Source organism: Lysobacter sp. 1R34A (genome assembly GCF_051217035.1).
Lineage (GTDB): Bacteria > Pseudomonadota > Gammaproteobacteria > Xanthomonadales > Xanthomonadaceae > Lysobacter.
The window spans coordinates 1-41,388 of the sequence record NZ_JBPKJP010000031.1 but is presented as its reverse complement, the minus strand read 5'-3'; the positions used below and the strand labels follow the sequence as shown (position 1 = coordinate 41,388).

The following is a 41,388-nucleotide window of genomic DNA, read 5'->3' as shown; positions in this document are numbered from 1 at the left end:
TTCGCCGCGCGCGTGCAGCAGCTGCGCGGCTTCGCGCCGCGCCTCGACCGCGGCGGCAAGCCCGGCGCCGATGCGATCGTGTTCGCGCTCGATCCCGAGTCCGCCGCCAGCGGCGACGAGGCTTACACCCTGGAGATCGGCCGCGACGGCGTGCGCGTGCAGGCGCGCGCCGCCGCCGGCCTGTTCTACGGCGCGATCAGCCTGTGGCAACTGGCCACCGCCGACGGCGACCGGGGCGCGGCCAGCATCGCCGCGCAGCGCATCGACGACGCCCCGCGTTTCGTCTGGCGCGGCCTGATGCTCGACGTCGCCCGCCATTTCCGCAGCGTCGACGAGGTCAAGTCGGTGCTCGACCAGATGGCGCTGCACAAGCTCAACACCTTCCACTGGCATCTGACCGACGACCAGGGCTGGCGGGTGGAGATCAAGAAGTACCCGCGCCTGACCGAGGTCGGCGGTTGCCGCATCCTCGCCGGCGCCGCCGGCCGCGACGCCGAGGGCAAGCCCAAGCCCTATTGCGGCTACTACACCCAGGAACAGATCCGCGACGTCGTGCGCTACGCCGCCGAGCGCCACATCACCGTGGTGCCGGAGATCGAAATGCCCGGCCATGCGCAGGCGGCGATCGCCGCCTATCCCGAACTCGGCGTCACCGACGTGGTGCGCAAGGCGCCGCCGGTGTCGCCGGACTGGGGCGTGCACACCTATCTGTACGGCGTCGACGACGCCACCTTCGGCTTCCTCGAGAACGTGCTCGACGAAGTCGCCGGGCTGTTCCCCTCGCGCTACATCCACATCGGCGGCGACGAGGCGGCCAAGGACCAGTGGATCGCCTCGCCGAGCGTACAGGCCAAGATCAAGTCGCTCGGCCTCAAAGACGAGATGGCGCTGCAGAGCTGGTTCGTCGGCCGCATCGCCGGCCACCTGCAGAAGCACGACCGCATCCTGCTCGGCTGGGACGAGATCCTCGAAGGCGGCAAGCTGCCGGCGAGCGCGACGGTGATGTCCTGGCGCGGCACCAAGGGCGCGGTCGAAGCCGCGCGAGAAGGCCACGACGTGATCGTCGCGCCGGACCGCCAGCTCTACCTCGACTACGTCCAGAGCGATCGCGACGACGAGCCGAGCGGACGCTTCCCGATCAGCACCCTGCGCGACTTCTATCAGTTCTCGGTGATACCGGCCGAGCTCGATGCGGCGCAGGGCAAGCATGTGCTCGGCGCCCAGGCCAATCTGTGGAGCGAGCACCGGCGCAGCTTCGAACGCGTTCAAGGCGCGCTATACCCGCGCCTGGATGCGCTGTCGGAAGTGGTCTGGTCGCCGCAGGCGCGAATCGACTGGAACGACTTCCAGCAGCGCCTGGCCGCGCAGATGGCGCGCTACCGCGCCCAGGACGTGAAGGCCTCCGACGTCGCCTTCGCGGTCAAGTTCAAGGTCGAGGACGGCGCCGACGGCGCGGCGCCGAAGCTGGCGCTGAGCAACCAGACCGGCTTCGGCGAGATCCGCTACCGCACCGACGGCCAGGACCCCGGCGCCGACGCCCCGGTCTACCGGCAGCCGATCGCCGCGACCCTGCCGCTCGACGTGGTCGCGACCACCTTCGTCGACGGCAAGCCGATCTCGGCGCCGCGCCGCTTCAGCGCGCGCGAGCTGGCCGACCTGACCACCCGCACCAGCGCCGGCCTGCGGCCCTGCCGCGAGGGCTACAACCTGCGCCTGGAGGACGACGCCGCGATCGAGGGCAAGGGCGACGGCGCCCGCGCCTCGCTGACCACGAACCTGATCGACCCGTGCTGGATCTACGAAGGCGCACGACTCGACGGGGTCGGCCGGATCGAGGTCCGGGTCGGCCAGGTGCCTTACAACTTCCAGCTCTGGCACGACACCAAGAACATCGTGACCCGCAAGGCCGAGCTCGGCGGCGCCCTGGAAGTGCGCGTCGACGACTGCAAGAGCGCACCGATCGCGCGCCTGCCGCTGGCCGAGGCCAAGCGTTCGGACGGCCTGACCACACTGCGGGCGGACCTGCCGAAGCTCGCCGGCCGTCACGACCTGTGTTTCGTGTTCGCCAGCGGCGGCCACGACCCGCTGTGGGCGCTGGATCGCGTGACCCTGCGCCCGGCCGCGGACTGAGCCGCCGGCTCCGCGCTCCGCCGCGGCGACGCGGCGGAGCGCTCGTTCAGGTTTCGCGGCGGCCGCCCCTGCCCGCTCGCCATGGCCGAACCAGCCGCGCCAGCACGATCCGGCCCGTTCGCAACAGGCGATCCGCCGCCTTGGGCCAAATAATTATGTGCGCGAATTCATGGATTGTGCACCGCAGCGGTTAGCATGTAGGGGTTCCAGGGGGATCTACAAACATGCCTATTCGCAAGTTGTTGTTGGCCGCGGCGCTCGCCGCGGCGGTCGTATCCGGCTCCGCCGGCGCCCAGGCCCTGTCGAAGCCGGGCGAGTTCTACTTCGACGCCGACGCTCAGACCACCAAGCCGGTGGTCGTGATCAAGGAGACCGGCGACGCTGCCATGGAACGGCTGGCCAAGATCGTCGAACGCAAGGCGCACGCGCCGAACGAGGCCGCGCAACTCGCTCATCTGGCGATGCAAAGCGGCCGCACCGAGCTGGCGCGCCAGCTGTATGCGCGGGCGTTGCGCGAGATCGACAGCGGCAGCACCTACTGGCGCGCGATCATGTGGAACTACGCCTGGGACCTGTATCGCAGCGGCGCCCACGCCGAAGCCTTCAAGTACTGGGTGACCCTGCACGGCGCGCGCAACGTCAGCGCCGCATGGATGCCGCCGACCTACGCCATCGCGCTGTGGTCGTTGGGACGCAAGGACGAGGCGGTGGAGTGGTATGCCGCCGCGGTGCGCAGCGAGCCGGACCTGTGGCGCGACAGCTCGCGTTACGCCGAGCTGCTGCCGGCGTGGCGCGACAGCGACCGCGCCACCCTGGCCGAAGTGCAGAAGGCCTGGGCCGCGAACCCGCCGCGCTGGCCGTAAGGCCGCGCAAGGCCGAGCCGGGCGCCTCGTCCGGCGTGCGCGAACGCAGCGGCGCGGCGTGATGCCGCGCCGCTTTTTCGTGGCCCGACGCAAGTCGGCGACCGTTCGTCGCCGTTGTTTCCGTTGGACTCGGTACACGGCTACAGTCGGCCGTCCGCAGCCGCGCGTTCGCTCGACGACGTCGGTCTGTCGATGCGCCGTTGCAGCCGAGGATCGGATGTCCCTTTCGCTACTGAGCGTTGTGGTGGTCGAAGACCACGGCTTCCAACGCCGCATGGCGCTGCGCCTGCTGTCCGAACTCGGCGTCGCCCGCCTGCACGAGGCCGGCGACGGCGTTTCCGCCCTGGTCCTGCTGCGCTCGCTGTCGCAGGTGCCGGACGTGGTCCTGGTCGATCTGGACATGCCGGGCATGGACGGCATCGAATTCATCGACCACCTCGCCCAAGAGCATCTGGCCCGCGCGATCCTGGTGGTCAGCGCGCTCGACGCGGCCCTGCTGCACACCGTCCAGACCATGGCCCGGGCCTGCGGCCTGCGCGTACTCGAGGCGGTGCCCAAGCCGCTGACCCGGAGCAAGCTCGCCCAGGCCCTGGCCGGCCTGGAGCTGGTCGCGGCGCCGGTCGACGACGACGACCCCGGCGAGATCCACCTCGACAGCCTGCGCGCGGCGCTGGCGGCCGGCGACATCGTTCCGTGGTTCCAGCCGCAGGTCGAACTCGGCAACGGCCGGGTCATCGGCGTGGAGGCGCTGGCGCGCTGGCGCCGCGGCGACGGCCGGCTGATCCTGCCGCAGCATTTCCTGCCCTTGCTGGAGAGCGCCGACCTGGTCGACGAGCTGACCGAACAGATGCTGGCCCAGGCCTGCCGCTGGAAACGCCAGTGGGACCGCAGCGGGCTGCGCCTGAAACTGTCGGTCAACGTGTCCGCCTCGACCCTCGACGACGCCGGCGCCGCCGACCGCTACCAGCGCATCGTCCGCGAAGCCGGGGTGGATCCGGCCGAGGTCGTGCTCGAACTGACCGAAAGCTCGCTGATCGCCGATGCCGCGCGCGGCCTGGGCGTGCTCGCGCGGCTGCGCCTGAAGGGCTTCGGTCTGTCGATCGACGACTTCGGCACCGGCTGGTCGTCGCTGTCGCAACTTTCGCAGGTGCCGTTCACCGAATTGAAGATCGACCAGGAGTTCGTCGCCGGCGCCAGCCAGCAACCGCGCAAGCGCGCGGTGGTCGAGGCCAGTCTCGACCTGGCCCGCAAGCTCGGCCTGGACGCGGTCGCCGAAGGCGTGGAAACCGTCGAGGACTGGCAGATGCTGGCCGAGCTGGGTTGCGCGATCGCCCAGGGCCGGCTGATCGGCGATGCGGTGCCCGGCGAAGAGCTGCCGGCCCTGCTCGGCCGCTGGCGCCGGCCCGAGCATTGAGGCGCGCGGTGTTCGCCTGGCTCGACCGCTTCAGCATCCGTCGCCAGCTGTGGGGACTGTTCGGGCTGTTCCTGCTGACCGGCGCCAGCGTGCTGGTGATCGACGAGATCGAGCAATACCGCGCGCGCCGCTCGCTGCAGACCCTGCAGGACGACGCCCTGCTCGGCCTGCGCCTGATCAAGACCGTGTCCGACGCTTACGGCCTGGACGTGGTCGACACGACCTTCCGGGTGCGCAACTACCTGGTCGATTGGGACGAGGGCCTGCAGCGCGTCGACGACGCCCGGCGCCGCGTCGACCAGGCCTGGCCGCGCCTGCAGGCCCTGCCGCATTCGGCCGAGGAACGCGCGCAACTGCATGCCGCCGCCCAGGCCCGCCGCACCGCCGACGCGGCCGCGGCCGAACTGCGCGCGATCCTGCGCCACCGCGACATTCGGGCCCTGGGCCAGTTCGCCGACAAGCGCCTGTACCCGGCGATCGATCCGCTGACCCAACGCCTGCAGTCCTTGTCCGACCTCAAGCTGGTCCAGGCCGACAGCGTGGTGCGCGCCGACATCGTCCGCAGCGAACGGGTCAGCCTGGTCCGCATCGCCCTGTCGCTGTTCGCGCTGGCGACCGCGGCGCTGATCGGCCGGCGCATCCTGCGCAACGCCTCGCGCGGCATCGACCGCCTGACCTGGCTGGCGCGGCGGATGCGCGAGCACGACTACACCGCCGAGCCCGGCGAGCTGCCGTCCGGCGAGCTCGGCGCGGTCATGCAGGCCTTCATCGACATGCGCCGCGACGTGCTCGGCTTCGAGACCGAACTGACCGGGCAGTTGATCCGCAACGAACGCACCCGCGCCGAACTCGAGCGGCGCGAGCGCTTCCAGCGCTCGCTGCTCGATTCCGCGCAGATCGCCATCCTCGCCGTCGACGGCGACGGCTGCCTGATCCTGGTCAACGCCTTCGCCGAACGCCTGCTCGGGGTCAGCGCCGAAGAGGTGATCGGCCACGAACGCCTGCACACCGTGTTCGAGCCGCGCGCGCTGCAGGCACTGGCCGACGAATTGAGCGCGCAGACCGGGCAGGCCGTGTGCGCCGACTGGACCGCGCTGCGCGAACTCGCCCTGGCCAATGCCGCGCCGCGCGAGACCCGCTTGCGCCACCGCGACGGCACCTGGGTGCCGGCGTTGATGGCGGTCTCGGCCACCCACGAGGACGAGGATGCACCCGGCCTGCTGCTGATCGCCGCCGACCTGAGCCCGCTCAAGCGCCTGGAGCGCGAACTGCGCGCCAGCGAAGCGCGGGCGCAGGACGCCAACCGCGCCAAGTCCTCGTTCCTGGCTGCGATGAGCCACGAGATCCGTACCCCGATGATCGGCGTCACCGGCATGATCGAGGTGCTCGCGCATTCGCGCCTGGACCCCGAGCAACGCCGAGCCCTCGACGTGATCGAACAGTCGGCGCGGTCGCTGCTGCAGATCATCGGGGGCATCCTCGATTTTTCGAAGATCGAGGCCGGACGCCTGGAGATCGTCACCGAGGCGGTCGACCTGGCCGCGCTGGTGCGCGGCACGATGGCCGGCTTCGTCGGCGCCGCCGCCAGCCGCGGCGTGACCCTGAGCTGCCGGATCGACGCCGGCATCGCCCCGGCGCACCGCGCCGACGCCCTGCGCCTGCGCCAGATCCTCGGCAACTTCCTCTCCAACGCGGTCAAGTTCACCGAGCGCGGCAGCATCCAGGTCGCGCTGGAATACCTCGGTGCGGCGACCGCCGACGGCGACGAGCCGCGCGATGCGCTGTGCCTGCGCGTCAGCGACACCGGCATCGGCGTCGGCGCCGAACAGCAACGGCGTTTGTTCGAGCCTTTCAGCCAGGCCGACAGCGACACCACCCGCCGTTACGGCGGCACCGGCCTGGGCCTGGCGATCTGCCGGCGCCTGGCGGCGCTGATGGGCGGCGAAGTCACGATGGAAAGCGCGCCCGGCGTCGGCACGACCATGCGCTTGCGCGTCGCCCTGGCGCGCGCGCCGGCCTCGGAACTGCGCGCAGCGAACGCCGGCGACGCCGACGCGACCGCGCTGGTCGCGCGCTCCTTGCCCGACCTCGCCACCGCCGAGCGCGAACGCAGCCTGATCCTGCTGATCGACGACCATCCGACCAACCGGCTGGTGATCGCACGCCAGCTCGCCCTCGCCGGGTATGCCAGCGAGTCCGCGAGCAGCGGCCAGGAAGGCCTGCAACGCTGGCGCAGCGGGCGTTACGCGTTGCTGCTGTCGGATGTGCACATGCCCGGCCTGGACGGCTACGGCCTGACCCGCGCGGTGCGCGAAGAGGAAGCGCGCGACGGCCTGCCGCGCACCCCGATCGTCGCCCTGACCGCCTCGGCGTTGAAGGGCGAAGCCGAGGCTTGCCAGGCCGCGGGCATGGACGATTACCTGGTCAAGCCGGTCGCGGTCGCGCGTCTGGCCGCCACCTTGCAGCGCTGGCTGCCGCACACCGTGCCGCCGCCGGGCACCGCTCCGACCCTGGCGAACGACGAGCGCGCACGCGTGCTCGACGGCGAAGTACTGCAAGAGCTGCTGAGCGACAGCGGCGGCGACGCCGCCGATGTGCTCGACGACTTCCTCGCCGTCACCCGCCAGGACCTGGCCGAACTGCAGAGCGCACGCGCGCAGGGGGACCTGGCCGGTGTGCGCCGCCAGGCTCATCGCATCAAGGGCGCCGCGGCCCTGATCGGCGCCCACGAACTCGGCGCCGCCGCGCAGGCGGTCGAGCAGACCGCGCACGATCAGGACTGGACCGCGTTGCTCGCGGTGCTGAGCGACCTGGAAACCGCGCTGGAGCGTTTGCGGCGGTTGCGGTGAATCGGTTTGAGCGAGCGCGGTGGGGGCGAATAGCGAATCCCCTTGCCCCCTCTCAAAGAAGGGCCTGCAGCCGTGGCGGGCGCAACGCTGGCGATGGCTTGGATGCGGGCTCGGCCACGGCCGGGCGACCTCCGCCGTGGCGGCGATCGCCTCACGAGCATCCAGACAAGCGTGTCGAGTTACCCCCTCTGACAACGGGGTCGGCGCCCGGCGCAACGCCGACGCCGGTGTCCGCAGCGCCGGGATTTACCCTTGCCGTGGCTGTGGCCGCTTGCCGCCCCAGCGCGGTTACTTCGCCTGCGCGTCCTCGATCGGAATCTGGTGCTCGCGCAGCCATTCGAGCACCGCTTCGCGTTCGCGGCGGGCCTGAGCGCTGAGCACGCTCTCGGGGGTCATGAACATGAAACGCTGGAAACTCGCGCCCTGCACGTTGCGGGCGTTCGGGCTCGCGCCGGCCTGCAGCAGCGCCAGGGCATGGCCGAATTCGTTGACCTTGGCGGCCTGGTGCAAGGGCGTGTTGCCCATGCGGTCGGCCAGATCGGGCTTGGCGCCGGCCGCGAGCAGGGCCTTGAAGTTGTCGGCGCGCTCGCCCATCAAGGCCGCCGCGAGCGGGGTGGCCTTGGTGACGGTGTTCGGGGTGTCCGGGTTCGCGCCGCGATCCAGCAGCACCCGCAGGTAGCGCGGGTCGCTGGCCATCGCCGCCAAGTGCATCACGGTCATGCCGTCGTCGCTGCCGACCGTCGGGTCGGCGCCGACCCCCAGCAAGGCCTCCATGCCGTCGCTGCTGCGGTGGTAGAGCGCCCATTGCAGCGGCGTGGTGCCCTTGGCGCCGCGCGCGTTCGGGTTGGCGCCGGCCGCGGCGAGCTCGCGCACGCGCGCGGCATTGCCGTCGGCGGCGGCTTCGGCCAACTCGGCGCTACGTACGTCGGGGAAGACTTCGCTGGCTTGCATCGATCGGTTTCCCGGGCCTGCACACGCCGTGCAGACCGACAGCATAAGCAGGATGGCGGCGGCCATCACGCGCGAGGCCGCGCCACGCGGGTTCGGATGCGGAAAATTCATGACGAGGCGCCTGCTAGGGAAGACGACCGTGGCCGGATGCCCGGATCGTAGCGCAGTCGCGCCGGCGCGTAAGCCGAACCGGTGCCGCTCGCGGACGCGCGCGACGACGCGGCACGCCGGGGCGCGCTCACGCCGTCACAGTGGCCGGGTCCGGACCTCAGTCGAAGGGATTGAGGAAACTGCCGACGTCGTCGATGACCTTGGCCGTGCCTTCGGCGACATCGCCGGCGAAGTCCAGGGTGGCCTCGGTCGCGGTGCCCACGCCGTCGAACACGATCTCGGTCAGCTCGCCGGCGCCTTCGGACACGTCGCCCAGGATCTGCCCGCCGTCCTCGATCCAGCCGGCAAGGGTGTCGCCGGCATCCTTGAGGCCGGCGTACTCGCCGAGGTCGCGGATCAGGCCGCCGGCGAGTTCGCCGCTGCCCTCGGCCACGTCGCCGACCAGGTTGAAGCCGCCGCGGCCGACGTCGCCGGCCAGGTTCAAGGTGCCCTCGGCGAGGTCGCCGGTGAGCTTGAAGGTGCCGTCGATGTAGCGGCCGTCGGCGAATTCGTTGTTGATCACCCCGTCGATATCGCCGCCGAAGTCGTAGCCGACGTTGAAGGCGTCGACGCCGAGGTCGATCAGTTCCTGGGCGCCGTCGCCGAGCAGATCGATCGCGGTTTCCGAAACGGTCTCGGCCGTGCGGTCGAGCAGTCCGAGATCGTCGCCTTCGATGCTCTCGGTCGGCGTCGGCGTCTGGGTCTTCATCGCCTCGATCACGGTCGCCGCGCCGTGCGCGCTGAGCACGTTCGGCCAGCCTTCCGGATGCTTCAGGTTGAGCTCGTAGCCGACCGCGTCGGGCGTGCCGTTGAGGATCTCCACGCTCTGCTGCACGCCGGTCAGCGGATCGCCGTCGACGTTGTAGCGGCGGATCTGGCCGTCTTCGGCCTGCGAACGCGCGTCGTGCGGGCTGAAGCCCAGATCGCGCAAGGTGTCGTTGCTCAGGCCGGCGGCGTTGAAGGTCACCGCGGTGTTGCCGGTGGCCAGCGCCGCGGTCGAGGCCAGGCCGCCGCCGAGCGAGTGGCCGGTGAACACGACGTTGTCGCCGAACGCGGCCTCGGCTTCCTTGGCCAGCGCGACCGCCTGCTTGTACTGGCTGGTGTCGAAGCCCAGGCCCTGGCCGACGTCGTTGGCGATGTCGCCGTCGCCGAACGGGCTGTAGCCGTTGGTGCCGGCGAAAGCGACCACGTACTGGCCGTTGTTGTTGGTATAGACCGCGGCGCGGAAGCCGGTGCCCTCGGTTTCCAGCGAGGCCGGGTCGATGCCGGCCGGCTTGCCGTCGGGGCCCTTGAGGTCGAGCAGTTGTTCCGGGGTCAGCCGGGTCCAGCCGGCGGTACCGGCGCCGTCGGTCTTGTAGACGTCGCTGGACAGCTCCGCCAGCGACGTGTCGATGGCCTTCTGCGGCTCCTGGCCGTAGAGCTGCTCGCTGAAGGGCTCCTGCACGGTGGTGTCGACCGGCGCATGGGGCGAGTACGGCAGTTCGACCGGCGCGCTCGCCAGGGACACCGGCGGCGCCGGCTCCTGCGGCAGCGGCTGCGAGGCCGGCTGCGGATGCAGCAGGTGATCGATCAGATTCGGCAACTGGGCAAAACGGAACGCACTGTCGAACTCTGGAAAGCTCATCGCGGCCACCCCTGGAGACTTGAACGCAGCGTATGGAGGTGGATTGTGCAGAAACAGCTGGTGCGTGCCCGAGCTAGGGTCGACCCTAGGGGCGTCGGGACTCGGGACTCGGGACTCGGGACTCGGGACTCGGGATTCGGGATTCGGGATTCGGGATTCGGGATTCGGGATTCGGGATTCGGGATTCGCGGGGCGGGAGGCGGGGGGCGGGGCGGGAGCACGGCCGTAGCGCGGCAGGGATCAACCTTCGGCCCAGGCGCGCGGTCGCCGGGCTGCGTTATGGTCGGGGTTCACCTGGAGAGGTTCCGCATGTCCCGACCGATCACCGCGCCCCGCCGCGGCCTGGCGTTGCTCGCCCTGGCCTGCGCGCTCGCCCTGCCGCTGTCCGCACCGGCCGCCGACCGCATCAGCGGCAAGGCCTTCGCCACCCGCAGCGAGGTCTATGCCCCGCACGCGATCGCCGCGACCTCGCATCCGCTGGCCACCCAGGTCGCGCTCGACGTGATGAAGGCCGGCGGCAGCGCGGTCGATGCGGCCATCGCCGCCAACGCCGCGCTCGGCCTGATGGAACCGACCGGCAACGGCATCGGCGGCGATCTGTTCGCGATCGTGTGGGACCCGAAGACCAAGAAGCTCCACGGCTACAACGGCTCGGGCCGTTCGCCGAAGTCGCTGAGCCTGGCCGAGTTCCAGAAGCGCGGGCTCAAGGACATTCCGCCGCACGGCCCGCTGCCGGTGACCGTGCCCGGCACCGTCGACGGCTGGTTCGCCCTGCACGAACGCTTCGGCCGCAAGCCGATGGCCGAGAACCTGGCGCCGGCGATCCGCTATGCGCGCGACGGTCATCCGGTGCACGAGGTTATCGCCTATTACTGGAACGCCTCGGTGCCGCGCCTGTCGAAGTGGCCCGGCTTCAAGGAGCAGTTCACCGTCGACGGCCGCGCCCCGCGCACCGGCGAGACCTGGAAGAACCCGAACCTGGCCAACACCCTGGAGAAGATCGCCCGGGACGGACGCGACGCGTTCTACAAGGGAGAGATCGCCCGCACCATCGACGCCTACTTCAAGGCCAACGACGGCTTCCTGAGCTACGACGACCTCGCCGCCCACCGTGGCGAATGGGTCGAGCCGGTCAGCACCAACTACCGCGGCTACGACGTCTGGGAATTGCCGCCGAACGGCCAGGGCATCGCCGCGCTGCAGATCCTCAACCTGCTCGAACCCTACGACCTGAAGGGCTACGGCTTCGGCAGCGTCGAGCACCTGCACCTGTTCACCGAGGCCAAGAAGCTCGCCTTCGCCGACCGCGCGCGCTGGTACGCCGACCCGGCATTCTCGAAGTCGCCGGTCGCCAAACTGATCTCCAAGGAGTACGCGGCCCAGCGGCGCAAGCTGATCTCGATGGACAAGGCCCTGCGCGAGGTGCAGCCGGCCACGCCGAAGGAACTCGACGAAGGCGACACCATCTACCTGACCGTGGCCGATGCCGACGGCATGATGGTTTCGCTGATCCAGTCGAACTACCGCGGCATGGGCAGCGGCATGGCGCCGCCGGGCCTGGGCTTCATCTTCCAGGACCGCGGCGAGCAGTTCGTGCTCAAGGAAGGCCACCCGAATTCGTTCGCGCCGGGCAAGCGCCCCTTCCACACCATCATTCCCGCGTTCGTGACCAAGGACGGCAAGCCCTGGCTGTCGTTCGGGGTGATGGGCGGGGCGATGCAGCCGCAGGGCCACGCCCAGATCGTCATCAACCTGATCGACTTCGGCATGAACCTGCAGGAAGCCGGCGACGCCCCGCGCCTGCAGCACGACGGCTCGACCGACCCGGCCGGCCAGGCCACGGTGATGAGCGACGGCGGCGAGCTCGACCTCGAAAGCGGCTTCGCCTACGAGACCGTGCGCGAACTGATGCGCCGCGGCCACAGTGTGCGCTTCGCCCACGGCCCCTACGGCGGCTACCAGGCGATCATGGTCAACCCGCACGGCGGCTACGTCGGCGCCAGCGAATCGCGCAAGGACGGCCAGGCCGCAGGGTACTGAGCGAACCGTCGGGCTCGTAATGCAGGAGCGAGGTGAGTCGCGACATGCGCAGCGACGTGAAGCGGCGCCGTCGCGGCTCCCGCCGCTCCTACCCGAAAAGCATCGCCGCGCGATTGACAGCACCGACATCGCTGTCGAACACTAATCGCGCGGCGTCGCCACGACGCCGCGCACCAGTTGCGGATCGCCCCGATGGCCGATCCGCAGTCCGGACCGAGGGGTGCTGCGACGGAACCGATGCGTTCCGCCACGCTCGATCCGCGATGCCGAGACAAGGGCGCCCTCCCGATCCAGGAGGCGTCATGCCCGTTGTTTCCCATACCGCGTCCGACGACGCGAACCTCAATCCCAGCGCCGCGCTCTGCGCCGTCCAGGCTGCCTCGAACGGCTTCCGGCTCGCCGTGGTCACCTCGACCGTCTACGCCGGCTTCCACCCCGACGATGCCGGCCTGGTCGACGCCCTGCGCGGCCACGGCATCGAGCCGGTCGCCTGCGTCTGGAACGACCCCGACGTGGACTGGACCCGCTTCGACGCGGTCCTGGTCCGCACCACCTGGGACTACTTCCGCCACTACGACGAGTTTCTCGCCTGGTACGACCATATCGAGGGGCTCGGCCTGCCGATCGCCAACGAGCTGCCCTTGCTGCGCTGGAACAGCAACAAGCGCTACCTGCTCGAGCTCGCCGCCCACGGCGTCGCCATCATCCCGACCGTGTCGGCGCGCGGCGATGCGCTCGCCGAGGCGGTCGCGGCGATGACCGGCCAGGACGTGGTGATCAAGCCCACGGTCAGCGGCGGCGCCTGGCATACCATGCGCGGCCGCGTCGGCGAAGCCGCCTTCGCCGAATTGCTGGCGGCGCTGCCGCGCGATCTCGACTATCTGGTACAGCCGTTCATGCCCGAGATCGTCGCCGAGGGCGAGTGGTCGCTGATGTTCTTCGACGGCCGTTACAGCCACGCCGTGCTCAAGAAACCGAGCGCCGGCGACTACCGCGTGCAGACCGATTTCGGCGGCAGCGCGAGCCTGACCGAACCCAGTCCGGCGATCCTAGCCGCCGCCCGGCACGCGCTCGAGGCCGTCGCCGCGCTCGGCTACCGCGACCAGGCCTATGTGCGCGTGGACGGGGTGATGACCGCCGACGGCTTCCGCCTGATGGAGCTGGAGTTCATCGAACCCTTCCTGCACTTCGCCGCGTATCCGCCAGCGGCGGCCCTGTTCGCCGCGCAACTGGCGCGGCGCTGGCCGAGCGTGCGCGAATCGGCCGCGCTCGACGCTGGATGATTCCGGCGTTGGCTGAATCCCCATAACTCAGACTCTGGACCCACCAGTGCACGCGCCGCCGAGGCGGCGCAACGGAGCCCGCATGCAAGCCGAACTCAGCGAGTCCCTGTTTTCCTACGGCACCCTGCAACAGGCCGGCGTGCAGCAGGCCACCTTCGGCCGCCTGCTCGCCGGCCAGGCCGATGCCTTGGTCGGGTATCGCCGCACGATGGTGAAGATCGAAGACGCACGGGTCGTCGCCACCAGCGGCGAGGCTTACCATCCCATCGTCGAAGCCAGCGGCGACCCGCACGACCGCGTCGAAGGCACGGTATTCGCGGTCAGCGCCGACGAGCTGGCCCATGCCGACGCCTACGAAGTCGACGACTATCAGCGTGTGCAGGCCGAACTGGCGTCGGGCCGGCGCGCGTGGGTGTACGTGAAGCGGCCCGGCTAAGGCCTCTGCCGCCATTCGATCGGCCGCCCATCGCCCCGAGCCGGGGCTCCGCCGAACCTCAGTCCGCCGCGACCGTGCGCCCGCGCGCCCATTCGCGCAGGGCGGCGACCTGCTCGCCCATCAGGACCGACAAGGGCCGGGTCTGCTTCAGCTCGGCGCGTACCTGGAAATCCGTCAGCGGCGTATTGGCCGCATGCGCGGCGTACATCGCCGCGACGATGGCCTGCTCGATCTCGGCGCCGGAAAACCCGTCGCTGGCCGAGGCGAGCCCGGCCAGATCGAAGCCTTCCGGATTCAGCGCACGCTTGCGCAGGTGGCCGGCGAACAATTCCTCGCGCACCTCGGCGACCGGCAGGTCGACGAAGAAGATCTCGTCGAAGCGGCCCTTGCGCAGCAGTTCCGGCGGCAAGGCCTCGATCTGGTTGGCGGTCGCGACCAGGAACAGCCGCGACTTGCGCTCGGCCATCCAGGTCAGCAGATAACCGAGCACGCGCCGCGACACCCCGCCGTCGCTGTCGCCGCCGTCGCCGGCCAGGCCCTTCTCGATCTCGTCGATCCACAGCACCGCCGGCGCCAACTGCTCGGCCGAACTCAAGGCCGCGCGCAAGTTCTTCTCGGTCTCGCCGTGGAACTTGTCGTACAGGGTGCCGAAGTCCAGGCGCACCAGCGGCACGCCGAAACCGGCCGCGACCGCCTTGGCGATCATCGACTTGCCGCAGCCCTGCACGCCGAGCAGCAAGATGCCCTTGGGCGGGTCCAGCCCGGGCGGCGCATCGCCGCCGACGAACACGCCGCGGCGCTGTTCGATCCAGCGCTTGATCCGGCGCGCACCGGCGACCTCGCTCATGCGCGCGCTGTCGTATTCGTAATGCAGGTGGCCGGAGCGGTTGAGCAGTTCGAACTTCAGCTTGGCCAGTTCCGGCAGATCGTCCGGCCCGATCGCGCCGTCGCGGAAGATCAGGTGGCGCGCGATCCGGCGCGCATCGACCGGGTCGAGGCCTTGCAGGTTGCGCACGATCTGCCTGACCACCTCGGCGTCGCTCTCGACCCGCCGCCCGCCATGCTCGCGCATGTAGTTCTCGGCTTCCTCGCGCACCAGCTTGAGCAACGCATTGGCGTCCGGCAGGCTCGGCCGGTGGCGCACCGCCAGCGATTCCAGGTCCGGCGGCAGCTCGACCTTGTGCCCGATCAGCACCAGCACGTGCGGCTCGCAACCGCGGCGCTGGACGATTTCGCGCAGCTGGCGCTGGGTGCTGGCATACCCCAGATAGGGATGCACATCGAACATCAGATAGATGCCGCGCTGGTCGGCGTCGCGGATCGACTGCAAGGTATTGGAGATGTCCGGCGGAACCTCGGTTTCCTCGTCGTCGCGGTCGAAATCGACCCGGCGCAGGCCTTCGGTGATCGACCAGCGGTACAGCGCCCGCCACACGTTCATCAACACCTGCCGGAACAACTCGATCACCCGCGACTCGTCGCGGGTCTCGATCACGATCAATGGGGTGTTGGCGCGGATCAGCGCCGTCAGGTCTTGCAGTTCGCTCATGGCACCGCTCTTGCATGGACACGACATGATACGGCGCGCGGACGGGGCGCTTCGGAGCGCGCGGGCAAAAGCATGGGCAACCGCAGATCCCCTATGCCCTGTGCGGGTCGTTCGCCGCGTTCGAAGGGGGCGACCGCTGGAGCCGCGATGGTTCTGGGGTGCACGTCGATCGCAGACGATCACAAGGGCTACGTCCCAACGCTGCGGCATGGCTACGGTCGCCTTCGAAACAGGCGGAGGGGGTTTGCTTTGGCTCTTGCCTTGGCTCCTCTCGCTTCCGACCCGCCCCCAACCGCACCTAAGCCTAAAGCCGCCTTGAGGCCGCGCCGCGCAACCGCGACCATGCCCCATCGTCCGACGTTCGCGATGCCCGCCCATGGCTTTCGACGCCTTCGCCCTGGTCCTGGCCATGCTGGGGCTGGGCTACCTGTTCCAGCGCTTGCGCGTGCTGCCCGACAACGCCGCGCAGACCTTGAACCTGGCGGTGCTCTACGTCTGCCTGCCGGCCGCGGTGCTGCGCTACGCGCCGCGCCTGCACCTGGAGCCGGCCCTGATCGGCGTCGCCGCGGTGCCGTGGCTGCTGCTGATCGCGACCGTCGTGTGCGTCGGCGCGCTGTCGCGCTGGCTGAAGTTCCGCCGCGACGAACACGCGGTGCTGCTGCTGACCGTCGCCCACGGCAACACCAGCTTTCTCGGCTATCCGCTGACCCGCGCGCTGATCGGCGAGCACGCCCTGCCGTACGCGGTGATCTACGACCAGTTCGGCGCCTTCCTGATCCTGTCGACCTTCGGCCTGTGGGTGCTGGCGCGGTACGGCGGCGATCGCGCGCCCACCGCCCCCGACATGGTGCGCCGGGTCCTGCGCTTCCCGCCGCTGTGGGCGCTGTCGATCGGGTTCACGCTGATGCCGGCCGAGCCGCCGGACTGGATCGCCGGCGGCCTGCAACGCCTGTCCGACGCCTTGCTGCCGTTGGCGATGCTGACCATCGGCCTGTCGGTGAAGCTGGCGCTGCCGCGCGACGAGCTCAAGCCGCTGCTGTCGGGCCTGGCCCTGAAACTGGGGCTGATGCCGGCCCTGGCCTGGCTGCTGGTGCCGCTGCTCGGCCTGCACGGCGAGATGGCGCGCGCCACCGTGCTCGAATCGGCGATGCCGTCGATGGTCACCGCCGGTGCCCTGGCGATCGCCCACCAGCTCGCCCCGCGCCTGGCCGCGGCGATGGTCGGCTACGGCCTGCTGCTGTCGTTGCTGACCTTGCCGTTGTGGGCGCGGGTGGCTCTGGGGTGACGAGTCGGCCCGACGACAGGCTGTGATGCCCGCCTGCCGCGCTCCGGCACCCGGCGACGAATCCTCCCATGGCCCGCCTCGCCCCCGCCCGTGATGGCCGCCGCCACACCCCCGGTGTACGCTGCGGTTTCCATCCGGAGGGAGCTCGCATGAAGACCGTGCTGGTGGCCAGTTCGAAGGGCGGCGTCGGCAAGACCACGATCGCCACCCACCTTGCCGCCCAGGCGGCCCTCGATGGCCTGCGCACGGCCTTGATCGACGCCGATCCCCAGGGTTCCTCGACCCGCTGGGCGCAGCGCCGCTCGGTCCTGGAGAGCGCGGTGCTGCCGCTCGACGGCACCCGCCGCAAGACCTGGCGCAAAAGCCTGCCCGACGACGCCCAGCGCACCGTGATCGACGCGCCGGCCGGCGCGATGGCCGAGGATCTGGAAAGTTTCCTGGAGATCGCCGACGCCGTGGTGGTGCCGATCCAGCCCTCGACCCTCGACATCGAAGCCACCGTGCCCTTCCTCGACACCCTGGCCCAGCACCCGCGGGTGCGCCGCGGCCAGCTCCGCGTCGGCCTGGTCGGCAACAAGCTCAAGCCCTGGACCAATGCCTCGCAGCAGGCCATCGAGCTGCTGCGCGAATGGCCCTACCCGGTGGTCGGGCAGATCCGCGACAGCCAGGCCTATGTGGTGATGACCGCGCTCGGCAAGAGCCTGTTCGACTACCACTCCGCACAGATCCGCGAACACCAGGCCGACTGGCAGCCGCTGCTGAAGTGGATACGCAAGTAAGGCAGGCGCCCCGGCCGCGTTCGGCGCCGGCGCTACCTTTATTCCGATCCGACAGGCATCCTCCTACGGTCGCTCTTCGCACGTCGCAACGATTGGTCCAGCCTTCGCGCGCTTGTCGTTCCCGACCCCGCTTTCCTCCGCCGCCAGAACTGCCCACTCCATGCGCGAATTGATCCTGCTCCGCCACGCCCACGCCGAGCCGGCCGCCCAAGGCCAGGCCGACCTCGACCGCCCGCTGTCCGCCGAAGGCCTGGCCGAGGCCGAGGCCGCCGGCCGCTGGCTCGCCGAGAACAAGCTGGTCCCGGACTGCGTGCTGTGTTCGCCCTCGCGACGGACGCGCGAGACCCTGGAGGCCGTGCTCGGCGCGATCGGCTATGTCGAACAGCGCATCGAGCCCTCGGTCTACGACGCGACCCCGGGCACCCTGATCGGCCTGGCCGACACCCACATCGAGGCCGAGTGGCTGATGCTGGTCGGCCACAACCCCGGCCTGGAACGCCTAGCCGCGCTGCTGCACAGCGGCCAGTCGGGCGACTACCGCGGCATGCCGCCGGGCGGGATCGCGGTATTGAGCGTGCCGGTCGGCACCGGCCTGGAACCGGGAGTGGCCCAGCTCAGCGCTTTTTGGTGGCCGTGAACCCGGCGCGGCCGGCGCCGTCGCGCTGGCGGCGCCTCCGCAACCGGGTCGCCGCCGCAGCCGCCCTGACGGCGGCGTTCGCCTGCCCGGCCTGGGCGCAGCCGACGTACCAGGCGTTCGACCCCGACCACACCCGCTTCAGCTTCGAGCTGCGCACGCGCTGGGGCCAGAAGGTCGCCGGGGTGTTTCCGCGCTACGACGGCGAGGTCGCCACCCTCGCCGACGGCCGCCACCAGGTGCGCATCCGCCTGGCCACCGGCGCGGTGCAGCTCGGCGACTCCGAGCGCTACACCCGCCTCGCCCGCGGCGAGCGCTTCTTCAATGCCCCGCTGTATCCCTACATCGAGTTCCTGTCCGAACCGCATGCGCCCGACCTGGTCCGCACCGGCGGCGCGCTACGCGGCAAGCTGACCCTGCACGGGGTCAGCCGGATGGAGACCTTCGTGCTCGGCGCGCCGGCCTGCGCCCGCCCCGGCGAGGATTGCAACGCGATCGCCCACGGCAGCGTCAGCCGCTACGACTACGGTCTGGACGGCTGGCAGTTCGCACTCGGCGACCGTGTTCGTTTCACCATGCAGGTCCGGCTCAAGCCGGGCGTGCTCAAGCACCCCGAATCCAGGCCGGCAGACCCGCGGTCCAGCGACGGCCGCTCTGGCGACAGCCGGCCGGCCGAGTCCGGCCGGGTTTCGGAATGAAAGGAGTCTTTCCGTTGAATGCGGTACCCCGCGGCCTAGCCGCCCTGCTCGTCCTGTCGCTGTCGGCCTGCGCGACGCTGAGCCCGGCGCAGCGCGACCGCGCCAGTGAAATCGCCGCCCAGGCGCGCTCCAACCGGATCGACTGCGCCGCCGCCGACGCCTGCGCCCAGCCCTCGCCGCTGCGCGAACTGGGCAGCAAGGCCCTGGCCGCCTCGACCCCGGAGCAGCCGCGCCACTACGCGGTCATCCTCGACCGGGGCCCCGACGCCCTGCTCGCGCGCATCGACCTGATCCGCGGCGCTACCCGCACCCTCGACCTGCAGACCTACATCTACGACGAGGACGACGCCGGCAAGCTCGTGCTCGACGAACTGCTCGCCGCCGCCCGCCGCGGCGTGCGCGTGCGCCTGCTGATGGACCAGCTCGCCGCGCTGCGCCACATCGACACCCTGGCCGCGCTGTCCGGCGCCCACGTCAACCTGGAAGTGCGGCTGTACAACCCGGTGCTGCAGCGCGCCCGCATCACCTATCCGCAGTACGTGCTGGCCGCGGCCTGCTGCTGGCGCCGGCTCAACCAGCGCATGCACACCAAGTTGCTGCTCGCCGACGGCCGGGTCGGCATCGCCGGCGGCCGCAACTACCAGGACGACTATTACGACTGGGACGACGAGTACAACTTCCGCGACCGCGACGTGCTGGTCGCCGGCCCGGTCGCCGAGGTCATGGGCACCGACTTCGACCTGTTCTGGAGCGACCGCCGCAGCGTCCCGGTCGAACGCCTCGGCGACGTCGGCCGGCGCCTGCTCGCCGACGGCGTGCCGGCCCTGCCGAAGACCGAGTTCGAGCGTCCCAAGCGCGCCCAGGCCATGCTCGACGATGCCGCCAACGCCGAGACCGTGCGCGAGCGCGTCGCCGCGCACGCGATCGAAGTCGGGCAGGTGCGCTACATCTCCGACACCCCCGACAAGCATCGCGAGAACAGCGACGTCAGCGCGCTGGCGTCCGACTCGCTGCGCAACCTGATCGCCAATTCGCGCAAGGAAGTGATGCTGCAGACGCCGTACCTGGTGCTGTCGAAGGCCGCGCAGAAATTGTTCAGCGACCTGCACGAACGCCCCGACGCGCCGCGCGTGATCGTCTCCACCAACAGCCTCGCGGCGACCGACGCCTTCATCGCCTACGCCCTGTCGTACAAGTACAAGCGCCGCTACCTGCGCGAATTCGGCTTCAACATCTACGAATACAAACCGTTCCCGGCCGACGCGCCGATCGACATCGCCGCGACCGGCGCGACCCTGCCCGCGCTCGGCCTGCCGGGCCTGCCCGAGCAACCCGAGCCGTCGGCGCGCTCGCGCCGGCAGGACCGCAGCAGCGTCGCCTACCCCTATCAATACCGGCGGCCGCTGTCGCGCGAATACGCCGCCACCCGCTACGCGCGCCGCCGCAGCAACGAACCGGTGCCGCTCAAGCGCGCCGGCGTGCGCATCGGCATGCACGCCAAGTCGATGGTCATCGACGACCGCATCAGCGTGATCGGCACCCACAACTTCGACCCGCGCGGCGATCACTACAACACCGAGAGCGCGGTGGTGATCGAGGACGAGGCCTTCGCCCGCGCCCTCGGCGACAGCATCCGCCGCGACATCGCCCCGGCCAATTCCTGGGTGATCGCGCGCCGCGACAAGCCGCCGGTGTTCTCCGGGCTGGAGTATTCGATCGCGAAGATCTCCGAACACCTGCCGCTGTTCGACCTGTGGCCGGTGCGTTATGCGACCAGCTACGAGTTCGTGCCCGGCCCGAACTGCCCGAGCCCGCTGTACCGCACCGACCCGGGCTTCCGCGCCTGCTACAAGCCGGTCGGCGATTTCCCCGAGGTCAACCTCGGCGTGAAGAGCCTGACCACGCGCATGTTCACCGCCTTCGGCGCGGGGCTGGCGCCGATTCTTTGATCCGGGCGCTGCTTGCGCGCCATGGGGCGGCGGCGCGGCGCTGATCCGCTGCGGTCGGCCGCATCGGCACCGGATTGAACTCGCCCGGCCGGTACGTGTCTGAGCGGGTGCGATTCAAGCCCACGGACCGGAGCCTTTCGATGCGCATCGTCGCCTTGCTTGTGAGCATATTGGGCGTACTGGCATTCGGCAGCGCGCTCGTTTATTCGTTCGTGCGGCCCACTGCGATCGAATCGTTGGCCCGCGACCTGATCCGGATCGAAGTAGAGCAGCGCGTCGGCGAAACCCTGCGTCCCCTGGATGACACCGCGATGTCGCGGATCGCCACGCGAATGTCCGAACGCGGCCGTGCGCGGATCGCGCAGATCGGCGAGCAATTGCAAGCCGGCTTGCCGCGCCGGGTCGCCGAGATCGCGACGCAGATGCGCGATCCCGACTGCGCCTGCCGCGGTCGGATCGAAGCCGGCGCTACCGCGGCGCTGCAGATGCAGCGCGCGCGACTGCTGGATTCGGACACGCGCCTGACCCGCGCGATCCGCGCCAAGTACGTGCAAGTCGCCGACGCCTTGATCGGCGAATTCCGCATCTTCAGCACTGCGAATCTGCTGGTGTTCGGAATGCTCGGCGTGGTGACGCTGACCCGGCCTCGCGCCGGTCTGCATTTGTTGCTGCCAACCCTGGTGATGCTGGGTGCGGCGGCCATCACCGCCTATTTCTATCTGTTCCAGCAGGACTGGCTGCGCACTGTCGTGTTCGGCGACTACGTGGGTTTGGCCTATTTTCTTTACCTGGGGCTGGCGGGCGTTTGGCTGAGCGACATCTCGTTCAATCATGCACGCCTGACCACCGCGACGATCAACGGCGCCGGCGCAGCGGTCGGCGTGGCGTTCAACCTCTTGGCCTGCTGAAGCTCGCACACCGAGCTTATCGGCCGAGCGCTCCGGTATCGCTCCGAGTATGGGGCCCCGTAATTGGCGCTCTGCCCCGATCGTACCGGGAGCGGCCATGGCCCATGGCCGAGCGCCCTCGGCGTCGTGATGCGCACGCGGCCGATCCGGCTTTCTCCCCCTGCGGTTGGCCGCATCCGCCGCCCGGCATAGGTCTTCAGTCATAGATACGCGATTGCAACCTCCGCGCCCCTCGCCACATCTCTATCCACAATCCCGGCGCTTGCATCCAGCCGCCGGGGCCCGGAACCCCCACCGGGGACCCCGGAACACCAGGGCATGACTTCCAGCACATAGGCAAGATTGTTTAGGTGTTGTACTTTACCAACACACCGAGTCACTACACCCCCACGACACAGGAAGACCGCCATGAACGCCCAGAACGCCCGTACCGTTTCCCCGACCGCCACGACCGCTCCGGCCACTGTCCAGGCCGCCCCGACCGTCCGCCACCAGCACCGCCAGCGCGATTTCGGCGTCGGCTACGGCAACAGCAGCGGCTATGCCAGCAATCGCAGCTACGCCAGCAACTGGGTCCAGCCGCGCTTCCGCTTCGCCTGATCGCAGACGTCCGTCCATGGGCCGGCCGAACGCGGTGATGATCTTCCCCTCTTTCCGACCCGGACCGGCGCGTACAGTCCCCACTGTTCGACGCGCGCCGTTCCGGGCTTTTTAGAGGACGCCGGGGCCGCCCGACCGCCCCGCGCCAACGCCCAAGCCCCGCTCCGTCGCCTCACCGCAGCATCCGAAGCACGCCCTCAACGCCGGCGAACTGACGCGCGACTGGCCCGGCCGCGGCATCGCCGCTATCGTGAGGCGATGAATGCCTCCGACACCGCTCCCTCCGCCGCGCGTTCCCTGTTCCGCGGCACCGACACCGTCGCCGATCTCAACCGGCTCTCGCGCAACACCGCGATGGAGCCGCTCGGCATCGTCTTCACCGAAATCGGCCCGGACTACGTCCGCGGCACCATGCCGGTCGACGCGCGTACCCACCAACCTTATGGCCTGCTCCACGGCGGCGCCTCGGTCCTGCTCGCCGAGACCCTGGGCAGCAGCGCGGGCAACCTCAGCGCGCCCGAAGGCAAGATGTGCGTCGGCATCGAGATCAACGCCAACCACGTCCGCGGCGTGCGCAGCGGCACCGTCACCGGCACCGCGCGGCCGCTGCACATCGGCGCCAGCACCCAGGTCTGGGAAATCCGCATCGAGGACGAGGCCGGCAGACTGGCCTGCATCTCGCGCCTGACCCTGGCCGTGGTACCCAAGCCCTGACCCGGCGAGTAGGCTAGGACCTCATCCGGCGCAGCAGCGCCGGTTTTGCTGACTCGCGAGAACCCCGTGCGCCGACCCACCATCAAAGACGTCGCCGAACTGGCCCAGGTCTCGCTGAAGACCGTCTCGCGAGTGATCAACGACGAGTCCGGCGTCCGTGCCCGTACCCGCGCCCGGGTCCACGAAGCGATCGCCGAACTCGACTACCGACCCGACCCGTCCGCGCGCAGCCTGCGCAGCGCGCAGCCGTACGCGCTCGGCGTGGTCTACGACAACCCGAACCCGTACTACATCATCAGCGTGCAGAACGGCGTCCTCGCCGCCTGCCGCGAAACCGGCTACGGCCTGCAGATCCATCCTTGCGATTCGTCCTCGCCGCTGCTCGCCGCCGACCTGATCGACCTGGTCCAGGGCGCGCGCCTGGCCGGCCTGGTGCTGGCGCCGCCGATGTCCGAGCGCATGGAACTGGTCAGCGAACTGGTCGCCCACGGCATCCGCCTGGTGCGCATCGTCTCGGCCGCCGAAGACCCGAAGGACGGCTCGCCCTGCGTCTGGGTCGACGACCGCGACGCCGCCTACGACATCACCGAGCACCTCATCCAGCTCGGCCACCAGCGCATCGGCTTCCTGTGGGGCGGCAAATCGCACCGTTCGAGCTGGGAACGCTACAAGGGCTATGCCCAGGCGCTCAATGACTACGGCATCGCCGAAGACGAGAACCTGGTGTTGCCGGGCGACTACTCCTTCGACGACGGCTTCCGCGGCGCGCGGCGCTTGTTCGCCCTGCCCGACCGCCCGACCGCGATCTTCGGCAGCAATGACGAAATCGCCGCCGGCGTGCTGGCCGCGGCGAAGTCCAGCGGCATGCACGTGCCCTACGACCTGTCGATCGCCGGTTTCGAAGACAGCCCCTTCTCCAAGCAGTCCTGGCCGACCCTGACCACCGCCCGCCAGGCCACCGAAGAGATCGCCCGTCACGCCGCGTATCGGCTGATCGCCGAATTGCGCCGCGAAGTCGACCAACCGCTGGAAGTCCCCCCGAACGAAGGCTTCAGCCCGATCCTTGTGGTCCGCGGTTCGACCGCCCCGCCGCGGCCGTTGGCGACGCCGTAAGCGGCGCAGCCCGATCACGACGCTCTCTGCTTTGTCCCTCCCGTTCGAAACGGCGGGCCAGTAGACCGTTGCCGTTGCGGTTGCCGTGGCTGTGCGCGGCTTCGCTAGCGAAGGCCCGGGAGCCCCGGAGGGTGGCCTGCAGGGGTGCAGGCCGTTTTTCATCGGGACAGGGATGTCCCGTATGCAGAGCCCTGCGGATGCATCGCTCGTGCGGGCTAGCGATTCAAAACAAGCAACTTCTTTGGTTACCTTTCTTTTGCTGCTTTAGACAAAAGAAAGTAAACCGCCGCTTTAGTGGCGGAAGCTTTGGATTTGATGTTGATCTTTCTTGAAGCTTGCGCCGCAAGACCATAACGACGTGGTCGCGGCTTGCGCCGCTCCTACCTTGGCGAAATTGCGTCGCTTCGATGAATGACGGCGGCTTTGTTGTCTCTGCGCGTTCCGTGGTCGCGACTTACCTCGCTCCTACAAAGGAAAGAATCGCGACAGCAGCTTGCTAGAAACCACCGCATCCCGATCGATCACCCGCGCAACGCCACCGCCTCGCGCGCCAGCGCCTCCACCTTGCTCCAATCGCCGGCCTTGACCGCCGCCGCGGGCGCCACCCACGAACCGCCCACGCAGGGCACGTTCTTCAACGCCAGGTATTCGTGCGCGTTGTGCGCGCCGATGCCGCCGGTGGCGCAGAAGCGCAGTTCCGGCAACGGGCCGCCGATCGCTTTCAGGGCGGTGGCGCCGCCGATCGATTCGGCCGGGAAGAACTTGAGCTGGGTGTAGCCGTGCTCGAACAAGGCCATCGCTTCCGACGCGGTCGCCACGCCCGGCAGCCACGCCAGGTCGATGTCGCGCGCGGCGGCGATCAGGCCCGGGGCGCTGCCCGGCGACACCGCGAAGGTCGCGCCGGCCTTGAGCGCATCGCTGAAGTCCGACGGCTTGCGCACGCTGCCGACGCCGACCGCAGCGCCTTCGACTTCGGCGGCGATCGCGCGCACCGCATCGAGCGCCACCGCGGTGCGCAGGGTCACTTCGATCGCCGGCAAGCCTCCGGCGACCAGGGCGCGCGCCAACGGCACGGCGTCCTTCAAGTCGTCGATCACCAACACCGGCACCACCGGCGCCAGGGCCAGCACCGCGGCGACGCGCGCCTGCAGATCCTGCATCGAACTCATTGCCTCACTCCTGTGGTTCGCGGCGTCGCGCTCAATCCCGCGCAGCCACTTCGTCGATATGTTTGAGCAGATCGGCCGGGTCTTCATAGACGCGGAAGGCGCCGGCGCGTTCGAGTTCCTCCTGGCCGTAGCCGCCCGAGAGCAGGCCCACGCCGAGCGCGCGCGCGCGCCGCGCGGCGAGCAGGTCCCAGATGCTGTCGCCGACCACGACCGAGTTCTCGATGTCGGCGCCGAGCTTGTCGGCGGCGGCCAGGAACAGATCGGGATCGGGCTTGGCGTGCCTGACCATGTCGCGGGTGATCACCGGGGTGACGTCGGGGTCGACGCCCAGCGCGACCAGATTATGACGCGCGGTTTCCATGCGTCCGCTGGTGGCGATCGCCCACGGGATCCGGTTCTCGGTCAGGTAGGCGAGCAACTCCACCGAACCCGGCAGCGGCCGGATCTGGGTCGCCTGCCGGCCATAGGCCTCGGCATGCAGACGGTGCAATCGCTCGATGCGCTCGGGGGTGATGTCGATCCCGGTCTCGCGCAGCAGAATGTTGGTGAACAAGCCGCCGCTCATGCCGATCTTGCGGTGGATGCGCCACACCGACAGCGGGATGCCGTCGGCGTCGAGCGCCTGCTTCCAGGCGAGCACGTGCTGGTAGACGCTGTCGACGAGGGTACCGTCGAGATCGAACAAGAAGGTGGTGCGTACGGGAGCGGGCATGGGGGACCAGGCTGGGGATTAGGGATTCGGTCGTGCGATCACAGCGGCGACGCGCCGAACACGCCGGCGCCCTTGTCCGCGGGCGCGGCATAGTCGCGGAATGCGGCGAACAACTCGCGGCCGAGGCCGACGTGGTGCGAGGACAGGTCGACGACCGCGCTCTCGCGCTCGCTCCAGTCCGCCGGCGCCAGCACGCCGAGGGTGCCGGCGATCGCGTCGACGCGCAGCACGTCGCCGTCGCGCAACTTCGCCAGCGGGCCGCCGCAAGCGGCTTCCGGAGTCACGTGGATCGCCGCCGGCACCTGTCCGGACGCGCCCGACATGCGGCCGTCGGTGACCAGGGCGACGCGGTGGCCGCGCTTTTGCAGCACGCTCAGGGTCGGGGTGAGCTGGTGCAGTTCCGGCATGCCGTTGGCGCGCGGGCCCTGGAAGCGCACGACCACGATCACGTCGCGGTCGAGTTCGCCCCGCTCGAAGGCCTGCTTGACCTGATGCTGCTCGGTGAACACGCGGCACGGCGCCTCGACGATCCAGCGGTCCTCGGGCACGGCCGACACTTTGATCGCGGCGGTGCCGAGATTGCCGTCGAGCACGCGCAAGCCCCCGTCGACGCGGAACGGTTCGCCGACCGGGCGCAGCACCGCGGTGTCGGCGCTGATCGGCGCCGACGGCACGTGCACGACCTGGCCGGAGTCGTCGAGCCGCGCCTCGATGCGGTAACGCGCCAGGCCCGGGCCGGCGACGGTTTCGACATCGCCGTGCAGCAGGCCGTGATCGAGCAGTTCGCCGATCAAGTAGGCCAGGCCGCCGGCAGCGTGGAAGTGGTTCACGTCGGCGCTGCCGTTCGGATACACCCGCGCCAGCAGCGGGATCGCCGAGGACAGCGCATCGAAATCCTCCAGCCGCAGTTCGATGCCGGCCGCGGCCGCCATCGCGATCAAATGCAGCAGGTGATTGGTCGAACCGCCGGTGGCGTGCAGGCCGATCACGCCGTTGACGATCGCGCGTTCGTCGACGATGCGGCCGATCGGCCGGTAGTCGTCGCCGAGCGCGGTAATTTGCGCGGCGCGGTGCGCGGCCTGCGCGGTCAGCGCATCGCGCAGCGGCGTGTTCGGATGGACGAAACTCGAGCCCGGCAGATGCAGGCCCATCAGCTCCATCAGCATCTGGTTGGAGTTGGCGGTGCCGTAGAAGGTGCAGGTGCCGGGACCGTGGTAGCTGCGCGCTTCGGCTTCGAGCAGCTCCTCGCGCGAGGCCTCGCCGGTGGCATAGCGCTGGCGCACCCGCGACTTCTCGTCGTTCGGCAGGCCCGAGGTCATCGGCCCGGCCGGCACGAAGATGCCCGGCAGGTGGCCGAAGTGCAGCGCGCCGATCAACAGCCCCGGCACGATCTTGTCGCACACGCCCAGGTACAGCGCGGCGTCGAACATGTCGTGCGAGAGCGCGATCGCGGTCGACATGGCGATGACGTCGCGCGAAAACAGCGACAGCTCCATGCCTTCGCGGCCCTGGGTGACGCCGTCGCACATCGCCGGCACGCCGCCGGCGACCTGCGCGGTCGCGCCGGCTTCGCGCGCGGCGGCCTTGAGCAGGTCCGGAAACCGCTCCAGCGGCTGGTGCGCCGACAGCATGTCGTTGAATGAGGTGACGATGCCCAGATTGGGCGCGTAGCCCGAGCGCAGCGCGCTCTTGTCGCCGGGCGCGCAGGCGGCGAAACCGTGGGCGAGATTGCCGCAGGACAGGCGCCGGCGTTGCGGGCCGCTGCTCAACGCCGCGTCGATGCGGGCGAGATAAGCATTGCGGCGCGCGCGGCTGCGTTCCTGGATGCGGTGCGTGACTTGCGCGACGACGGGATGTAGATGGGTATTCACGGGTACTCGATGAGTGCGGGGCACTGGCGAAAGAGGCCGAACAGTCCCCCTTCGAAAAGAGGGTGAGGGGGATTCGCTCCGCCTACACCTTCCCGAGAAGACGAGGCAAAAGCAAATCCCCCCGCGTCGCGATGCGACGCGGTCCCCTTGGAAAGGGGGCGACAGCAAAGGCCTGAGCTTGGGAGGGGAGGGAGCCTGGGCCTGACTGTCTGCGGAGTCCAAGAATGCTGCGGACTCCAAGGGTGGAGCGGGAGAGATCGGGCGGGTTCGGGACTCGGGACTCGGGACTCGGGATTCGGAGCTAGAGAACTAGAGGAACTGGGAACTAGGAACCGGAAATCGCAGCTAGCGGCGATCGATGGCATTCGACGGCTCAGGGACTCCAGTACAGGGTCGGCGTTGCCGGTGCGCCGCTCAGCACCGAGCGGATCGGCAGGGTGCTGCGCGGGTCGCGCTGGGCGCCGTCGAGCACCGCGCGCTTCTTCTCGCCTTCGATGTGCAGGTACAGCGCCGGTGCGGTGAAGATCGCGCTCAGGGTCAGGGTCATGCGCGGTTCCGGCATCGCCGCGGTGCGGATCGACATCACCGGCGCGCGGCCGCGCGGCTGCAGGCCGATTTCGCGCAGGGCCGGGTTGTCGTAGCCCAGATCGGGGAACAACGAGGCCACGTGGCCGTCGTCGCCCATGCCGAGCACCGCGACGTCGAGCGGCAGGCCTTCATTGGCGATCTTGGTCAGCACCGGCATCAGCGCCGCTTCCGGCGTTTCGGTCGGGCGGTACAGCGGCAACAGGCGCGCGACCGCGGCGTTGTGCCGCAACAGATATTCGCGCAGCAGGCGCTCGTTCGAACGCGGATGCTCCGGCGGCAGCCAGCGCTCGTCGATCGGCAGCACCGTCACCCGCGCCCAGTCCAAGGTCTGGGTGGACAGGGCCTGGAAGAAGCGCTTCGGGGTATTGCCGCCGGACAGCGCGATGGAGGCCTCGCCGTGGCGCGCGAGCGCGCCGCGCAGATCCGCGGCGACCTGTTTCGCCAGGGCTTGCGCCAACTGTTCGCCATCGTCGAACAAGCGCTCGTGCAACGGCAGGGGCAAGGGTTCGATCACTTTCAGTCGCTCAGCCTGCATCTTCATGCCAGGTCCTCCCATCGCGTTCGATCAAGGCCACTGCGGCGCTCGGGCCCCAGCTGCCGGCGGTGTACGGGCGCGGCGCGTCGGCGCTCGCGGCCCAGGCGGCGCGGATCGGATCGATCCACTTCCAGGCCGCGTCGACTTCGTCGCGGCGCATGAACAGCATCGGATTGCCGCGCACCACGTCCATCAACAGGCGCTCGTAGGCATCGGCCTGGCGCCCGCCGAAGGCCGCGGCGAAACTCATGTCCAGCGGCACGTGGCGCAGGCGCAGGCCGCCCGGGCCCGGCACCTTGTTCATCAGCCACAGCTTCACGCCCTCGTCGGGCTGCAGGCGCAGCACCAGCTTGTTCGGCGCCAGGCGGCTGGACGGGTCCTGCTCGGTAAGGTCTTCGAAGATCGAGTGCGGCACCTGGCGGAAGGTCACCACGATCTCGGACGAACGCTCGGCCAGGCGCTTGCCGGTGCGCAGGTAGAACGGCACCCCGGCCCAGCGCCAGTTCTTCACTTCGGCCTTGATCGCGACGAAGGTCTCGGTGAGCGACTGCGCGCCGAGTTCCTGCGCGTAGCCCGGCACCGCGCGGCCTTCGACCGCGCCGGCCTTGTACTGGCCGCGCACGGTGGACTGCGCGGCGTTGCCGTTCTCGATCGGACGCAGGGCGCGCAGCACTTTGAGCTTTTCGTCGCGGATCGCGTCGGCGGCGAGCGAGGACGGCGGCTCCATCGCGACCAGGCACAGCAGCTGCAGCAGATGGTTCTGGACCATGTCGCGCAGCGCGCCGGACTTGTCGTAGTACGGCGCACGCGATTCCACGCCGACGGTTTCGGCGACGGTGATCTGTACGTGATCGATGTGTTCGGCCTTCCACAGCGGCTCGAACAGGGCGTTGCCGAAGCGCAACGCGGTCAGGTTCTGCACCGTTTCCTTACCGAGGTAATGGTCGATGCGGAAAATCTGGGTTTCGGCGAACACCCGGCCGAGCGCGTCGTTGATCGCGTCGGCGCTGACGCCGTCCTTGCCGAGCGGCTTCTCGACCACCACGCGGGTCTTCGGCCCGACCAGGCCGTGCGAGTGCAGGCGGTCGCCGACCACGCCGAACAAGTCCGGGCCGACCGCGAGGTAGAACACGCGGACGCGCTCCTGGTCGGGGAACTCGGCGGCGAACTCGGGCCAGCCGGCGTCGGAGCTGAGATCGAGGCGGCGGTAGGACAACAGCGCCAGGAAGCCCGCCAGCGCCTCGCCGTCGCGCGCCTGCTCGCCGGCGAAGTCGAGCAGCGCCTCGCGGATCTTGCCGCGGTAGTCCTCGTCGCTGCGCTCGTCGCGAGCGATCGCGACGATGCGGGTGCCGGCGACGATCTGGCCGTCGACATAGCGGTGGAACAAGGCGGGCAGGAGCTTGCGCAGCGCGAGGTCGCCGGTACCGCCGAAGATCACCAGGTCGAACGGGGCCAGCGGCGCCAGATGCGGGGCGTGGGAGGGGGTCGGCACGGAGTAGACACTCATGGGCGGGCTCGGACAGGTCTCGTAAGGAACCATACCAGTAAAGATACCAGTAAGATACCACTTCGACAAATTAACCAATTTTCAATCATTTACGCAGGCATATCAGACACTTGTTGCCGCCAGTGGTCTGCGACTGGTATCTTTTTGCCATGCAGCCCTATTTGGTCAGCGAGTTCCGCCGCCAGAGCGACGCCCGACGCGCGCCGGCCTATCAGCACCTGCGCCGGTCGCTGCAGCACGCGATCGAAAACGGCGAGCTGACCGCCGGCCAGGCCCTGCCGGGCGAACGCGAGCTCGGCAAGCTGCTCGACCTGTCGCGGGTGACCGTGCGCAAGGCCATCGCCGGCCTGGTCGCCGACGGCCTGCTGGTGCAGCGCCAGGGCGCCGGCACCTTCGTCGCCGAACGCATCGTCAAATCGTTCTCGCGCCTGACCAGCTTCACCGACGACCTGCGTGCGCGCGGGCTCGACCCGCGCTCGACCTTCCTCGAACGCGGCCTCGGCGAGGTCACGCCGGAAGAGGCGATGGCCCTGAACCTGTCGCCGGGCGCCGGAGTGATCCGCTACTACCGCCTGCGCACCGCCGACGGCGTCGCGCTCGCGCTGGAACGCACGGTGGTGCCGGCCTCGGTGATCGCCCATCCCGATTTCGTCGAGAACTCGCTGTACGAAGCCTTCGCCAAGCTCGGCATCCAACCGGCCCGCGCCCTGCAGCGCCTGCGCGCGATCGCCTTCGACGCCGAACAGGCGCGCCTGATGAACCTGCCCGAAGGCGCCCCCGGCTTGTTCATCGAACGTCGCACCTTCCTCGACGACGGCCGCGTCGTCGAATTCACCCGATCCTTCTACCGCGGCGACGCCTACGACTTCGTCGCCGAACTGCAGAGCGAACCCACGCCGTGACCACAGACACCCTGCTCGACGCAACCAGTACGCGCATGTACGCCGAAGCGCAGGAAGCCGGCGAGGCCGTCGCCCGCCAGTTCGCCGCCAACGCCGACGTCGTCGACGACCTCGCCGAACGCCTGCAGAAACACCCGCCGCGCTTCATCGTCACCTGCGCGCGCGGCAGCTCCGATCACGCCGCCACTTACGGCAAGTATTTGTTCGAGACCCAGCTCGGCCTGGTCACCGCCTCGGCCTCGCCCTCGGTCGGCTCGGTCTACGCGATCCAGCCCAAGCTCGACGGCGCCCTGTTCGTGACCGTCTCGCAATCGGGCAAGAGCCCGGACCTGGTGCGCAACGCCGAGATCGCCAAGGCCGCCGGCGCCCACGTCGTCGCCCTGGTCAACGTGACCGACTCGCCGCTGGCGCGGATCGCCGACACCGTGCTCGGCCTGCACGCCGGCCCGGAAACCAGCGTCGCGGCGACCAAGAGCTATCTGTGCTCGCTGGCCGCTTTGCTGCAGCTGACCGCGCGCTGGAGCAGCGACGCCGCCCTGTTCAATGCCGTGCACGCCCTGCCCGATGCGCTGGGCGAAGCCTGGCGACAGGATTGGTCGCCGCTGGTCGACGGCCTGGTCGACGCGCACAACCTGTTCGTGGTCGGTCGCGGCCTCGGTCTCGGCGCAGCGCAGGAAGCCGCGCTCAAGTTCAAGGAAACCTGCGGCCTGCACGCCGAAGCCTTCAGCAGCGCGGAAGTGCGACACGGCCCGATGGCGATCGTCGGCCCCGGCTTTCCGGTGCTGGCCTTCGCCCAGGACGACGGCACCGGCGACGGCACCGTCGCGGTGGCGCGCGAGTTCCGCACCCGCGGCGCGCCGGTGTGGCTCGCCGCGCCGGGCGTGCCCGGCGGCGACGTGTTGCCGACCGCGCGCTCGGTGCATCCGGCGTTGACGCCGCTGCTGACCGTGGCGAGCTTCTACAAGGCGGTCAACGCCTTGTCGGTGGCGCGCGGGCACAACCCGGACCTGCCGCCGCATCTGAACAAAGTCACCGAAACCGTCTGAGGCCCCGCATGTCCGCCACCGCCTTCGTCAACGGCCGCGTGCTCAGCGAGCGCGGCTTCGAGTCCGACCTGAGCGTCATCGTCGAGGAAGGCCACATCGTCGCGGTGGTGCCGGGGCCCGCGCCGAGCGGCGCGCAAGCGGTGGACCTGCACGGCCAATATTTGGTGCCGGGCTTCATCGACACCCAGGTCAACGGCGGCGGCGACGTGTTGCTCAACGACACGCCTACCGTCGACGGCATCCGCCGTATCGCGCAGGCGCATCGCCAGTACGGCACCACCGGGATGCTGCCGACGCTGATCAGCGACGACGTCGAGGTGATGGTTGCGGCGATCGACGCCGTGCGCGAGGCGATTCGCCAGGGCGTGCCGGGCATCCTCGGCCTCCATCTCGAAGGCCCTTACTTGGCGCCGGCGCGCAAGGGCGTGCACAACCCGGACAAATTCCACACCCCGAGCGAGGACGAACTCGACCGGATCGCCTCGCTCGGCGTCGGCAAGACCATGCTTACGCTCGCGCCCGAGCGCTTCAGCAACGCCGGCCTGGAAGCGCTCGCCGCGCGCGGCGTGCTGGTCTGCGCCGGCCATACCGCCGCCGACTACGAGCGCCTGCGCGATGCCTTCGCCCATGGCGTGCGCGGCGTGACCCATCTGTTCAACGCGATGACGCCGCTCGGCAGCCGCGAACCCGGCGGCGTCGGCGCCTGCATCGAAGACCCGAACAGCTGGTGCGGCGTGATCGTCGACGGCGAACACGTCCACGACGCCTCGCTGCGCATCGCCATCGCCGCCAAACCGCGCGGCAAGATCATGCTGGTGACCGACGCGATGCCGCCGGTCGGCGGCACGCAGGAAGATTTCGTCCTCTACGGCGAAACCATGACCTGCCGCGACGGCAAATGCACCACCGCCGCCGGCACCCTCGCCGGCTCCGCGCTCGACATGGCCAGCGCGGTGCGCAACACCGTGCAGCGCCTGGGCCTGCCGCTCGACGAAGCCTGCCGCATGGCCTCGACTTATCCGGCCGAGTTCCTCGGCCTGGGCCATGAGTTGGGACGCATCGCCCCGGGTTATCGCGCCGACCTGGTCACCTTGAACGACGAGTTGCGGGTCACGGGCAGCTGGATCGGCGGATTGGCCTGAGCCCGGCCCGCCCGCACGAGTGCGAATGCGGGCTGCGGCGCGGCGTGTCGGCGGTGCGTTCGGCGATGGCGTCTCTCAATCGCACTGTTTGGTCGCGCTACCGGACGGATCAGCGCGCGCCGGCGTGGCCGGCGGGCTGCGCGTCGTCGCCAGGAACGAGCCCAGCAACACCAGCACGAAGCCTGCGCACATGCCGTAGGTGAGCGGTTCGTCCAGCAAGGTCACGCCCAGCAGCAAGGCCACCAGCGGATTGAGATAGGTGATGACGGTGGCGCGGGCCGGGCCCGCCTCGGCGATCAGGGCGAAGAACAACAGAAACGCCAGCGCGGTGCAGACCACGCCCAGGATCGCTATCGACCCGGCTGCCCGCACCGTGATCTGCGCCGGCCAGGCGCCGAGCGCGAACGGCGTATAAGCCAGCGCCGCCAACGCCAGCGACGCGGCGATCACGCCCAGGGGCCGCACGTTCGACAGGTAACGGCTGATGATGATCGGGCCGAGCGCATAGCCCAATGCGGTCGCCAATGCGGCAGCCATCGCCCAGCGGTTGGAGACGTCGATGTCCAGGCCCACCAGGGCCGCTACGCCTGCCAGGCCGACGCCGAGGCCCAGCAACCGGCGCCCGTCCAGCTTCTCGTGACCGCCGATGGCCATCAGGCCGGCGGTCATCACCGGGACCGTGGCGATCAACAGACCGGCGGTCGAACTGTTGATGCGGGTCTCGGCATAGCCGAGCAGCCACCACGGAATGCTGATCTCGACCAGGGTGAACGCGAGCAAGGGCCGCCAATGGGACAGCAGCGGCCGCAACTCGCCGCGCGCGGCCGCGATCGGCAGCAACAACGCCGCGCCGATGAGCGTGCGCCCGAACGCGACCGTGACCGGCGACACGTCGGCCACCGCGACCCGGATCAGCAGGTAAGGCACGCCCCAGATCACTCCCAAGGCGAGGAACAGCCACCAGGCGCGCCGGCTCATGCCGTCCTCCGCGCGAGCACGCTGCGCCAGGGACCGTCCCGGCCGTCGAAGCGCGAGTCCCAGCCGACCATGAAACCTGCCTGCCGCAGACGCTGGTCCAGTCCTGCTGCCGACCAGCGCACCACCCGATAGTCGCCCGAGTCGCCGTGCTCCCAGAACTCGTCGTCGCCCAACGGGTACGACAGCAGCAAGGCTCCGTCCGCAACCAGAGCCTGCGCCAGCTTGCGCAACACGCCGTCGATGTCGGCGCGTTCGAAATGCTGCAGCACGCACAGCATCGCGATGCCCGCATGGCGGCCCTCGATCTCATCGGTGAGCAGATCGAAGACCTCGGCCCGCCGACCGCGCAGGGCCTGGAAGTCGCAGAAGGCCTGGGTCACGTCGGTGCGACGGACCGGCACCGCCAGCGCCTCGAGGAAATCCGCATCCCAACCGGGCCCCGAGCCGATCTCCAGCACGCCCTCGCCGGACGGCAAGGCCTCGGCGAACCGCCGCAGCGCCTCCGCGCCCGCGGCCGACGGTTGCGACGACACCGAGACGGCATAGTCGTGCGCGCATTTTTCGTAGGCGGCGACAGTGCGCCGGTTGCTGGACTGAGACGGTGCCATCGGGACGATCTCCTGCATTCATGCATTGCCGCCGAGACCGCCATCTAAACATAGGCGGGGGCGGGATGGAGGCCGGTATTGTGGAATGCCGGATGCGGCGCAAGGGACGCGGTGAAGTCGTGGTTTGCGTCGCTTCTGCATCGGCCAGGCGGGGTACGTCGCGAGGCCGAACCGGCGCGGTCGCGGCTTGCGCCGCTCCTACCCTGGGGCTACCGCATCCGTGTGTCGCTGCGAATCTGCCCCTGTAGGCGCGACGTGAGGCGCGACGCTGGATGCGCAGGGATGACGAGGCTGGCGTCGTTCGTCGAGGCGACGCGCTGTCGCCAGGGTAGGAGCGGCGCAAGCCGCGACCGCCATGCCTCGGTCTCGCTTCGCCGGTTGGAACTCTTTGTAGGAGCGACGTGAGTCGCGACCACGGAACGCGCATAGACAACAACGCAGTCTCTGCTCGTCGAAGCGGCGCGCGCTCGCCTGGGTAGGAGCGGCGCAAGCCGCGACATCGTTGTGGCGGTCTTGCGGCGCATTGCTCGTGGAAGATCAAGATCAAGATCAAACCCAAAGCTTCCGCCACTAAAGCGGCGGGTTACTTTCTTTTGTCATAAGCAACAAAAGAAAGGTAACCAAAGAAAAATGCTTTTCTTTGAATCAAGGGCCCGCACGAGTGATGCATCCGCGGGGATTTTTCATACGGGACATCCTTGTCCCGATGAAAAACGGCCTGCATCCCTGCAGGCCGCCCTTCGGGTTTCCTATGGCCTTCGCTAGTGCGTGGCTACGCACAGCGATAGCAAGGCCAAGCAGCGCAGCGAGACCAATGCTCAGCGGTCGCGACTTGCGTCGCTCCTACCCTAGGGCGGTCTTGCGGCGGTGCGCCCGCCAATCGTTGCGCAGCAGCGCATACAGGGCGGTGTCGGACACCACGCCTTCCACGATCCAGCGTTCGCGCAGGTAGCCTTCGCGGACGAAGCCCTGGCGCTCGATGCTGCGGATGGAGGCGGTGTTGCGCGGGTCGATGTCGGCTTCGATGCGGTTGAGGTCCATCGCCTGGAAACCGTAGTCGATCAGCGCCGGCAGGGCTTCGCTGATGTAGCCGCGCGACCAGGCCGCCACGGCCAGGGCGTAGCCGATCTCGGCGCGGCGGCACGGCGGGTCGAGATTGAACAGGGTGCAGGTGCCGATCAGGGCGCCGTCGTCGCGGCGCTGCAACCCGAGGCAAAGGTAGCGGCCGGTGGCCATCGCCTCGCGGTCGCGGGCGATCCGGGCTTCGGCTTTCTCGATCGAGTCCCAGGGCGGCGAGCTGCCGTAACGCATCACCTCGGGATCGCCGTAGATCGCCATCAGGGCGCCGGCGTCGGCGTCGACGAGCGGCCGCAACGACAAACGCTGCGTGGTCAGGACGACTTGGTCGAAGGCGGTCATGCGCGCACTCTACCTGCGCGCGACGCGCGGCTCGACCGCACGGCACGCGGCCGCCAGAGCGCCGTCCGGCCTGGACCGGCCGCATGAACAAGGCGGCGAATGCTGCGCGTTTGCCGACCCCCACCGCCCGGCGCGGGGCAGGATCCGCTGCGGTACGGGCGCGCGTATTCAGCCTCTTGCGCCGGCTTCCTGCGTGACGACTGGCGCACCTGCCGGCCCGATTCCGCCCAAAGGCTATAATTCCGAGTCTTTGCTCGGGCCCCGGCGCGCCACCGCCGTCCCGGCCGGGATGCCGTCCCGCCCCGCCAGCCAACCCGCGGCACCGCCGCGAGAGCCCGCCCATGACCAGCACCGCAGAACTCAGCTCGCCTTCCTCGGCGAATACAGACCTGACCAACAGCGTCCTCGACCCGGACTATTCGCTCGATCACAAGTACACCCGTCAGGAAGGCCGCATCTACCTGAGCGGCGTGCAGGCGCTGGTGCGCCTGCCGCTGATGCAGCGCTTGCGCGACCAGGCCGCCGGCCTCAACACCGCCGGCTTCATCTCCGGCTACCGCGGCTCGCCGCTGGGCGGTTTCGACCTGGAGCTGTGGCGCGCGCGCAAGTACCTGGAAGCCTCGGGGGTGAAGTTCACTCCGGGCCTCAACGAGGACCTCGGCGCGACCATGGTCTGGGGCACCCAGCAGACCAATTTGTTCCCCGGCGCCAAGGTCGAGGGCGTCTACGGCATGTGGTACGGCAAGGGCCCGGGCGTGGACCGCACCGGCGACGTGTTCAAGCACGCCAACGCCGCCGGCACCAGCAAGTACGGCGGCGTCCTGGCCCTGGCCGCGGACGACCACGCCTGCCGCTCCTCGACCCTGCCGCACGGCTCGGAAGGCGAGTTCACCAGCGCGATGATGCCGATCCTGAACCCGGCCGGCGTGCAGGACATCCTCGACATGGGCCTGATCGGCTGGGCCATGTCGCGCTTCACCGGGCGCTGGGTCGGCTTCAAGACCATCGCCGAGACGGTCGAGTCCTCGGCCTCGGTCGACGTCAATCCGCTGGCGCTGAACATCGTCACCCCGGACGACTTCGTGATGCCGCCGGGCGGCCTGAGCATCCGCTGGCCCGACCCGCCGATGGACCAGGAAATGCGCCTGCACCAGTACGCGGTCAAGGCCGCGCAGGCCTTCGCCCGCGCCAACGGCATCGACCGCACGGTGATCGATTCGCCGAACGCGCGCCTGGGCATCATCACCACCGGCAAGAGTTATCTCGACGTCCTGCAGGCGCTGGAATACCTCGGCCTGGACGCGCGCGCCTGCTCCGAGCTCGGCATCCGCGTGTACAAGGTCGGCATGACCTGGCCGCTGGAGCCGATCGGCCTGCGCGCGTTCGCGCGCGGCCTCGACGACATCCTGGTGGTCGAGGAGAAGCACGCCTTCATCGAAAGCCAGATGAAGGAGTCGATGTACAACTGGGACGGCGACCGCCGACCGTCGATCGTCGGCAAGTACGACGAGAGCGGCGAGTGGATCCTGCCCTCGACCGGCGAGCTGACCCCGGCGCGCATCGCCGGCGTGATCGCGCGCCGCATCCAGCGCTTCCACAACTCCGAGCACATGGAGAACGTGCTGCGCTGGATGGACGAGAAGGAAAGCGAGCTGGCCCTGCCGCGCGCCTCGTTCCCGCGCGTGCCGCATTACTGCTCGGGCTGCCCGCACAACACCTCGACGGTGGTGCCGGAAGGCTCGCGCGCGCTCGGCGGCATCGGCTGCCACTACATGGTCACGTGGATGGACCGCGAGACCAACACCTTCACCCAGATGGGCGGCGAAGGCGTGACCTGGTGCGGCCAGTCGGCCTTCACCGACACCGAGCACGTGTTCCAGAACCTCGGCGACGGCACCTATTTCCACAGCGGTTCGCTGGCGATCCGCCAGTCGGTCGCGGCCGGCGTCAACATCACCTACAAGATCCTCTACAACGACGCGGTCGCGATGACCGGCGGCCAGCCGGTCGACGGCACCCTGTCGGTGCCGCAGATCGCCCACCAGGTGCGTTCGGAAGGCGTGCAGACCATCGTCCTGCTGTCGGACGACATCGCCAAGTGGAACAAGCGCGAGCTGTTCCCGAGCGAGGTCGAGTTCTACGACCGCAAGGAACTCGACGCGGTGCAGAAGCGGCTGCGCGAGGTCAAGGGCACCAGCGTGCTGATCTTCGACCAGACCTGCGCGACCGAAAAGCGCCGTCGCCGCAAGCGCGGCAAGATGGTCGATCCGCAGAAGCGGGTCATGGTCAACACCCTGGTCTGCGAAGGCTGCGGCGACTGCGGCAAGAAGTCGTTCTGCGTGTCGGTGCTGCCGAAGGAAACCGAGTTCGGGCGCAAGCGCGAGATCGACCAGTCCAACTGCAACAAGGACTACAGCTGCGTCAACGGCTTCTGCCCGAGCTTCGTCACCGTCGAAGGCGGCGGGCTGAAAAAGAAGAAGGGCTCTTCGGCCAAGGACCGCTTGCAGGACCTGCCGGCTCCGCAGTTGCCGGCGCTCGACACGCCCTGGAACATCCTCATCACCGGCGTCGGCGGCACCGGCGTGGTCACCATCGGCGCGCTGCTCGGCATGGCCGGCCATCTGGAAGGCAAGGGCGCGAGCGTGCTCGACCAGACCGGCCTGGCGCAGAAGGGCGGCGCGGTCACCACCCACATCCGCATCGCCAAGACCCCGGCCGACATCCACGCCGTGCGCATCGCCGCCGGCGAGGCCGACCTCGTGCTCGGCTGCGACATGGTCGTGGTCAACGACTACTGGGCGCTGTCGAAGGTGCGCGCCGGCCGCAGCGCGGTCGTGCTCAACACCTACGAGGCGATGCCGGGCACCTTCACCACCCGCCCGGACATGCAGTTCCCGGCCACCGACATCGTCGCCGCGGTGCGCCAGGCCCTGGGCGGCGCCGAGCCGCTGCTGGTCGACGCGACCCAGCTCGCCACCGCCCTGCTCGGCGACGCCATCGCCACCAACCTGTTCATCCTCGGCTACGCCTGGCAGCGCGCGCTGGTGCCGATTTCGTTCGATGCGCTGATGCGCGCGATCGAACTCAACGGCGCCGCGATCGAGATGAACAAGACCGCGTTCGCCTGGGGCCGCCTGGCCGCGATCGATCCGAAGACGGTCGCCGAAGCCGCCGGCCTGGTGCGCAATGCGCCGACCGTCGCCGAAGCGACGCCGCACGATCTGCCGCATCTGGCGCCGGGCCAGTGGGAAGGCAAGGAATGGGGCGCGACTTCGGCGCCGCGCGCGACCCGCAACGGCGACGAGCTGCGTCACGTGCCGGCGCAGGCCGACAGCGACAACGTCGCCTTCCTGCCGCTCGACGATCTGCGCCTGTCGCGTTCGCTCGACGAATTGATTTCGCGCCGCGTCGCTTTCCTGACCGAGTACCAGGACGCGGCCTACGCCAAGCGCTACGCCGACTTCGTCGCCAAGGTGCGCGCGGCCGAGCAGGCCAAGGCGCCGGGTTCGACCGATCTGGCCGAGGCGGTGGCGCGGTATTCGTTCAAGCTGATGGCCTACAAGGACGAGTACGAAGTCGCGCGCCTATACACCAGCGGCGATTTCCAGCGCAAGCTGGAGCAGCAATTCGACGGCGACTACAAGCTCAAGTTCCACCTCGCGCCGCCGCTGCTGGCCAAGAAGGACGAGCAGGGCCGATTGATCAAGCAGGAGTTCGGCCCCTGGGTGTTCACCGCATTCAAGTGGATGGCGAAGTTGCGCAAGCTGCGGGGCAGCAAGCTCGACATCTTCGGCTACACCGAAGAGCGCAAGATGGAACGCCAGCTGATCGCCGACTACGAGCAGACCGTGACCGGCCTGCTGGCGACCCTGGACGGCGGCAACGTCGACCTCGCCGCCGAGATCGCCAGCATCCCCGAGCACATCCGCGGCTATGGTCACGTCAAGGAAGCGCACCTGCACAAGGCGAAGGAACGCGAGGCCGAGTTGCTCAAGGAATACCGCAACCCCTTGCGGATCGTGCAGGCGGCCTGAGCGGCGCCTGCATGAAACGAAAAGCCCCGCATGCGGGGCTTTTCGTTGCGCGCGAACTTCATCGCGCCGATCGAGGCCTGCGCTGTTTCAACTGCTGAGGCGGCGATCGATCTCGCTCGCCAGGTCCTGCACCTTGGCCGACTCGGTCGGCATCTCCGAGCCGTGCTGCGCGGCCCGCACCAGTTCGACGCGCGCCGCTTCCAGGGCCGGGTCGTGATAGTGGGCGATCATGAAGCGGCGCCAGTCCTGCTGCGTCGCCATGCCTTCCGCCAACGAGCGCAAAAAGGTTCCGAACTCGTTGCGCGTGTCCTGCATGTCCGTAGAGCTCATCGTCATCGCCTTTCCTGAGTTCTGTCAGATCGCGCCATCCAGCGCGCGCCTGACGACATCCGCCGATTCCCCACGGCTCACCATCGCATAGTTGTACCCCCCGCGCGACCAGTACTGCGCGAGCAGGTCGCCGTCGCGGCGGTCGCCGCGCGGCAGCAAGTGGCGGCGGGGCCCCGGCGGCCGGATATAGAAGCTGATCGCGTTACCGCCGGCGTCCTGGTAGACGACCAGGGCCGCGGCGCCCTGTTCAGTCGCGAGCAGGCGCGCGCCGACCTGGCGGAAGCCGGCCCCGCTCAGGTCGGGCAGGCGCATCGGTTCGCGGAAACGGGCGTCCAGCCAGCCCTGCAGATCATCGCCGTGCGCCGGCTGGTCGGGGCGCAGATCGAAACGCGCGGCGAACAGACGGTGCGCTTCGAGCGCATCGCCCATCGGCTTCGCCGTGGCGTACGCCGCCGGCGCGGCGGCGGCGGATTCCTGGCTGCGCCATGCGCGCATCTGCCAGCCGCCGATGCCGCCGACCCCGAGGCTCAACAGCACCGTCGCCGCCATCGCATAGCGCGCGCGGCGCCGACGCGCGA

Annotated in this window: 32 protein-coding genes, 1 pseudogene and 1 riboswitch; of the genes and pseudogenes, 20 read left to right on the top strand and 13 right to left on the bottom strand. The window is 69.4% G+C overall.

Features of this window, described 5'->3' with window-relative positions:
• From ACSAMQ_RS09810 to ACSAMQ_RS09795, 4 genes are all read left to right on the top strand, one after another.
• The coding region (locus ACSAMQ_RS09810; protein ID WP_435395469.1) for a family 20 glycosylhydrolase at positions 1 to 2,130 on the top strand (2,130 nt) is incomplete at its 5' end.
• Between the two features lie 224 nt (positions 2,131 to 2,354).
• The gene (locus ACSAMQ_RS09805) at positions 2,355 to 2,993 is read left to right on the top strand and encodes a tetratricopeptide repeat protein (RefSeq protein ID WP_435395468.1); all 639 of its coding nucleotides are present in this window, start codon (positions 2,355 to 2,357) and stop codon (positions 2,991 to 2,993) included.
• A gap of 217 nt (positions 2,994 to 3,210) precedes the next feature.
• Positions 3,211 to 4,407 carry an EAL domain-containing response regulator gene (locus ACSAMQ_RS09800; protein WP_435395467.1) on the top strand — a complete coding sequence of 399 codons (1,197 nt, stop codon included), beginning with the start codon at positions 3,211 to 3,213 and terminating at the stop codon, positions 4,405 to 4,407.
• Between the two features lie 8 nt (positions 4,408 to 4,415).
• Entirely contained in the window at positions 4,416 to 7,256 is a 2,841-nt protein-coding gene (locus ACSAMQ_RS09795) for an ATP-binding protein (protein ID WP_435395466.1), read from the top strand.
• A gap of 288 nt (positions 7,257 to 7,544) precedes the next feature.
• Here the strand turns inward: ACSAMQ_RS09795 and ACSAMQ_RS09790 are convergent, their stop codons facing one another.
• Together ACSAMQ_RS09790 and ACSAMQ_RS09785 are read right to left on the bottom strand one after the other, a co-directional pair.
• Positions 7,545 to 8,207, bottom strand: a complete 663-nt coding sequence (locus ACSAMQ_RS09790) for an ankyrin repeat domain-containing protein (protein WP_435395465.1) — start codon at positions 8,205 to 8,207, stop codon at positions 7,545 to 7,547.
• A 268-nt stretch (positions 8,208 to 8,475) separates the two neighbouring features.
• Positions 8,476 to 9,981 (bottom strand): hypothetical protein, encoded by a 1,506-nt coding sequence (locus ACSAMQ_RS09785; protein WP_435395464.1) that lies wholly within the window; start codon positions 9,979 to 9,981, stop codon positions 8,476 to 8,478.
• Positions 9,982 to 10,290: 309 nt separating this feature from the next.
• On the opposite strand from ACSAMQ_RS09785, the gene ggt reads away from it, so the two are divergent.
• The 3 genes from ggt (at position 10,291) to ACSAMQ_RS09770 (ending at position 13,740) form a co-directional block, all read left to right on the top strand.
• Positions 10,291 to 12,021, top strand: a complete 1,731-nt coding sequence (ggt, locus tag ACSAMQ_RS09780) for a gamma-glutamyltransferase (RefSeq protein WP_435395463.1) — start codon at positions 10,291 to 10,293, stop codon at positions 12,019 to 12,021.
• A gap of 209 nt (positions 12,022 to 12,230) precedes the next feature.
• Positions 12,231 to 12,311: riboswitch (S-adenosyl-L-homocysteine riboswitch) on the top strand.
• A gap of 12 nt (positions 12,312 to 12,323) precedes the next feature.
• Positions 12,324 to 13,304 (top strand): ATP-grasp domain-containing protein, encoded by a 981-nt coding sequence (locus tag ACSAMQ_RS09775; protein ID WP_435395462.1) that lies wholly within the window; start codon positions 12,324 to 12,326, stop codon positions 13,302 to 13,304.
• Between the two features lie 82 nt (positions 13,305 to 13,386).
• A complete protein-coding gene (locus ACSAMQ_RS09770; protein WP_435395461.1) occupies positions 13,387 to 13,740 on the top strand; it encodes a gamma-glutamylcyclotransferase family protein in 354 nt (117 codons plus the stop codon).
• A gap of 58 nt (positions 13,741 to 13,798) precedes the next feature.
• On the opposite strand, the gene ACSAMQ_RS09765 is transcribed toward ACSAMQ_RS09770, so the two are convergent.
• Positions 13,799 to 15,289 carry an AAA family ATPase gene (locus ACSAMQ_RS09765; protein WP_435395460.1) on the bottom strand — a complete coding sequence of 497 codons (1,491 nt, stop codon included), beginning with the start codon at positions 15,287 to 15,289 and terminating at the stop codon, positions 13,799 to 13,801.
• A gap of 376 nt (positions 15,290 to 15,665) precedes the next feature.
• On the opposite strand from ACSAMQ_RS09765, the gene ACSAMQ_RS09760 reads away from it, so the two are divergent.
• The 9 genes from ACSAMQ_RS09760 (at position 15,666) to ACSAMQ_RS09720 (ending at position 23,969) form a co-directional block, all read left to right on the top strand.
• A complete protein-coding gene (locus ACSAMQ_RS09760; protein WP_435395459.1) occupies positions 15,666 to 16,574 on the top strand; it encodes an AEC family transporter in 909 nt (302 codons plus the stop codon).
• A 149-nt stretch (positions 16,575 to 16,723) separates the two neighbouring features.
• Positions 16,724 to 17,353 (top strand): AAA family ATPase, encoded by a 630-nt coding sequence (locus ACSAMQ_RS09755; RefSeq protein ID WP_435395458.1) that lies wholly within the window; start codon positions 16,724 to 16,726, stop codon positions 17,351 to 17,353.
• 160 nt (positions 17,354 to 17,513) lie between these two features.
• The gene (locus ACSAMQ_RS09750; RefSeq protein WP_435395457.1) at positions 17,514 to 17,990 is read left to right on the top strand and encodes a SixA phosphatase family protein; all 477 of its coding nucleotides are present in this window, start codon (positions 17,514 to 17,516) and stop codon (positions 17,988 to 17,990) included.
• Positions 17,981 to 18,685 (top strand): YceI family protein, encoded by a 705-nt coding sequence (locus tag ACSAMQ_RS09745; protein WP_435395456.1) that lies wholly within the window; start codon positions 17,981 to 17,983, stop codon positions 18,683 to 18,685. Before ACSAMQ_RS09750 ends, ACSAMQ_RS09745 begins: the two co-directional genes overlap by 10 nt.
• A gap of 14 nt (positions 18,686 to 18,699) precedes the next feature.
• Positions 18,700 to 20,634 (top strand): phospholipase D family protein, encoded by a 1,935-nt coding sequence (locus ACSAMQ_RS09740; RefSeq protein WP_435395455.1) that lies wholly within the window; start codon positions 18,700 to 18,702, stop codon positions 20,632 to 20,634.
• Between the two features lie 74 nt (positions 20,635 to 20,708).
• Complete coding sequence (locus tag ACSAMQ_RS09735; protein ID WP_435395454.1) at positions 20,709 to 21,542, top strand: hypothetical protein; 834 nt, start codon at positions 20,709 to 20,711, stop codon at positions 21,540 to 21,542.
• 408 nt (positions 21,543 to 21,950) lie between these two features.
• Positions 21,951 to 22,142 carry a hypothetical protein gene (locus ACSAMQ_RS09730; protein WP_435395453.1) on the top strand — a complete coding sequence of 64 codons (192 nt, stop codon included), beginning with the start codon at positions 21,951 to 21,953 and terminating at the stop codon, positions 22,140 to 22,142.
• A 354-nt stretch (positions 22,143 to 22,496) separates the two neighbouring features.
• Entirely contained in the window at positions 22,497 to 22,856 is a 360-nt protein-coding gene (locus ACSAMQ_RS09725) for a hotdog fold thioesterase (protein ID WP_435395471.1), read from the top strand.
• 66 nt (positions 22,857 to 22,922) lie between these two features.
• A complete protein-coding gene (locus tag ACSAMQ_RS09720; protein WP_435395452.1) occupies positions 22,923 to 23,969 on the top strand; it encodes a LacI family DNA-binding transcriptional regulator in 1,047 nt (348 codons plus the stop codon).
• A gap of 521 nt (positions 23,970 to 24,490) precedes the next feature.
• Here ACSAMQ_RS09720 and eda read toward each other — a convergent pair.
• From eda to zwf, 5 genes are all read right to left on the bottom strand, one after another.
• Positions 24,491 to 25,138 carry a bifunctional 4-hydroxy-2-oxoglutarate aldolase/2-dehydro-3-deoxy-phosphogluconate aldolase gene (eda, locus tag ACSAMQ_RS09715; protein ID WP_435395451.1) on the bottom strand — a complete coding sequence of 216 codons (648 nt, stop codon included), beginning with the start codon at positions 25,136 to 25,138 and terminating at the stop codon, positions 24,491 to 24,493.
• A 31-nt stretch (positions 25,139 to 25,169) separates the two neighbouring features.
• Positions 25,170 to 25,850, bottom strand: a complete 681-nt coding sequence (locus tag ACSAMQ_RS09710) for an HAD family hydrolase (RefSeq protein ID WP_435395450.1) — start codon at positions 25,848 to 25,850, stop codon at positions 25,170 to 25,172.
• 38 nt (positions 25,851 to 25,888) lie between these two features.
• Positions 25,889 to 27,721, bottom strand: a complete 1,833-nt coding sequence (edd, locus tag ACSAMQ_RS09705; RefSeq protein WP_435395449.1) for a phosphogluconate dehydratase — start codon at positions 27,719 to 27,721, stop codon at positions 25,889 to 25,891.
• A 373-nt stretch (positions 27,722 to 28,094) separates the two neighbouring features.
• On the bottom strand, positions 28,095 to 28,850 hold the full coding sequence (gene pgl, locus ACSAMQ_RS09700; RefSeq protein ID WP_435395448.1) for a 6-phosphogluconolactonase: 756 nt from the start codon (positions 28,848 to 28,850) through the stop codon (positions 28,095 to 28,097).
• On the bottom strand, positions 28,834 to 30,351 hold the full coding sequence (zwf, locus tag ACSAMQ_RS09695; RefSeq protein ID WP_435395447.1) for a glucose-6-phosphate dehydrogenase: 1,518 nt from the start codon (positions 30,349 to 30,351) through the stop codon (positions 28,834 to 28,836). The genes pgl and zwf overlap by 17 nt, the downstream gene beginning before the upstream one ends.
• 149 nt (positions 30,352 to 30,500) lie before the next feature.
• Here zwf and ACSAMQ_RS09690 point away from each other — a divergent pair, with 149 nt between their 5' ends.
• From ACSAMQ_RS09690 to nagA, 3 genes are read left to right on the top strand one after another with little or no spacing between them, the layout of a single operon-like run.
• Entirely contained in the window at positions 30,501 to 31,253 is a 753-nt protein-coding gene (locus ACSAMQ_RS09690) for a GntR family transcriptional regulator (protein ID WP_435395446.1), read from the top strand.
• A 35-nt stretch (positions 31,254 to 31,288) separates the two neighbouring features.
• Positions 31,289 to 32,299, top strand: a complete 1,011-nt coding sequence (locus ACSAMQ_RS09685; RefSeq protein ID WP_435395470.1) for an SIS domain-containing protein — start codon at positions 31,289 to 31,291, stop codon at positions 32,297 to 32,299.
• An 8-nt stretch (positions 32,300 to 32,307) separates the two neighbouring features.
• Positions 32,308 to 33,441, top strand: a complete 1,134-nt coding sequence (gene nagA / locus ACSAMQ_RS09680) for an N-acetylglucosamine-6-phosphate deacetylase (protein WP_435395445.1) — start codon at positions 32,308 to 32,310, stop codon at positions 33,439 to 33,441.
• Between the two features lie 75 nt (positions 33,442 to 33,516).
• Here the strand turns inward: nagA and ACSAMQ_RS09675 are convergent, their stop codons facing one another.
• From ACSAMQ_RS09675 to ACSAMQ_RS09665, 3 genes are all read right to left on the bottom strand, one after another.
• Complete coding sequence (locus ACSAMQ_RS09675; RefSeq protein ID WP_435395444.1) at positions 33,517 to 34,419, bottom strand: DMT family transporter; 903 nt, start codon at positions 34,417 to 34,419, stop codon at positions 33,517 to 33,519.
• Positions 34,416 to 35,045 (bottom strand): methyltransferase domain-containing protein, encoded by a 630-nt coding sequence (locus tag ACSAMQ_RS09670; protein ID WP_435395443.1) that lies wholly within the window; start codon positions 35,043 to 35,045, stop codon positions 34,416 to 34,418. Before ACSAMQ_RS09670 ends, ACSAMQ_RS09675 begins: the two co-directional genes overlap by 4 nt.
• 825 nt (positions 35,046 to 35,870) lie before the next feature.
• On the bottom strand, positions 35,871 to 36,446 hold the full coding sequence (locus ACSAMQ_RS09665; protein WP_435395442.1) for a GNAT family N-acetyltransferase: 576 nt from the start codon (positions 36,444 to 36,446) through the stop codon (positions 35,871 to 35,873).
• 341 nt (positions 36,447 to 36,787) lie between these two features.
• Here ACSAMQ_RS09665 and ACSAMQ_RS09660 point away from each other — a divergent pair, with 341 nt between their 5' ends.
• Positions 36,788 to 40,480 carry an indolepyruvate ferredoxin oxidoreductase family protein gene (locus ACSAMQ_RS09660; protein ID WP_435395441.1) on the top strand — a complete coding sequence of 1,231 codons (3,693 nt, stop codon included), beginning with the start codon at positions 36,788 to 36,790 and terminating at the stop codon, positions 40,478 to 40,480.
• Positions 40,481 to 40,567: 87 nt separating this feature from the next.
• Here the strand turns inward: ACSAMQ_RS09660 and ACSAMQ_RS09655 are convergent, their stop codons facing one another.
• Together ACSAMQ_RS09655 and ACSAMQ_RS09650 are read right to left on the bottom strand one after the other, a co-directional pair.
• Complete coding sequence (locus ACSAMQ_RS09655) at positions 40,568 to 40,810, bottom strand: hypothetical protein (RefSeq protein WP_435395440.1); 243 nt, start codon at positions 40,808 to 40,810, stop codon at positions 40,568 to 40,570.
• Positions 40,811 to 40,834: 24 nt separating this feature from the next.
• Positions 40,835 to 41,388 (bottom strand): annotated as a pseudogene (locus tag ACSAMQ_RS09650) (hypothetical protein); the annotation flags it as partial.

What these genes read in the sequence shown, in the direction of transcription:
- ACSAMQ_RS09805 (WP_435395468.1), top strand. Translation starts at nt 2,355, where the DNA reads ATGCCTATTCGCAAGTTGTTGTTGGCCGCGGCGCTCGCCGCGGCGGTC.
- ACSAMQ_RS09800 (WP_435395467.1), top strand. Translation starts at nt 3,211, where the DNA reads ATGTCCCTTTCGCTACTGAGCGTTGTGGTGGTCGAAGACCACGGCTTC.
- ACSAMQ_RS09790 (WP_435395465.1), bottom strand. Translation starts at nt 8,207, where the DNA reads ATGCAAGCCAGCGAAGTCTTCCCCGACGTACGTAGCGCCGAGTTGGCC.
- ACSAMQ_RS09785 (WP_435395464.1), bottom strand. Translation starts at nt 9,981, where the DNA reads ATGAGCTTTCCAGAGTTCGACAGTGCGTTCCGTTTTGCCCAGTTGCCG.
- ggt (WP_435395463.1), top strand. Translation starts at nt 10,291, where the DNA reads ATGTCCCGACCGATCACCGCGCCCCGCCGCGGCCTGGCGTTGCTCGCC.
- ACSAMQ_RS09775 (WP_435395462.1), top strand. Translation starts at nt 12,324, where the DNA reads ATGCCCGTTGTTTCCCATACCGCGTCCGACGACGCGAACCTCAATCCC.
- ACSAMQ_RS09770 (WP_435395461.1), top strand. Translation starts at nt 13,387, where the DNA reads ATGCAAGCCGAACTCAGCGAGTCCCTGTTTTCCTACGGCACCCTGCAA.
- ACSAMQ_RS09765 (WP_435395460.1), bottom strand. Translation starts at nt 15,289, where the DNA reads ATGAGCGAACTGCAAGACCTGACGGCGCTGATCCGCGCCAACACCCCA.
- ACSAMQ_RS09760 (WP_435395459.1), top strand. Translation starts at nt 15,666, where the DNA reads ATGGCTTTCGACGCCTTCGCCCTGGTCCTGGCCATGCTGGGGCTGGGC.
- ACSAMQ_RS09755 (WP_435395458.1), top strand. Translation starts at nt 16,724, where the DNA reads ATGAAGACCGTGCTGGTGGCCAGTTCGAAGGGCGGCGTCGGCAAGACC.
- ACSAMQ_RS09750 (WP_435395457.1), top strand. Translation starts at nt 17,514, where the DNA reads ATGCGCGAATTGATCCTGCTCCGCCACGCCCACGCCGAGCCGGCCGCC.
- ACSAMQ_RS09730 (WP_435395453.1), top strand. Translation starts at nt 21,951, where the DNA reads ATGAACGCCCAGAACGCCCGTACCGTTTCCCCGACCGCCACGACCGCT.
- ACSAMQ_RS09725 (WP_435395471.1), top strand. Translation starts at nt 22,497, where the DNA reads ATGGAGCCGCTCGGCATCGTCTTCACCGAAATCGGCCCGGACTACGTC.
- eda (WP_435395451.1), bottom strand. Translation starts at nt 25,138, where the DNA reads ATGAGTTCGATGCAGGATCTGCAGGCGCGCGTCGCCGCGGTGCTGGCC.
- ACSAMQ_RS09710 (WP_435395450.1), bottom strand. Translation starts at nt 25,850, where the DNA reads ATGCCCGCTCCCGTACGCACCACCTTCTTGTTCGATCTCGACGGTACC.
- pgl (WP_435395448.1), bottom strand. Translation starts at nt 28,850, where the DNA reads ATGAAGATGCAGGCTGAGCGACTGAAAGTGATCGAACCCTTGCCCCTG.
- zwf (WP_435395447.1), bottom strand. Translation starts at nt 30,351, where the DNA reads ATGAGTGTCTACTCCGTGCCGACCCCCTCCCACGCCCCGCATCTGGCG.
- ACSAMQ_RS09690 (WP_435395446.1), top strand. Translation starts at nt 30,501, where the DNA reads ATGCAGCCCTATTTGGTCAGCGAGTTCCGCCGCCAGAGCGACGCCCGA.
- ACSAMQ_RS09685 (WP_435395470.1), top strand. Translation starts at nt 31,289, where the DNA reads ATGTACGCCGAAGCGCAGGAAGCCGGCGAGGCCGTCGCCCGCCAGTTC.
- nagA (WP_435395445.1), top strand. Translation starts at nt 32,308, where the DNA reads ATGTCCGCCACCGCCTTCGTCAACGGCCGCGTGCTCAGCGAGCGCGGC.
- ACSAMQ_RS09675 (WP_435395444.1), bottom strand. Translation starts at nt 34,419, where the DNA reads ATGAGCCGGCGCGCCTGGTGGCTGTTCCTCGCCTTGGGAGTGATCTGG.
- ACSAMQ_RS09670 (WP_435395443.1), bottom strand. Translation starts at nt 35,045, where the DNA reads ATGCAGGAGATCGTCCCGATGGCACCGTCTCAGTCCAGCAACCGGCGC.
- ACSAMQ_RS09665 (WP_435395442.1), bottom strand. Translation starts at nt 36,446, where the DNA reads ATGACCGCCTTCGACCAAGTCGTCCTGACCACGCAGCGTTTGTCGTTG.
- ACSAMQ_RS09660 (WP_435395441.1), top strand. Translation starts at nt 36,788, where the DNA reads ATGACCAGCACCGCAGAACTCAGCTCGCCTTCCTCGGCGAATACAGAC.
- ACSAMQ_RS09655 (WP_435395440.1), bottom strand. Translation starts at nt 40,810, where the DNA reads ATGAGCTCTACGGACATGCAGGACACGCGCAACGAGTTCGGAACCTTT.